Origin of the sequence: Janthinobacterium sp. P210005 (assembly GCF_036231865.1) — a bacterium.
GTDB lineage: Bacteria > Pseudomonadota > Gammaproteobacteria > Burkholderiales > Burkholderiaceae_D > Janthinobacterium > Janthinobacterium kumbetense.
On the sequence record NZ_JAZARC010000005.1, the window covers coordinates 342,979 to 399,047 of the forward strand.

53 protein-coding genes (1 of these 53 running past the window's edge) are annotated in these 56,069 nt (G+C 63.4%); 29 read left to right on the forward strand and 24 right to left on the reverse strand.

The annotated features are described in order from the left end of the window. Window positions 1-102 precede the first annotated feature (102 nt). Entirely contained in the window at window positions 103-423 is a 321-nt protein-coding gene (locus VPH40_RS20795) for a hypothetical protein (RefSeq protein WP_150130844.1), read from the forward strand. A gap of 86 nt (window positions 424-509) precedes the next feature. Beyond that, window positions 510-1,376: a universal stress protein gene (locus VPH40_RS20800; RefSeq protein ID WP_305061311.1), complete on the forward strand. Its 867-nt coding sequence runs from the start codon at window positions 510-512 to the stop codon at window positions 1,374-1,376. 21 nt (window positions 1,377-1,397) lie between these two features. Here the strand turns inward: VPH40_RS20800 and VPH40_RS20805 are convergent, their stop codons facing one another. The 7 genes from VPH40_RS20805 to VPH40_RS20835 all read right to left on the reverse strand — a co-directional run bounded on the left by VPH40_RS20805 (window position 1,398) and on the right by VPH40_RS20835 (window position 7,835). Further along, window positions 1,398-1,757, reverse strand: coding sequence for a hypothetical protein (locus tag VPH40_RS20805; protein ID WP_077401630.1), 360 nt, complete (start codon window positions 1,755-1,757; stop codon window positions 1,398-1,400). Window positions 1,758-1,953: 196 nt separating this feature from the next. Beyond that, window positions 1,954-2,520, reverse strand: a complete 567-nt coding sequence (locus VPH40_RS20810; protein ID WP_099664866.1) for a glycine zipper domain-containing protein — start codon at window positions 2,518-2,520, stop codon at window positions 1,954-1,956. A gap of 126 nt (window positions 2,521-2,646) precedes the next feature. Next, window positions 2,647-3,390, reverse strand: a complete 744-nt coding sequence (locus VPH40_RS20815) for an amino acid ABC transporter ATP-binding protein (RefSeq protein WP_328574386.1) — start codon at window positions 3,388-3,390, stop codon at window positions 2,647-2,649. Continuing rightward, window positions 3,387-4,079 (reverse strand): amino acid ABC transporter permease, encoded by a 693-nt coding sequence (locus tag VPH40_RS20820; RefSeq protein ID WP_289919148.1) that lies wholly within the window; start codon window positions 4,077-4,079, stop codon window positions 3,387-3,389. The genes VPH40_RS20815 and VPH40_RS20820 overlap by 4 nt, the downstream gene beginning before the upstream one ends. Further along, a complete protein-coding gene (locus VPH40_RS20825; RefSeq protein WP_328574387.1) occupies window positions 4,079-4,756 on the reverse strand; it encodes an amino acid ABC transporter permease in 678 nt (225 codons plus the stop codon). Before VPH40_RS20825 ends, VPH40_RS20820 begins: the two co-directional genes overlap by 1 nt. 20 nt (window positions 4,757-4,776) lie before the next feature. After that, a complete protein-coding gene (locus tag VPH40_RS20830) occupies window positions 4,777-5,607 on the reverse strand; it encodes a transporter substrate-binding domain-containing protein (protein WP_289911985.1) in 831 nt (276 codons plus the stop codon). A gap of 119 nt (window positions 5,608-5,726) precedes the next feature. Then, window positions 5,727-7,835 carry a serine hydrolase gene (locus VPH40_RS20835; protein WP_328574388.1) on the reverse strand — a complete coding sequence of 703 codons (2,109 nt, stop codon included), beginning with the start codon at window positions 7,833-7,835 and terminating at the stop codon, window positions 5,727-5,729. Between the two features lie 185 nt (window positions 7,836-8,020). On the opposite strand from VPH40_RS20835, the gene VPH40_RS20840 reads away from it, so the two are divergent. Together VPH40_RS20840 and VPH40_RS20845 are read left to right on the forward strand one after the other, a co-directional pair. Continuing rightward, a complete protein-coding gene (locus VPH40_RS20840; RefSeq protein ID WP_328574389.1) occupies window positions 8,021-9,658 on the forward strand; it encodes a histidine kinase in 1,638 nt (545 codons plus the stop codon). Next, on the forward strand, window positions 9,655-10,344 hold the full coding sequence (locus VPH40_RS20845) for a LytR/AlgR family response regulator transcription factor (protein ID WP_328574390.1): 690 nt from the start codon (window positions 9,655-9,657) through the stop codon (window positions 10,342-10,344). The genes VPH40_RS20840 and VPH40_RS20845 overlap by 4 nt, the downstream gene beginning before the upstream one ends. 9 nt (window positions 10,345-10,353) lie before the next feature. Here VPH40_RS20845 and VPH40_RS20850 read toward each other — a convergent pair whose 3' ends face one another. Both VPH40_RS20850 and VPH40_RS20855 read right to left on the reverse strand, forming a co-directional pair. Further along, complete coding sequence (locus VPH40_RS20850) at window positions 10,354-11,226, reverse strand: zinc-dependent peptidase (RefSeq protein WP_328574391.1); 873 nt, start codon at window positions 11,224-11,226, stop codon at window positions 10,354-10,356. A 285-nt stretch (window positions 11,227-11,511) separates the two neighbouring features. After that, window positions 11,512-12,012 carry a winged helix-turn-helix domain-containing protein gene (locus tag VPH40_RS20855; protein ID WP_010396453.1) on the reverse strand — a complete coding sequence of 167 codons (501 nt, stop codon included), beginning with the start codon at window positions 12,010-12,012 and terminating at the stop codon, window positions 11,512-11,514. A 479-nt stretch (window positions 12,013-12,491) separates the two neighbouring features. Here VPH40_RS20855 and VPH40_RS20860 point away from each other — a divergent pair, with 479 nt between their 5' ends. The 10 genes from VPH40_RS20860 to VPH40_RS20905 all read left to right on the forward strand — a co-directional run bounded on the left by VPH40_RS20860 (window position 12,492) and on the right by VPH40_RS20905 (window position 24,403). Then, window positions 12,492-12,728: a hypothetical protein gene (locus tag VPH40_RS20860; protein ID WP_251350769.1), complete on the forward strand. Its 237-nt coding sequence runs from the start codon at window positions 12,492-12,494 to the stop codon at window positions 12,726-12,728. Window positions 12,729-13,132: 404 nt separating this feature from the next. Next, window positions 13,133-14,134 (forward strand): ABC transporter substrate-binding protein, encoded by a 1,002-nt coding sequence (locus VPH40_RS20865; RefSeq protein ID WP_099664875.1) that lies wholly within the window; start codon window positions 13,133-13,135, stop codon window positions 14,132-14,134. A 27-nt stretch (window positions 14,135-14,161) separates the two neighbouring features. Next, window positions 14,162-14,971 (forward strand): ABC transporter permease, encoded by an 810-nt coding sequence (locus VPH40_RS20870; protein ID WP_369812242.1) that lies wholly within the window; start codon window positions 14,162-14,164, stop codon window positions 14,969-14,971. Between the two features lie 11 nt (window positions 14,972-14,982). Continuing rightward, complete coding sequence (locus VPH40_RS20875) at window positions 14,983-15,774, forward strand: ABC transporter ATP-binding protein (protein ID WP_077401587.1); 792 nt, start codon at window positions 14,983-14,985, stop codon at window positions 15,772-15,774. Between the two features lie 72 nt (window positions 15,775-15,846). After that, entirely contained in the window at window positions 15,847-17,754 is a 1,908-nt protein-coding gene (locus VPH40_RS20880; protein WP_099664876.1) for a sensor histidine kinase, read from the forward strand. Further along, window positions 17,741-19,087 carry a sigma-54-dependent transcriptional regulator gene (locus VPH40_RS20885; protein WP_328574392.1) on the forward strand — a complete coding sequence of 449 codons (1,347 nt, stop codon included), beginning with the start codon at window positions 17,741-17,743 and terminating at the stop codon, window positions 19,085-19,087. Before VPH40_RS20880 ends, VPH40_RS20885 begins: the two co-directional genes overlap by 14 nt. A gap of 104 nt (window positions 19,088-19,191) precedes the next feature. After that, a complete protein-coding gene (locus VPH40_RS20890) occupies window positions 19,192-19,500 on the forward strand; it encodes a hypothetical protein (RefSeq protein WP_143451348.1) in 309 nt (102 codons plus the stop codon). A 75-nt stretch (window positions 19,501-19,575) separates the two neighbouring features. Then, window positions 19,576-20,256 (forward strand): hypothetical protein, encoded by a 681-nt coding sequence (locus VPH40_RS20895; RefSeq protein ID WP_328574393.1) that lies wholly within the window; start codon window positions 19,576-19,578, stop codon window positions 20,254-20,256. 92 nt (window positions 20,257-20,348) lie between these two features. Beyond that, a complete protein-coding gene (locus VPH40_RS20900; protein WP_328574394.1) occupies window positions 20,349-22,667 on the forward strand; it encodes a T6SS effector phospholipase Tle3 domain-containing protein in 2,319 nt (772 codons plus the stop codon). 215 nt (window positions 22,668-22,882) lie between these two features. Further along, window positions 22,883-24,403, forward strand: coding sequence for a type VI lipase adapter Tla3 domain-containing protein (locus tag VPH40_RS20905; protein WP_328574395.1), 1,521 nt, complete (start codon window positions 22,883-22,885; stop codon window positions 24,401-24,403). Here VPH40_RS20905 and pbpC read toward each other — a convergent pair whose 3' ends face one another. Beyond that, complete coding sequence (gene pbpC / locus VPH40_RS20910; RefSeq protein ID WP_328574396.1) at window positions 24,404-26,521, reverse strand: penicillin-binding protein 1C; 2,118 nt, start codon at window positions 26,519-26,521, stop codon at window positions 24,404-24,406. It abuts the gene before it with no gap. Beyond that, window positions 26,518-32,265 (reverse strand): alpha-2-macroglobulin family protein, encoded by a 5,748-nt coding sequence (locus VPH40_RS20915; RefSeq protein ID WP_328574397.1) that lies wholly within the window; start codon window positions 32,263-32,265, stop codon window positions 26,518-26,520. Before VPH40_RS20915 ends, pbpC begins: the two co-directional genes overlap by 4 nt. 471 nt (window positions 32,266-32,736) lie before the next feature. Between VPH40_RS20915 and VPH40_RS20920 the strand changes: the two genes are divergently transcribed. Continuing rightward, window positions 32,737-33,762: an OmpA family protein gene (locus tag VPH40_RS20920; RefSeq protein WP_099664883.1), complete on the forward strand. Its 1,026-nt coding sequence runs from the start codon at window positions 32,737-32,739 to the stop codon at window positions 33,760-33,762. A gap of 70 nt (window positions 33,763-33,832) precedes the next feature. After that, on the forward strand, window positions 33,833-34,780 hold the full coding sequence (locus VPH40_RS20925; protein ID WP_328574398.1) for a YihY/virulence factor BrkB family protein: 948 nt from the start codon (window positions 33,833-33,835) through the stop codon (window positions 34,778-34,780). A 60-nt stretch (window positions 34,781-34,840) separates the two neighbouring features. Here the strand turns inward: VPH40_RS20925 and VPH40_RS20930 are convergent, their stop codons facing one another. The 3 genes from VPH40_RS20930 to VPH40_RS20940 form a co-directional block, all read right to left on the reverse strand. Further along, the gene (locus tag VPH40_RS20930) at window positions 34,841-36,037 is read right to left on the reverse strand and encodes an AI-2E family transporter (protein WP_369812293.1); all 1,197 of its coding nucleotides are present in this window, start codon (window positions 36,035-36,037) and stop codon (window positions 34,841-34,843) included. Window positions 36,038-36,109: 72 nt separating this feature from the next. Then, window positions 36,110-36,421: a BON domain-containing protein gene (locus VPH40_RS20935; protein ID WP_046682432.1), complete on the reverse strand. Its 312-nt coding sequence runs from the start codon at window positions 36,419-36,421 to the stop codon at window positions 36,110-36,112. An 82-nt stretch (window positions 36,422-36,503) separates the two neighbouring features. Next, complete coding sequence (locus VPH40_RS20940; protein WP_099664885.1) at window positions 36,504-37,058, reverse strand: hypothetical protein; 555 nt, start codon at window positions 37,056-37,058, stop codon at window positions 36,504-36,506. Between the two features lie 265 nt (window positions 37,059-37,323). Here VPH40_RS20940 and VPH40_RS20945 point away from each other — a divergent pair, with 265 nt between their 5' ends. The 3 genes from VPH40_RS20945 to VPH40_RS20955 are packed head-to-tail and all read left to right on the forward strand — an operon-like array spanning window position 37,324 to window position 38,335. Then, window positions 37,324-37,776, forward strand: coding sequence for a glycine zipper 2TM domain-containing protein (locus VPH40_RS20945; RefSeq protein ID WP_077401560.1), 453 nt, complete (start codon window positions 37,324-37,326; stop codon window positions 37,774-37,776). A 59-nt stretch (window positions 37,777-37,835) separates the two neighbouring features. Then, complete coding sequence (locus VPH40_RS20950) at window positions 37,836-37,988, forward strand: DUF3309 family protein (protein WP_010396415.1); 153 nt, start codon at window positions 37,836-37,838, stop codon at window positions 37,986-37,988. A gap of 44 nt (window positions 37,989-38,032) precedes the next feature. Further along, on the forward strand, window positions 38,033-38,335 hold the full coding sequence (locus VPH40_RS20955) for a hypothetical protein (RefSeq protein WP_099664886.1): 303 nt from the start codon (window positions 38,033-38,035) through the stop codon (window positions 38,333-38,335). 28 nt (window positions 38,336-38,363) lie between these two features. Here the strand turns inward: VPH40_RS20955 and VPH40_RS20960 are convergent, their stop codons facing one another. The 7 genes from VPH40_RS20960 to VPH40_RS20990 all read right to left on the reverse strand — a co-directional run bounded on the left by VPH40_RS20960 (window position 38,364) and on the right by VPH40_RS20990 (window position 42,837). Continuing rightward, window positions 38,364-39,518, reverse strand: a complete 1,155-nt coding sequence (locus tag VPH40_RS20960; protein ID WP_251350777.1) for a patatin-like phospholipase family protein — start codon at window positions 39,516-39,518, stop codon at window positions 38,364-38,366. Between the two features lie 134 nt (window positions 39,519-39,652). Next, window positions 39,653-39,991: a hypothetical protein gene (locus VPH40_RS20965; protein WP_035826249.1), complete on the reverse strand. Its 339-nt coding sequence runs from the start codon at window positions 39,989-39,991 to the stop codon at window positions 39,653-39,655. A 21-nt stretch (window positions 39,992-40,012) separates the two neighbouring features. After that, window positions 40,013-40,399: a phage holin family protein gene (locus tag VPH40_RS20970; RefSeq protein ID WP_034758936.1), complete on the reverse strand. Its 387-nt coding sequence runs from the start codon at window positions 40,397-40,399 to the stop codon at window positions 40,013-40,015. Window positions 40,400-40,417: 18 nt separating this feature from the next. Beyond that, entirely contained in the window at window positions 40,418-40,720 is a 303-nt protein-coding gene (locus tag VPH40_RS20975; RefSeq protein WP_035826246.1) for a DUF883 family protein, read from the reverse strand. A gap of 58 nt (window positions 40,721-40,778) precedes the next feature. Continuing rightward, window positions 40,779-41,339 carry a ferritin-like domain-containing protein gene (locus tag VPH40_RS20980; protein ID WP_369812244.1) on the reverse strand — a complete coding sequence of 187 codons (561 nt, stop codon included), beginning with the start codon at window positions 41,337-41,339 and terminating at the stop codon, window positions 40,779-40,781. Between the two features lie 168 nt (window positions 41,340-41,507). Next, the gene (locus VPH40_RS20985; RefSeq protein WP_099664889.1) at window positions 41,508-42,407 is read right to left on the reverse strand and encodes an OmpA family protein; all 900 of its coding nucleotides are present in this window, start codon (window positions 42,405-42,407) and stop codon (window positions 41,508-41,510) included. A 25-nt stretch (window positions 42,408-42,432) separates the two neighbouring features. Further along, a complete protein-coding gene (locus VPH40_RS20990; protein ID WP_099664890.1) occupies window positions 42,433-42,837 on the reverse strand; it encodes a DUF4398 domain-containing protein in 405 nt (134 codons plus the stop codon). Between the two features lie 253 nt (window positions 42,838-43,090). Here VPH40_RS20990 and VPH40_RS20995 point away from each other — a divergent pair, with 253 nt between their 5' ends. Beyond that, entirely contained in the window at window positions 43,091-45,127 is a 2,037-nt protein-coding gene (locus VPH40_RS20995; RefSeq protein ID WP_328574399.1) for an AsmA family protein, read from the forward strand. A gap of 176 nt (window positions 45,128-45,303) precedes the next feature. Further along, a complete protein-coding gene (locus tag VPH40_RS21000) occupies window positions 45,304-45,522 on the forward strand; it encodes a glycine zipper 2TM domain-containing protein (RefSeq protein ID WP_010396384.1) in 219 nt (72 codons plus the stop codon). Between the two features lie 96 nt (window positions 45,523-45,618). On the opposite strand, the gene VPH40_RS21005 is transcribed toward VPH40_RS21000, so the two are convergent. Further along, a complete protein-coding gene (locus VPH40_RS21005; RefSeq protein WP_099664892.1) occupies window positions 45,619-46,395 on the reverse strand; it encodes a Crp/Fnr family transcriptional regulator in 777 nt (258 codons plus the stop codon). Window positions 46,396-46,581: 186 nt separating this feature from the next. Here VPH40_RS21005 and VPH40_RS21010 point away from each other — a divergent pair, with 186 nt between their 5' ends. The 4 genes from VPH40_RS21010 (at window position 46,582) to VPH40_RS21025 (ending at window position 48,843) form a co-directional block, all read left to right on the forward strand. Then, window positions 46,582-47,256 (forward strand): glycine zipper 2TM domain-containing protein, encoded by a 675-nt coding sequence (locus VPH40_RS21010; RefSeq protein ID WP_328574400.1) that lies wholly within the window; start codon window positions 46,582-46,584, stop codon window positions 47,254-47,256. 164 nt (window positions 47,257-47,420) lie between these two features. Continuing rightward, a complete protein-coding gene (locus VPH40_RS21015) occupies window positions 47,421-47,663 on the forward strand; it encodes a hypothetical protein (RefSeq protein WP_099664894.1) in 243 nt (80 codons plus the stop codon). Window positions 47,664-47,846: 183 nt separating this feature from the next. Next, entirely contained in the window at window positions 47,847-47,993 is a 147-nt protein-coding gene (locus VPH40_RS21020) for a lmo0937 family membrane protein (protein ID WP_010396376.1), read from the forward strand. Window positions 47,994-48,207: 214 nt separating this feature from the next. Further along, on the forward strand, window positions 48,208-48,843 hold the full coding sequence (locus VPH40_RS21025) for an OmpA family protein (protein ID WP_442906675.1): 636 nt from the start codon (window positions 48,208-48,210) through the stop codon (window positions 48,841-48,843). A 69-nt stretch (window positions 48,844-48,912) separates the two neighbouring features. On the opposite strand, the gene VPH40_RS21030 is transcribed toward VPH40_RS21025, so the two are convergent. Further along, window positions 48,913-51,756, reverse strand: coding sequence for a M16 family metallopeptidase (locus VPH40_RS21030; protein ID WP_328574402.1), 2,844 nt, complete (start codon window positions 51,754-51,756; stop codon window positions 48,913-48,915). A 282-nt stretch (window positions 51,757-52,038) separates the two neighbouring features. On the opposite strand from VPH40_RS21030, the gene VPH40_RS21035 reads away from it, so the two are divergent. The 3 genes from VPH40_RS21035 (at window position 52,039) to VPH40_RS21045 (ending at window position 54,590) form a co-directional block, all read left to right on the forward strand. After that, window positions 52,039-52,314, forward strand: a complete 276-nt coding sequence (locus VPH40_RS21035) for a hypothetical protein (RefSeq protein ID WP_328574403.1) — start codon at window positions 52,039-52,041, stop codon at window positions 52,312-52,314. Between the two features lie 82 nt (window positions 52,315-52,396). Then, the gene (locus VPH40_RS21040) at window positions 52,397-53,944 is read left to right on the forward strand and encodes a TerC family protein (RefSeq protein ID WP_328574404.1); all 1,548 of its coding nucleotides are present in this window, start codon (window positions 52,397-52,399) and stop codon (window positions 53,942-53,944) included. Window positions 53,945-54,011: 67 nt separating this feature from the next. Next, complete coding sequence (locus tag VPH40_RS21045; protein WP_328574405.1) at window positions 54,012-54,590, forward strand: DUF3617 domain-containing protein; 579 nt, start codon at window positions 54,012-54,014, stop codon at window positions 54,588-54,590. Here the strand turns inward: VPH40_RS21045 and VPH40_RS21050 are convergent. Next, entirely contained in the window at window positions 54,578-55,639 is a 1,062-nt protein-coding gene (locus VPH40_RS21050) for a porin (protein WP_305053493.1), read from the reverse strand. The genes VPH40_RS21045 and VPH40_RS21050 overlap by 13 nt on opposite strands. A 366-nt stretch (window positions 55,640-56,005) precedes the next feature. Here VPH40_RS21050 and VPH40_RS21055 point away from each other — a divergent pair, with 366 nt between their 5' ends. Next, window positions 56,006-56,069: the start of a site-specific recombinase gene (locus VPH40_RS21055; protein WP_289919119.1), read on the forward strand. It continues 2,048 nt past the right edge of the window; only the first 64 of its 2,112 coding nucleotides appear in the window; it begins with the start codon at window positions 56,006-56,008; its stop codon lies off the right edge, out of view.

A 56,069-nucleotide genomic window follows, 5' to 3' on the forward strand; every position in this document is an offset into this window, starting at 1 on the left:
CAGAGACAATTATCAAAATTATACTCCTCAAAGAGGTGATGGCACCTCGACAGGCAGGTCGTGCAAACCTTGCTTGACGGTAAGACTCACAGGGAGAACGCGATGGAAATCCAGGACGACACAGAAGCATTGAGGGACTTGTTCAACGATATCAATCCCGGCATGAGCGACGTGGAATCCGTGCATCAGGCGGAGCTCGATCCACAGCATGCGCTGGCCCTGATGGCCAACCCGAAAGCGGCGCTGAAAGCCATGGGCATCCCCGTCAGCGATGCCTCGCAAGTGCAGGTGACGATGAAGAACCGCGCCAGCCGCGCCATGCTGGAGGTGGCGCAAAAGGCGGCGCAATTGCGGCGCGTCATCGTCATCGTGATTCATTACCGCAACTGCGACGCCGACATCATCATCATCGCCATGAGCTGAGGCAACAAGCACCGGCCGCAGTCGTGCGCGGCCGGCACCCGGGACTGTGCCAGAATGGCCACTACTGCACAGCGAGAGGACAGGCCATGACATACAAGACCGTATTGCTCCACGTCGACGACAGCGCCGGGCGCGCCGCCCGCATCGACGCGGCGGCCAGCATCGCCCAGGCGTGCGGCGGCCACCTGACGGGCGTGGCGCTGACGGGCGTGTCGCGCCTGCTGTACCAGAACCAGCCCGACCTCGATGCGGACCCGAACCTGAGCTTGCACCTCAATTTTCTGCGCGAGCGGGCGACGCGCGCCCTCGACGGTTTCGAGGCGCAGGTGCGCGCGGCCGGCGTCGCTTCGTTCGAGCAGCGCGTGCTCGACGACGAGGCGGCGGGCGGCATCAGCCTGCTGGCCCGCTATGCGGACCTGGTTGTCATCAGTCAATACAATGCCAGCGATAAATCGCCGTCCGTGATGCGCGACTTTCCCGCCTATGTGCTGCTGCATTCGGGCCGTCCCGTGCTGATCGTGCCGTATGCGCCGCCGCTGCCCCGGCTGGCGCCGCCGGCGGCCGCGCGCAATGTGCTCATTTCCTGGAACGCCAGCAAGGAAGCGAGCCGCGCCGTGAGCGCCGCCCTGCCCCTGCTGCAGCGCGCCGGACAAGTCCACGTGGCCATCTTCGACGCCCAGGTACATGCCGCCGAGCACGGCGAACAGCCGGGCGCGGAACTGACGCACTACCTGGCGCGCCACGGCGTGGAAGCGCGGCTGCATTTGCTCGACGGCGGAGGCGTGCGGCGCGGCGATATCGGCGAAGCGCTGCTGTCGCAGGCGGCCGACCTGTCGGCCGACTTGCTGGTGATGGGGGCATATGGCCATTCGCGCCTGCGCGAAACCATCCTGGGCGGCGTCACGCGCACGATCTTGCAAAGCATGACGATCCCCGTGCTGATGGCGCACTAGGCGGGCGGACTGATGGCAGGACTAGCCGCCCTGCCAGGGCTGGCTGCGGATCTTCGCCACCTGGCGCTGCGCCAGCCACTGCCACAGCTGCAGGGCCGCGTCCTGCGGCAGGGCCGACATGTGGCGTGGCGTGGCCAGGGCGATTTCACAATCGCGGTCCGACCATTCCTCGAAAGTGACTTCGCCTCCGCTAGCGACCTCGACCTGATACATCAAGCCATCGTCGTAGCCAAAGCGCAACAGGACGGCGGCCGGGCTGCCGTCCGGCGTGACGGCGCCGCCGCGGTACACCTCGGCCAGCGCATCGGCCAGCTGTGCCGGCGAGGGCGCGCAGATGTCGCGCCCATCGGCCCGTGTCAGAATGAACCATGCCTGTGTCATGACGCGCCCTCCTATCCATACTCGTTAGCATGCGAGGCAAGTACTACGGGCAGTCACCTTGGTCCAGTGTCACTTCGGGCGCGCGGAAACTATCCCTGTCGGCATTGTTTACCAATAATTACTCATACTAACAAGGATCATACCTAAATTTCATGCAGCGCGGAATTTATGCATCTTGCGCCACAGAAGCGCCAATTCACGCCACCAGCACGGGAATGCTGAGCGGATCGAAATCATGCCAGTCGCCATTGGCGATCGTGCCTTCCGCTTCCTCGATATGCTCGGCGCCCAGCCGGTGCAGCGCCTCGAGCGCCCGTTCGCGCTCGTCGAGGCCGCCCAGCGCGACGGCGATCAGCATGCCCGGATGGCGTGGCTGGCGGCGGTTTTCACCGTTGTCTTCGCCATTCTTCTCGGCTTCGCCCGCTTCCTTCATCTTGTTGAAACTGTAGAGCGAACCCACGTGGGCGCCCACCAGCGCCCCCACGACCGGACCCAGCGGCCCTGTCGCCAGGGCGGTGGCCGCGCCGATGCCCGCGCCCAAGGCGGCCCCGACGGCCACGCCTTCCACCACGCCCTCCGGCGTTTCCTTCGCGCCCGGCGACATGTCGCGGTCGCCGCCCAGCGCGTGCAGATCATGCTGCCCCGGCTGGTTGACAAAGAAGGCGCTGATGCGGCTGTCGGAAAAGCCCGCCTGGTTCAGCGCGGCGCGCGCGACGTCGATCTGCTCCTGCAACTGAAAATGACCTGCGATGATGCGTGACATGATACGGCCCTCCTCGTCGGCTGCTGGCGCACCATGCGCCGCCTCGATAGCGTGCGCCAGACAACGCCAGGATACCGTTCGCTTACGCACACAGCCGCTTACTCCCATGCCCAATCATATGCTCACTCAAGCAGACGCGCTGAAGGGGCTACGGATATCCGACAGGAATTGTTGCGCGCGCGCATGTTGAGGCCGCGCAAAGAAATCCTCGGGCGCGGCCCGCTCCAGCACTTGCCCGTGATCCATGAACCACACGCGGTCCGCCACTTCGCGCGCAAAGCCCATTTCATGCGTCACGCACACCATCGTCATGCCGCCCTGCGCCAGGTCGCGCATCACTTGCAGCACTTCGCCCACCATTTCCGGGTCCAGCGCGCTGGTCGGTTCATCGAACAGCATCAGCGGCGGCTGCATGGCCAGCGCGCGGGCAATCGCCACGCGCTGCTGCTGCCCGCCCGACAGGGCCGCCGGCATGGCGCGCGCCTTGTGCGCGAGGCCCACCCGTTCCAGCAGGGCCAGCGCCCGCTCTTCCGCTTGCTTGCGGCTCAGGCCGCGCAAGCGCTGCGGCGCCAGCGCGCAATTGTCCAGCACGGAAAGGTGCGGAAACAGGTTGAATTGCTGGAAAACAAAACCAATATGCGAACGGAAGGCGTTCACGTCCAGCCCCGGCGCGTGGATGTCCTGGCCCGCCACCGTGATGCGGCCCGAGGCGATCGGCTCCAGCCGGTTGATGGTGCGGATCAGGGTGGACTTGCCGGAACCGGACGGCCCGCACACGACCAGCACTTCGCCCTTGGCGACGTGTTCATTGATGCCGCTCAAGGCGTGATACTCGCCATAGTATTTATTGACGTTGTCAAAGGTAATCATGCAGCCGCTTTCAAGAGTCGCGCCTGGCGCCGCTCGAGCCAGAAGGCGGCGCGCGACAGGCTGAAACATAAGACAAAGTACGTCATGCCCAGCAAGAAATACACTTGCACGGGTTTCGTCAGCACCAGGCCATTGACTTGCGAGGCGATGAACGACACTTCGGCCAGGCCGATGATGTATCCCAGCGAGGTTTCCTTGATGGTCGAGACGAACTGGTTGACCAGGGACGGCAGCATGTGGCGCAGCGCCTGCGGCAGCACCACCGTGCGCATGCTGTCCAGATAGTTCAAGCCCAGCGAACGGGCCGCCTCCACCTGTCCGCGCGGCACCGCTTGCACGCCGGCGCGCACGATTTCCGCCAGATAAATGCCGTCGAAGATGACGAGGGCCGCCAGCATGGTGCCGAATTGCCCGCTTTCATGGCCGGTGATGCTGGGCAGGAAGAAATACGCCCAGAAGATGACAAGCAGCAAGGGGATGCCCCGCACCACGTGGATCAGCGCGGCGACGGGCCAGCGCAGCAGGCGCCAGGGACTCAAACGCGCCAGCCCCAGCAGCAAGCCGAACGGCAGGCTGAGCACCAGCGCCAGGCTGGCCAGCAGCACCGTCAGCGCCAGGCCACCCAGCGGCCCCTCGGGATAGCGTCCCACAAGGAAATACAGCCAGTAATCGTGGATCAGTTCCAGCATCAGGACACCTTCTTTTGCAGCAAGGCCGCCAGGCCCGCGATCACCAGGGAAACGGCCAGATAGGCCACGCTGGCGAAGACGAACGCTTCCACGCTGCGGAACGAGGCCGCTTCCACGCGCTGCGTCTGGTACATCAGCTCGGCCACGCCGATGACGGTGGCGATGCTGGTGTTTTGCCACAGGTTCAGGGTTTGCGACAGCAGCGGCGGCGCGGCCAGCCGCAGCGCCTGCGGCACGATGCACAGGCGCATGGTGACGAGAAAGCCGAAACCCAGCGCCCGGCCCGCCTCGAATTGCTGGGCAGGAATGGCGCGGATGCCGCTGCGGATGTCTTCCGCCATGTAGGCGGCCGTATATAAAGTCAGGGCCGTGACGGCGCTGACGACTTCGATATTGCCGGCATACAAGCGCTCCTTCCAGGCGTCGGGCAGCAGTTCGGGCGCGCCGAAATACCAGAACAGGAAGTGGGCCAGCAAGGGCACGTTGCGGATCAGCTCGACATACGCGGCGCCCAGCCCGTTGAGCAGGCGCGACGGCGCCAGGCGCAGCATGGCCACGCCGCACGCCAGCGGCAGGGACAACAGCAAGGTGATGCCCATCAGGCGCAATGACAGCAGCAAGCCGGACAGCAACCAGTCTCGGTAGTCGCTGGCCAGCAAAAAGTTCAGATCAAACATGCGGAAGAGTCAGGCAAGGTTCAGGCGTCGATCTTGTCCGATTCAATTTTAAATGTGCGTTTCTGGAATTTCACATTGCTCGTCGGGCCATACCATTTGAAGAACAGTTTTTCCGCCTCGCCCGACTTTTCCAGTTCCCGCAGCACCTTGTCGACGGCGGTTTTCACGCCCGTCTCGCCCTTGCGGATGCCGAAGGCAAACACTTCCTGGCTGATGTTTTGCGGCAGCACAATGTAATCCTTTTGCGCGGCGCCCAGCTTGGCGTAATTGTTGAGCAGGGACACTTCATCGTCGACATAGCCGACGCCCTTGCCTTGCTGCAAGCCGAGATAGGCCTGGCCCGCCGTCTCGAACGTCACCACGTCCACGCCGGGCACGGCCTTGCGAATATTCGGTTCCTGCGTGCCGCCCTTGACGGTCAGCACTTTCTTGCCGGCCAGGCCAGCAACCGTCGTGATATTGCTGCTTTTTTTCACCAGCACGCGCTGGCCCGTGTAAAACGTGGACAGGGAAAAATCGACCAGCGCTTCGCGTTCCTTGTTGTGCGTCAAGGACGCCGTCAGGATATCGATGCGGCCCTGCTGCAGTTCGGGAATGCGGGCAGCCACGGCCAGCTGCTTGATCACCGGCTTGACGCCCAGGCCCTGGGCGATGGCGCGGCACAGGTCCACTTCATAGCCGACCAGCTGGCGCGACTTGGCGTCGATAAAACTGTTCGGCTCGTCCGTGCCCAGGGTGCCGCAGACCAGCTCGCCCTTCGCCTTGATGGCGGCCAGCTGGTCCGCTTGCGCCACCTGCGTGAAGGCGATGGAGGTGAAAAGAAGCGCGGCGAAGTGTAGGCGGGTCTGCATGGAATTCCTCTGGTGGACAATGAATGCCGCCATTAGACCGCAGCGCTCTTATTTCCAAAAAGGAATCTTTTCACCCTTGCTTATGAAGAATTCATCTAAGGCATCAACGAAGACATCAACTAAGGCGCCAGCGCCTTCGTCTCGCCGCCGAGTCGGATGATCGCCGCCCTGGCCCCCACCGCGCCCGGATAGCGGGGGTCGAGCTGCAGCGCCTGCCTGTACGCCTCGAGCGCTTGCGGGCGCAAGCCTTGCTCCACATAAAACTCGGCCAGGCTGTCCTGCAGATTCGCGTCGCGCGGATGCAGGCTGGCGGCCGCCTGCAGCACGGCCATGCCTTGCGCCACGGCGCCGCTGCCTTTCAGGCGGTACGCTTCCAGGTTCAGCGCCGCCGGACTGGCCGCGCCCAGCGGGTCGCGGGCCAGCGCCAGGCGCAGGGCCGCGAGGGCGGGTTCCGTCTTTCCGGCGCGCAACAAGGTCAAGCCCTGCAGCGCATGCGCGCGGTCGCTGAGCGGATACAGTTCCACGGCCAGGCGGCTGGCCGCCAGCGCCGCATCCGCCTCGCCGCGCGCGGCCGACGCTTGCGCCAGATCAAGCAGCTCGGGCACGAAATCGGGATAGGCGCGCTGGCCGCGGAAGGCCGTGCGCAACTGGCTATCCAGGGCGGCGATGGATGCCGAGGCGGGCGCGGCCGGCCAGGCGATGGCGGCCGTGCGGTCCCAGCTGGCGGCCAGGGCCACGATGGCTTGCTCGAAGGCGGGGTCGAAACGGGGCATGGTGCCGGCCTTTGCATCTTGCGACAAGCGGATATAGTCGCGCGCAAACGCCAGCGCGCCGCCGCGCGAGTAGGTATTCAGGTCGACGCCCGATTCGCGCAAGGCCCCGGCCATGCTGGCGCCGGCCACGAGAAACACGCGGCCGCCCGCGGGATGGCGGGCCGCCTCGATGTAGGCGCGCGCCGCCTGGGCGTCGGGCGCCAGCGCTTGCCGGTTGATGTGCGTGAAGGCTGCGCGCGTGGCGGCCGCATCGGCATACGCCTGATCCGTGCGTTCGGCGTAGGCCCGGCCCTCTTCGAACAGGCCTTGCGCCACCTGGTAGGCGCGCTGCGCGCCCGCGTCGGCGATATACGTGTTCAGCTGCCACGGTTCGCCCGTGACCACTTCGAACAGGCGCTGCACGAAGGCTTCGGGATTGACGCGCTCGAGATTGGCGGCGACGGCGATGGTGAGCTTGCGCGAAGGAAAGCTGTACAGGTAGGTGACGGTTTCCGGCTGCTGGCCGCCGTGGGCGATGGCGTAGCGCCCGCCCGTCGGCAGGATTTCCCAGCCCATGCCGTAATTCGTCAAGCGGCCCGCGCGCGTGGCCATCGGCTGCACCATGGCGGCCACGCTGGCCGCCGACAGAATCTTGCCTGCGTGAACGCCCCGGCCGAAGGCCAGCATGTCAGGCACGCTGGCGCGCGTGCCGCCGGCCGAAAAGCGGCTGCTGATGTCGACGAATTCCGAATTCTTCAACTCCTTGCCGGCCAGCCGGTAGCCGCGCACGCGGTGGGCGATCACGGCGTCCGGGTCGTCCATCACGGTGGCGTCCATGTCCAGCGGCCCCCACACGTGGCGCCGCATGTAGCCGCCATAGCTCTCGCCCGAGGCAGCCTCGATGACGGCGCCCAGCAGGTTGTAGCCATAGCTGGTGTAGCGGAAGCGCGTGCCCGGTTCGGCGATCAGGTCGAACTGCTCGAAGACGGCGATGGACTGGCGCGTATCCTTGTGCTCCTTGAAATGCTGTTCCACCCTGCTGTCGCGGTAGGCGTCGATGCCGCCCAGGTGGCCCAGCAGCTGGCGCACCGTCACGGGAAACGGCTTGACGGGAAAATACGGCACATAGGTTTGCACGGGCGCATCCAGGTCGATCTTGCCCTGTTCGACCAGTTGCAAAATGGCCACCGCCGTCATGGGCTTGGTGACGGACGCCAGCCGGTAGCTGGACTGGGCCGTGGCCGGCACGCGGTTTTCCAGGTCCGCATAGCCATACCCTTTTACCCATTCCACGTCGCCCTGGCTGAAACCGACGGTCACGCCCGGGATGCGCTCCGCGCCCATGCGCCGGGCCGCCCAGCCGTCGAAATCGGCCAGGCGCGCGGCCAGCACAGCGGAGGGAGCGGAGGCGGCTTGCGCCATGCCGCAGAACAGCGCCAGCGCGCCGGCGAAACCGTAGTATTTGCTGCTTTGCATAGTCATGATTCCATGGTGAGGGCCGTGTGCACAGCACGGCGCTGATGCATGGTAAGTGTCTTTCACACGCCGTTGGCGGGCCGTGCACGAAATGCACGTGGCCCGCACGAACGGCACCGGCGTCGATGAAAAATGTTGCAAAGGAGTAGCAACGGGGTAGCATATGAGCAGCTACAATGCCCGCCATGCCCTCCCTCTTCCGCTACCTGTTGCTGTGCTGCCTGGCCTTGCCCTCTTTCGCCTGCGCCATGCATCCGCTCTCGCTGGACGACGGCTGGCGCACCTGCGGCAACACGGCTTCCGCACCCGCCTCGCTGCAGCAGCTGGTCCGGCCGGGCCAGCTGCTGTGCGTCGAGCGCGATGTCGCCCTGGCCGCCACGCCGTCATCGACGCAATTGCTGGTGCTGTCGGCGCTGGCTGCCAGCGAGCTGTGGCTCGATGGGGTCTTGATCGGCAGCAATGGCCAGCCGGCCCGCCAGGCCAGCGGGGAGCGCGCGGGCGACGTCGATTTCGCCCTCCACCTGAGGCCGCAGCAATTGGCCATGGGCACGCACCACCTGCGCCTGCTGCTGTCGACGCAGCAGGTGCCGGCCCACCTGGCATCGCCATTCTATGCGCTGTACCTGGTCGACCGGCAAGATTACCGCGCGGCGCTGGCCTGGTACCGGTTGCCGCCACTGCTGCTGGCCGGGGCGCTGGGCGCCGTCGCCCTGCTGTTTCTCGCCTTGACGGTACTGTACCAGCGGCAGCGGCACTGGGCCATGTTTGCGGCGCTGTGCCTGGCGGCGGCGCTGCTGCTGGTGGTGGAACTGTGGCGCAGCTTTGCCGGCTATGCCTATCCCTCGCACATGCCGCGCCTGTACGCCGTCAGCGCCCTGACCTGGCTGTTTTCCGCCTTGCTGCCCCTGTATTTTTATACGGCTTACCGCCTGCCCCGCTGGCCGCTGGCGGCGGCGGTGCTGCTGGCGGGCATCGCGCTGGCCGGCGCGCTGCCCACGCATTTCGACGCGCGCTGCTGGCTGATGTTTCTGACGGGCCTGGCGGCGAGCCTGGCGCTCAACCTGGTCGCCCTGTGGCGCCGCCTGCCGGGCAGCCGCGGCGGCACCTTGATCGCGCTGGCGTCGTGCGCCCTGTTCCTGCTGACGGGCAGCCAGTTTGCCGAAGGCGGCTTCGCCCTCGTCGTGTGCTTCCTGCTGCTGCCTGTATGCGCGCAATTGCTGGCGCAGCTATTGCGCGAACGCAGCAAGGCGGCGCGCGCCCAGCAGCTGGAAAACCAGCTCTTGCGCAAAAGCATGCAACCGCACTTCCTGATGAATTCCCTCAGCCTGATCAGCGAACTCAACGCGCAATCGCCGCAGGCGGCCGAAACCTTCATCGAGGCGCTGGGGGCCGAGCTGCGCATGCTCAACGAATTCGCACAGCAGCCCAGCATTGCCCTGACGCAAGAACTGGCCCTGTGCGAGAATTACCTGAGCATCATGGGCACGCGGCTGCAGCAGCCGTGCCGCCTGCAGCTCGACGGCGAGGCGGCGGGCATCACCGTGCCGCCCGCCCTGTTGCTGACGGCGCTGGAAAATGCGTTCAGCCACAACCGCTACCGCCACGGCGCGTCCTTTATCCTGCGCATCGAAAAACATGCGCAAACGCAAATACTTACCTTGCTGCTGCCCGAAGGCGAAGCGCGCGCCCATGCGGGCGGCGGCGTGGGCGAACAGTACATCCGCGCCAGCCTGCACGCCGTGTTCGGCGATGCGGCCAACTATGCCAGCGCACAGCATCCGGCAGGCTGGCGCCTCACCTTTACCTTGCCGGCGGCGCCATGAATGTGTTGATACTGGAAGATGAACCGCTGATCGCGCAAGGCCTCGAACGCGAAGTGCGCGCGCATTTCGGCGCGCGCCTCGGCAATCTCGTGCTGCATGACAATGTGCCGCAAGCGCTGGCCGCCCTGGCGCAGGGGCAGGTCGATTTGCTGCTGCTGGATTTGAACCTGCACGGTGCGGACGGCTATGATTTGCTGCGCCTGGCCGCCGATGCGCGCTTCCAGACCATCATCGTCTCGGCCCACGCGGAACGCTCGATCACGGCCTTCGAATTCGGCGTGCTCGATTTCGTCGCCAAGCCTTTCAGCCGCGAACGCCTGCACAAGGCGCTGCAACGCTATACGGGGCGGCACACGGAAGCGGCTTCGCTGGCCGTCAAGAAACGTGGGGCGCTGGAATGGATCGCCATGGCCGACATCGACCACGTGCAAGCCGATGGCCACTACAGCAATATCGTGTTGTGCAGCGGCGAGCAATGCTTTCACGACTTGCCTATCGACAAGCTCATGGCCCTGCTGCCGCCCCACTTCCTGCGCGTGCACCGCTCCTACATCGTCAACAGCCTGGGCTTCAAGCGGCTGCAGATCGGCGCGGGCGGCAAATACGCGCTCGACACGCAGACGAGCACGGGCATCCCCGTGTCGCGCAGCAGCTATCCCGCGCTGAAACAGCGGCTGCTGGGCTGAAGTCCCCGCTTACCAGTGCGGGGCGTAGTTGGGGAATGGCGAGGCCATGTGCTCGGGTTCCACGGGCGGCGCCATCCAGTCGCGCGGGTCGACCTTGTAGTACTGCAAGAATTGCGCATACAGTTCTTCATGGTGTTCGGCCATCTGGTACGGCTTTTCAAAGAAGGTTTCCGTGGCCACGGCAAAGAATTCGGCGGGATTGGTGGCGCCGTAATGGTCCATCACGCTTTGCTGCTGGTACATGGCGTCGTGGCGCAGGTTGTCGAAGTCGCGCGACAGCACGGTGGCCCAGCTGCGGTAGCTCGACACGCTGGGCAGGTAGGGCGCGCCATTCGCGGCGCCCGATTCGCTGTCGAGCTGGTGGGCAAATTCATGCAGCACGACATTGTGGCCATCGCTCCAGTCGGCCGCGCCCCGCTGCACGTGGTCCCAGGCCAGCACCACGCGGCCATCGCCCCAGGATTCGCCCAATAAACCATTCGCCGACGGCGTCACCACGCCGCCCGGCCCCACTTCATTGCGCGTGACGATGAATTCCGTGGGATACACGAGGATGGTGTCGAGTTCCGGATACACCTGCGTCTGACGGTTCAGCAGCAGCAAACAAGCCTGGCCGGCGATGGTGTAGCGCATCTCGTCCGTGATTTCCAGGCCGCCGCAGCCGACGAATTTCTTTTGATACAGGAATTGCACGACGAGGCGGCGCAACTGCTCCTGCAGCGGCGCCGGCATATGCTTATAGACAGGGATATTGTTTTCCAGCACGGCCAGGCCGGCGGCCGGCAAGGGCCTGGCCAGGGCACGCTTCAGGCGCCAGCGGGGGAACCACAGCGAAAAGACGATGGCCACCGTGACGAGGGCGATCCACAGCAGCGGGTTCATGCGGCGGCCCGTTTCAGGACAATGAGAGCGATGCAGGAGAACACGGCGTAGGCAGACAAGGACAAGCTCCTTCAAGTGAACCCGCACGGCGCGGGCAGCAGTCCAGCCCACATGGGGATGCTTGCAGTCTTTTCAATCAGACCACGTTCAATCGACTCACCTCGGATGGTTCGGCACAACGCCAAAAGCCGGGTCGCAACCCGGCTTTCGACATGCGTCTGATAATACGAACCACAAACGACGTCCGCCAGCCGCCAGGCGGCCGTTCAGGCGCCGTAACAACTATTACTCGGCAGCCTTTTGCTGCGGCGCACCAAACAGGGCAGCGACCAGCGGATCGCGCGTCACGGGACCACGGTTGACGCGGATGGCGTAATGCGTGTCATCGGCCAGGATGTGGAAGTGACGGCCGCTGCCTGCCATGCTTTGCTCGCGCAAGCCTGGACGATCCTTGCGCGGTGGCGCGCCTTCGCGTTTTGGCTGGACGATGGCGGCCAGGAAGGCGCGCACGCGCTCAGGGTCTGGCGTCAGCTGGTACACTGCCTTGCCCAGGTAGGTGGCGGTGCCTTCGATGTAACGGGCCAGTTCGATCACGCCCGCTTCGCGCAGGTCGCGGATGTATTTGCGGGCGCCCGATGGCGAAAACTTGAGGAACCAGGCGATTTCGTCGGCCAGCATCTCGTGCAGCGACAATTCGCCGATCAGCTTTTGCATGTTTTCGATGCGGCGCAGGGTGGCCGACGTCGAACGCACGCGCTCGATCGGTGCCATGGAAATGGGATTCATGCGTTCCGGGGGGATAGGTGCTGCGCGTTCTACCATTTGCGAGCCTTTTTCGGGGCTACGAAGTTCCTGGTGCGCTGCCTTTAATTCGCTCTTCACGTGAGACTGAGTCATTGCATGCATTTGAATACTCCTTTTAAACGATTGCCGGTAGCCCGGATTGTTAAGTTCTTGGCAATTTTTATACCAGAACACCACGAATCCTGAGCGTCTGGGCACAGAATGCCCGTGTCGGCGGCTGCGGTCTGTGCGTTAACGAACATTAGAAGCAAGAAAGTGAAAAATATTGCCCTATTGAATTCTTTCTCTCGTGGCATCTAAAAAAGACATCTAAAAAACCGGCATGACGAGCCTGTGCCGCCATTCGTGGCGCAAAGTGAAATAGCGAACAGAAGCGGAAACGCCATTGCAATAAATTCAAGCTTCGCGCGCGGCGCCTGCCGCCCGCATCGCGAATCTTCGACTCTTGCAAAGGAAACATCATGAAAATGCCCGCCCTGTTGGCCGCCGCCTTGCTCGTCACCCTGTCCGCCTGTAAGAAACCGGCCGAGCCGCCCCTGCCCGAAACGGCGCCCAATCCCGCTTCCACGCCACAAGTGATGCCTGCCCCCGTCACGCCAGCCATGCCGGAAACCGGCCCGGGCAGCACGACGCCGCCTGCGCCGCTGACCGATCCCGCCACCGCGCCCGCCCTGCCACCGGCCACGGCGCCGAAGTAAAGCCTACAGTCGAGGCCGGCACACGGCCTCAGACGGGCGCCCGCGCGGCGCCGTCCCTACTCCACGGGGGAGTTTCGCGTTGCCAGCCTGTTTGCAACGCGTTTTTTTACGATTGGAGTCGGCCACGCCCTGAAGGTTCACCGGCATGTGGCCCGCAAGCCAAGCGCACACCGCCCCGAAAATGCGGCAATCCGCACAGCCTTTCCCCTCGCCGTGCGGAAAGACGGAATCTCGCCATTTCCCATTTTCACTAGATTCAAATTAAACCTTTATAAACAATCACTTGCAATAAACGTCAAAATGCGCTCCACTGGCACGGAAGATGCTTTTATATTTTCATAACCGCCGTCAGAGCGGCAGCCCGACCCACTATATAAAACCATCTACCTTTTGGAGACAACAGCATGGCACGCACCTTCCGCATCTCGTCCTTCCTGAACACCAAGGCACTGACCGTCGCCGTCGCACTGGCCGCGCAATTCCCGCTGGCCGTCCATGCGGCCGACCTGGTCCGCCTGGGCAACCTGAAATTCGCCCATTACGGCGCCGTCGCCTACATGAAGGAAATCGCGCCCAAATACGACTTGAAAATTGAAGAGCGCATCTTCGCCAAGGGCCTCGACATCGTGCCAGCCATGATCGCCGGTGAAATCGACGTGTCCGCCAGCGCGCTGGAAGCGGCCATCACGGGCCGCGCCACGGGCTTGCCCGTGTACCTGGTGGGCGGCTTCGCCAAGGGCGGCGTGCAGATCGTCGGCCGTCCCGACCTGAACATCAAGGGCATCGCCGACCTGAAAGGCAAGAAAGTCGGCGTCACGCGCGGCGGCCCGCAGGAAATCCTGCTGTTTGCCGAACTGACCAAGGCCAAACTGACCTGGTCCGACAAGCCGGGCAAGGACGTGCAGATCCTGTACATGGGCTACCCGGACTTGAACCAGGCGCTGCTGACCAAGGATATCGACGTCATGAGCCAGTCCGAGCCGTACTCGACCCAGGCCATCCACAAGAAATACGGCGCGGCCATCATCAAGCCTTACGACACGCCGCTGGGCGAGCCCGTGCGCGCGCTCGTGATGACGGAAAAGATGTACAAAGAGAAACCTGCCGTGGCCCAGCGCTTCATGGATTGCTTCGTCGCTGCCACGCGCGCCTTCCTGGCCGACCCGAAACTGGCGGAAAAATACGTGCGCGAATCGATGTTCAAGAACCAGATCACGACCGAGGATTACCGCGACGCCATCGACAACGCCATCTTCACGGAAGACATCACGCAAAGCCACGTGCAGCTGACCACCGATTACATGGTGAAATTCGGCGTGGGCCGCATGGCCAAACCGCCTGCAGCACAGGATTGGGTCAAGCTGGACCTGCTGGAAAAAGCCAAGAAATCCTACGCACCACGCTAATCTGAAAGTATCACGATGAATATTCAAATGATGAAACGCTTCGCGCACGGTGCCGCCGTGCCCGTGGCCGTGCTGCTGCTGTGGCAAGCCATGTCGACGTTCGGCTGGATCAACCCGCAAATCCTGCCCTCGCCCGTGGCCGTGCTGGTGAAATGGTATGAATACCTGGTGCCGATGGAAGCCTACACGCCCGAAACGGGCAATTACCTCGTGTGGATGTTCTCCGGCGAGTTGCCGCATGACGCCTGGGCCAGCCTGTCGCGCGTGCTGGGCGGCTTCGCCATCGGCGCCGGCCTGGCATTGCCGCTGGGCTTGCTGATGGGCACCAACAAGACCATCTATAAACTGTTCGACCCGCTGGTGCAGGTGCTGCGCCCGATTCCCCCCATCGCCTACATTCCGCTGGCCATTTTGTGGTTCGGCCTGGGCAACCCGCCCGCCTTCTTCCTGATCAGCATCGGCTCCTTCTTCCCCGTGCTGATGAATACCATCGCCGGCGTGCGCCAGGTCGACGGCATCTACATCCGCGCCGCTCGCAACCTGGGCGCCAGCCAGATGACCATGTTCCGCCGCGTCATCCTGCCGGCCGCCACGCCCTACATCCTGGCGGGCGCGCGCATCGGCATGGGCACGGCCTTCATCGTCGTGATCGTGGCGGAAATGATCGCCGTCAATAGCGGCCTCGGTTTCCGCATCCTGGAAGCGCGCGAATATTTCTGGTCTGACAAGATTATCGCCGGCATGTTCACCATCGGCCTGTTCGGCCTGGCCATCGACATGGCCATGAATGCCCTGAATAATCATTTGCTGCAGTGGCACCGCGGCCTGGAACACTGAGAGGAACGGCCATGACCACGATCAATATCAATGCAGTCAATAAAATCTTCACCACGGGCGGCGCGGACGTCATCGCCCTGAAGGATATCAACCTGGAAATCGCCAGCGGCGAGTTCATCTGCCTGCTGGGACCGTCCGGCTGCGGCAAGTCGACCCTGCTCAACGCCATCGCCGGCTTTTCGCAACCGACGTCCGGCCAGATCCTGGCCGGCGGCAAGCTGATCACCGAGCCCGGTCCCGACCGCGGCATGGTGTTCCAGGAATACGCGCTGTTCCCGTGGATGACCATCGAGAGCAATATCGCTTTCGGCCTGGAAATCGCCGGCAAGACGCCAGCCGAAATCAAGGAACGGGTCGACATGCTGCTGAGCATGCTGGGCTTGACGGAATTCCGTGCCCGCTACCCGAAAGACTTGTCGGGTGGCATGCGCCAGCGCGTGGCGATTGCCCGCGTGCTGGCCCTCGATTCGCCGATCATGCTGATGGATGAACCGTTCGGCGCGCTGGACGCCTTGACGCGGCGCAACCTGCAAGATGAATTGCTGAAAATCTGGAAAGTCTTCGGCACCACCATCGTGTTCGTCACGCACTCGATCGAGGAATCGATCTACCTGGCCGACCGCACCATCGTCATGACCTACCGTCCCGGCACCATCAAGCGCGACGTGGCCATCGAACTGCCCCGCCCGCGTGACCCGAGCGACCCGGAGTTCAACCGCCTGAAACGCATGCTGGGCGAGATGGTGATGGAAGAGCAGCAAAGGCACCATAACGCCGAGACGATGGCAAGTACTGCAGACTGATAGTATGTCTGATTAGTTAGCACCGGGGCAGTGCCGTCTGGCCTGCCCCATCAACCCGACACACGGAGCACCATGGCATTCGGCAAATGGACCCTGAGACCCGCGCTCGGCCCCCTGCTGGCCGTGGGATCGCTGGTCGTGCTGACGTGGGCGTCGTATGCCTGGGTCAAGCAGCGCCAGCTCGATGAATTGCACCGCACCCTCGATTCACGCGCGGAACTGTATGCGGCGTCCATCGGCGGCGCCCTCAACAAGTACGAATTCCTGCCCCTGGCCGTGGCCCAGAGCGATGCCGTGGCGCAATTGCTGGAACAGCCCAGCGCCGACAAGGTCACACAGATCAACGCCTACCTGGTCGACATGAACCGCCGCGCGGGCGCCTTTGCCGTCTACGTGCTCGACGACAAGGGCACGACCCTGGCGTCGAGCAACTGGCAAGACCGCAGCTCGTATGTGGGCGTCAACTACGGTTTCCGGCCCTACTTCAAGGATGCGATTGCGGGCGGCATCGGCCGCTTCTACGGCATCGGCGCTTCCACCTTCGAGGCCGGCTATTTCATTTCGCAACCCGTGCAGCGCAACGGGCGCATCATCGGCATCGTCGCCGCCAAGGTCAACCTGGACTGGATCGAGCAATCGTGGCGCACGCCCGGCGCCGGTGAACAGATCTGGGTCAAGGATGCAAATGGCGTGCTGATCCTGGCTACCACGCCCGCCTTCAAGTTCAAGACCCTGGCGCCCCTGTCGCCGGCCGCGAAGAACGATATCAGCGCGCAGCGCCAGTTCCTGCAGGAAAATCTGCCCATCTTGCCGCACCGGTTGCGGCGCCAGTTTGCCGACGGCGCCAGCGTGATGACGCTGGAACGTCCGCAGACGGGCGATACGCCCGCCCTGTCCGGCAGCGCCGACTATCTGGCCGTGAACCGCGCGCTGGGCCCGCTGCAATGGCAAATCACCGTGCTGGCCGAGCTCGACCAGGTCGACGAGGCGGCGCGCAACGCGGCCATCGCCGCCGCGCTGGGCTGGGCGCTGCTGCTGCTGGCCCTGATGTATGCGCGCCAGCGCCGGCGCCGCATCGCCGACAAGCTCAATGCGCAACAGACGCTGGCGCGCGCCTATGAACAGCTGGAAATCAAGGTCGAGCAGCGCACGGCCGACCTCGTGCATGCGAATGGCCGCCTGCAGGCGGAAGTGGCCGAGCGCGAGCGGGCGGAGCAGACCCTGCGCTATGCCCAGGCGGAATTGGTGCAAAGCGGCAAGCTGGCGGCCATCGGCCAGATGGCGGCCGGCGTCACGCACGAGCTGAACCAGCCGCTGGCCGCCCTGCAGACGTTTTCCGACAATGCCAAGGTGTTCCTGGCGCGCGGGCGCATCGACGATGCGCTCGACAACCTGTCGACCATTTCCGACCTCGTCAAGCGTCTCGGCTATGTGACGTCGCAACTGAAAGGCTTTGCGCGGCGCAGCGACGATGCCCGCAAACCCGTCAGCGTGCGCCAGGCGTTTGCGCAAACCATGCTGCAAATCCGCACGCGCAAGCATTCGCAGCGCCTGACCCTGCATGAAAGCTGGCTGGAGGACGACATCATCGTGCTGTGCAACGCCATCGGCCTGGAACAGGTGTTTACCAATCTGATCACGAACGCCATGGATGCCGTGCCGGAAAACGAGCCCGTGCAAATCTGGTTCCAGGTGCGCCGCGAAGGCGACCTCGCCGTGCTGCATATCACCGATAATGGCCCCGGCATCCCGCTCGCTTCGCTGGACAAGATCTTTGACCCCTTCTATACCACCAAGGAACACGGGCTGGGCTTGGGATTGTCGATCAGCGCTGGCATACTGCGCGCGGCCGGCAGCGCATTGGCCGTGCGCAACCGCAGCGCGCAGGAAGGGGGCGGCGCGCAATTTACCATCACCCTGAGCTGCGCCCCGGGGGAAAAGAATAAAGAGACAGAGGAAACACCCGATGCACGAGAATAATTTTGAAGGCATGCAAGTGCTGCTGGTGGAAGACGACGCCGTCGTGCGCAAGGGCGCGCGGCAATCGCTGGAACTGGCGGGCTTGCAAGTGACGGCCGTCGCCACGGCCGAGGAAGCGCTGCCCTACCTGGTGCCGGAATTTGCGGGCATTTTATTGAGCGATATCAAACTGCCCGGCATGGATGGCTTGAAACTGCTCGATATCGCCGTGGCGCAGGATGCCAGCCTGCCCGTCATCCTCGTCACGGGCCACGGCGACGTGTCGATGGCCGTGGGCGCCATGCGCCGTGGCGCCTACGATTTCATCGAAAAACCGTTTTCCGCCGACTTGCTGGTGGAAGTGTGCCGCCGCGCCCTGGATAAACGCCATTTGGTGCTGGAAAACATGAACTTGCGCCGCCAGCTCGAACAGCGGGTCGGCATCGAGGCGCGCATCGTGGGCCGCAGCGCGGCCATGGCCAAGGTGCGCCAGCTGGTGCTGAACCTGGCGCCGAAATCGGCCGACATCATCATCCTCGGCGAAACGGGGACCGGTAAGGAACTCATCGCCCGCTGCCTGCACGATTTCAGCGAGCGGCGCGACCACCCGTTCGTGGCCATCAACTGCGGCGCCCTGCCCGAATCGATCTTCGAATCGGAACTGTTCGGCCACGAGGAAGGGGCATTCACGGGCGCGCAGCGCCAGCGCATCGGCAAGATCGAGTACGCCAACGGCGGCACTTTGTTTTTAGACGAAATCGAAAGCATGCCGCTGGCCCTGCAAGTCAAGCTGCTGCGCGTGCTGCAGGAACGGCAAGTGGAACGGCTCGGCTCCAACAAATTGATTTCAGTCAATTTCCGCGTCATCGCCGCCGCCAAGGAGGATTTGAATGTGCTGGCGGAACAGGGCAAGTTCCGGCCCGACCTGTATTACCGCCTGAACGTGGCCAGCCTGACCTTGCCCGCGCTGCGCAACCGGCGCGAGGATATTCCCCTGCTGTTTGAATTCTTCGTGCTGCAGGCAGCCTTGCGCTACGGCCAGCCGGCCGCCCTCGTCAGCAGCGAACTGATCGCCTCGCTGATGGCACAGCGCTGGGCCGGCAATGTGCGCGAACTGCACAATGTGGCCGACCGCTTCGTGCTGGGCCTGCTCGACGACACCCTGAGCCCGGCAGGCTGTCGCGAAGCATCCTTGGCCGAACAAGTCGACACCTTCGAGATTTCCATCATCGAGGAAGCCTTGCGCCGCCACAATGGCAACGTCATCGACGCGGCCGCCAGCCTGAATATCCCGAAGAAAACCCTGTACGACAAGCTCAAGCGCTTCGATATCTCGACGGAACAGTTCCGTTGATCTGAAGCAAATAGCCGACACGGCCATGAGGCGGCGTCCTACCCGTGCAGGCGGACTCCTGTGTGAGAATGCAGGCTCAACCTCATTTCTCACAGGATACCGCCATGAAAACCGCCGCTCTCTTGCTGGCCGCCACCCTGATGACCGTCGGCGGCGCCTGGGTGCAAGCCCAGTCGACGACGAATGTGAACCAGACGGGCAACCACACCAACAATGCCAGGGATCCGGGCCAGCAATCGGACCAGTCCGACAAGCTCGACAACAAAGGCAAGCCGATCCACGACGCCAAGCCCGCCAAGACGCGCACGGACAAGCGCACGCGGCGCGGCAAGCCCGTGGCCACGCCGGACACCCCGGCCGCCAGCGGACCGGCCACCGCGCCGCCAGCGACGCCAGCCGCGCCGGCCCGCTAAGTCTGCCTCCAGCGCTGCGCCACATTGCTCCAAGGCACGTTATCATCGCGCCTTTGCAATATATCCAGGATGACAATGAAAGCAGCATGGTGTGGAATGGCGGCGGCCAGCGTATTCGCGGCCGCGGGCGTACAGGCGGCGCCCACGGTGGGCGAATGCATGGAATTGACGACAGGCATCAAGTTCAGCAAGAACAATGGCGATGCGCAAGTCAACGTCGAGGAAATGTTCGAAGGCAAGAAACAAAAGGGCACGCAGCTGATCCTCGACGGCGGCGTGCTGCTGGCCACGTCCTACCAGGATATCCGCGACGGTCAGGTCTTCCTGACGGGCGCCATCCACTACAACGAAGACGGCACCGTGCGCAGCAAGAACGTCTACACGCCGCAGTCCGCCATCCCCGCCAACATGCGCCCCGGCCAGGAAGTGCGCGTGCAGTTCACGGACACGCGAACGGACACCCACTACCCGCTGGCGGGCCTGTCGGACAAGATCACCACCTCCACGCGCACGGATAAACGCGATTTCTCGATCACCTTCCTCGGCTGGGAACGCCTGGAACTGGGCGGCCGCCGCTTCCCCGACGCCTGCAAGTTCGAACTGCGCGACGTCGGCGGCAAGAGCAAGGGTAAAAGCGGTGAATACGTATGGTACGCGCAAGGCTATGGCGCGATCATGACGGACAAGCTAGACAAGGATGGCGACGTGCAGCCCGCGTACCGCATCGCGCTGACGAAGATCATCAGCGCGCCGTAAGGACTCCTTCTTTTCCGCAATGCTTGCGGAAACGCAATTAATCCACCATCCCGCCCCTCTACACTGACCTGTCTGGTCAGCCTGGAGCGGCGATGGCGTATCCCAAACTTCCGTATATCAGCGGCAAGAGCACCGCCCTGCTGCACTGCGACCGCACGCAGGAAGCCATCGTGCGCATCCGCCCCGAACTGCCCGGCAACGTCATCGTCATCCATGGCGTCAATGACGTGGGCACGAGTTTCAGTGCCGTGGAAAAGGGGCTGTGCCAGGGACTCGACGCGCGCATGTACGGCGGCGGCCACGTTTTCACCCCTGCCGCCTACCGCCTGCCGCAGGAGGCTGACAAGCGTGAAACCATCGCCGACCCGGACGATGTGTATTTCAAGCGCAAGCCTGATGAGGCGACGTACAGCCCCGTCATTCCGTTTTACTGGGGCTTTCGCGAACGCGGCAACGCCAGCAAAGTGGTCAACGGCCAAAACACTGACCGCTACGGCAACCGCCTGGACAAGGACATGTCGAAGAACGGCGGTCCGTTCGGCAATGCCACCAACACCCTGCCCGACATGTGGAACAAGGGGCTGTTTTCACCCTACGATGTTGGCGGCGACCCCGTGCGTCCGCTGATGACGGCGCCGGGCCGCATGTACATGGTGCTGGCGGCCAAGCGCCTGGCCGCGCTGATCGCCATGATCCGCGACTACGACAGCGACGACGTGGTATCCATCGTCGCGCACAGCCAGGGCTGTCTGATCTCGCTGCTGGCGCAAGCCTTCCTGCTCGATGAGGGCAAGCGCCCCGCCGACACCCTGATCCTCACGCATCCGCCCTACAGCCTGGTGGAAGACACGACGATGTTTTTCGGCGCGGCGGAGGCGAGCCGCATCTTCGGCGGCGGCCGCGATGCTGCGATGGAAAGCCAGTACGACGCCATCGACAACCGCCAGACCCTGCATGCACGCTTGCAAACCCTCGTACAGATCGTGCAGGGCGTGGTGGCAAAAAAGCACGCCACGCCCGCCTTTGCGCACATCAAGGATCACACTATCTGCCATGGCATGGCGGGCGCCGCATGGCGCGCGGAAGCGGACCGCGACAACCGGGGCAAGGTTTACCTGTACTTTTGCCCCGAAGACATGACTGTGGCGCTGGATAATATGCAGGGCATAGGCTGGCAAGGCATACCCGACCACGTCGATGGCCATGGCCTGTCCAAGACCAAGGGCAAGACGAACAAAAGCATCTGGGGCGACGGCCCCACCTACTGGGAAAAGGAATTCCAGCGCCGCCAGCCGCTGGCGGAACTGGGCAAAGGGTTTTACCAGCGCGTATTTACCAACAAACAACGCCCCGATGCGGCCGGCAAGAACCGCGGGCCCGTGCCGGTGGGCCCGCCGCCGCACGACTTCGCCCTGCGCGTGGAAGGCGAGGACGACCATGCCCACGTGGCGGGCGCCAACCGGGGTCACCGCGCCAGCCATGACGAAGCGCCCTGGCCGCCCGTCAAGCCCAGCAAATGGAATGTCTTTTCCACGGAAGCGAAACGGCGCGAAGGCTTGCGCACGATCAATGGCGAAGCGCTGCGCGTACCCACGAAGGCCGTGTTGGACGGCGGCGAGATCCGCCCTGGGCAATTCCCGAAGGATTCCGACCAGGCCAGGCTGCCGCGCGACCAGCAAGGACCGTGCGAGGAAGTCGACCCGATCGACGCGGCCATCGCGGTGACCAGCAAGAAAGGTTTGCGCATCCGCAAGCAGGAAATCATCGCCGATCCGCGGCCGCTCAAGCATCGCATTCCCGAGTACGGCGCCGGCATGTTCGGCGCGGGCGAGCGCGAGCAAGTGGAAAAGGCCCTGAACCTGGGCAAGGAAGCGGGCGACCAATGCAAGCTCGACCGCGTCTCGCGCCACCCGGGCGGTGGCGACAGGCTGCGCGTGGACCGCGAAGAAACCCCGAACGAGGCGCGCCAGCGCTGGCAGAACGAGGTCAGCCCCAAATCCTTCCACGGCGCCATCATCGGCAACGCGGAAAACCACCGCAACGTGACGGCGTATGACGTGGCCATCGGCGGGGGCAAGGCCAGCAGCGATCCGAGGTTTTACCGGTATTTGTGTACGGTGGCGGATTGGCGGCTGCAACGAAATCCACTGATACTTAAGCGACCGTCCATACCCAGATGGGAAGAGTTCTTGACGCAATTTGGTATCTATTGGGCCGCTGAGTCCGCGCAGCGCAAACAGATTATTGAAGGCAATGCTCAATACTATAGCTCGGGAGAGTTACCGGCCTGGCTACCTGCCCTGCAGGCTGGGCTGCCCTCCACCGTGGTATGTGAAATAGTCAACGGCAGGCGCACTGAATCGGTCGTTACTCCTGTCGTCCATAAAGCCAGCAACGACATCCCAAGATGAAAAATTTATTCCTCCGCATGCAATATCCGCTGTATGCAGCCGCCATCGTCATGGCACTGCTACTGCTGTGGTCATTACTTATCAGCCCATTACCTTTCTTGCTGGAGTCCACGATGCGCAGCAATATATGGAAACACCTGCAGTGGCTGTTGCTGGTCCCGCCTATCGTCGCGGCCACATTGCTTGGATCACGCTGGTTACATTCGCCCAAGCCCGTGGCAGTCGCAAAGCAGCAAGTGCAGTTAGCGGCGCCCACCGAGCAGGAAAAGCGCGAGTACGTGCTGGAAGTCATCGGCCTTGGCATCACCCTGGACAAGTATCGCCAAGGCAAGCTGTGGGAAGCGCTGCAGAATGGAAATGCCTACGCCAGCATCCGCGAGCAGGATACTAAAAAATATCCTTGGGATGCGATGGAACGATCTGGAATAGCTGGTGGCCGCGGCGGCGACGCGCTGGAAAATGGGGCGAGGGATACTCCGATGTATTTCGGCGTGCCCGTTTTTAACGCAGAACCACCGATCATTAATTCACGCATGCGTGACAGGCCCGACGCACCGGTTATAGGCTTGGCCGCTGGCGCAGCACCTTCCGGCATGCATTGGCATCTGTTCGCTGCCGGTCCGCGCCGCTTCAGCGAATACCCGGACCGTATTCTGGAGGACATATTTGCCTTCTTCGATGCCCATCCCGACGTACCGTACATCGTACTCAATTCAGAGGACAGCATATCCACGCGCGATCTTTACCGGCCAAATGAATCGCCATCACTCGTCAAGGACGGCTACTACATTCCCGAAATGCCCGACGCCTCGGCCCTGTTCGTGCTGGCCCGGCGCGAACGCATCGATGCCGTGCGCAAGTTCGCCTACGACGATGCACCGCCCGAGGATAGCGTCGATGACTTGAATACCTACGGCGTGGCGCGGCGCCTGTATCTGGCCTACTATGACTTGATGGGCACCGTGCCCCAGGAGCGTCTGGAAAGCGATCCGGCAGCCACCACCCGGCGCCAGCCCTCAATCGCCGAATGGCTCCCCGTCGCCGCACAATTCGCGCAGCGTCCCGACATCCGTGGCACGGGCAGCTTCAGCATGCTCGACAAGCTCCAGCACAAGACCTATCACCCGCCGAAAGAGTGGCAGCCCACGCCCTGGTTTCCTGTGCCCTTTAACAAGGAACAGTTGGCGCAACTGGACCGCCTGCCGACCTTCGGCTTCATCCACAGGCCCACGTTCGTCAGGATGACGGATGAACACGGCAAGCCGCTCACGCGCCGCGACCAGCGCGAACAAGCGTTGCAGGCGGGCTGGCAGGAGGCCCTGCACAGCTTGCCGGAAAGCGAACGTCCCGCCGCGCCGGCGCGCCTGGTCGCCGCCACGGGCGGCAATCAGGCACAGTTGGTGGCGCTGCACAAAACCTTGCTCAAGCATGCGGAAGATGGCGGCACGGAACTCGACAGCGGCAAGCCGCAGCAATGGATCGATACGGACCAGCGCCTGGGCAACACGGGCGCGGCCACCCTGTTCGTGCAAATGGCCGTCGGCGTGATGGGCAGCTACCGCGATGGGGGGATCAGTGCCGTGGTGAACCTGCGCAATCCGGAAGAAGCGACCATCGTGCTGGTCAGCCCTCCATCGGACGAAAAACGCCGCACGCAAAAACACCCGCACGGCGGCGACGTATTGCGGCATTACGTCACGCCAGCCATCGACCCGGCGAATTATCCATCGAACTGATTACTTACCCTGTGCGGCAAGCTGCGCCAGTGCATTCCCCCGCACCTGGAACGCCACCTGCGCCACCGTCTTGCCGGCGTCGTCGACGAGGGCCAGCGCATGCTTGCCCGGCACGGGGCGCCAGCTGATGCTCTCCGCTGCGCCGCCCAGGTCCTTGCCGTCGAGCACCCAGCGCAAGGCGTGGCTGCCCTGGGCCTGGAAGAATACGCGCTGCAGGGCAGGCGGGATGTCGGGGTCGATGGCGAGGATGCTGTCGTCTGCCGGATACACGATGGCGGGCGGCTTCACGGTGTCGCCCACGACGGCGATGACGGGGCTTTCCGTGCCGGCAATAAACCATTCGCGGCGCGGCGCTTCCAGCGCGGGCTGGTACGCCACCATTTGCTGCAGCACGCCGGGCGGCGCCTTCGGGGCATGGCTGGGCACGTTCTTGTGCAGATAATCCATGACGTCGCGCCACACGGGCGCGGCGCCCGTCACGCCCGACACGTCCCACATGGGCTTGCCGTCGAAGTTGCCCACCCAGACGCCCACCGTGTAGCGCGCCGAGTAGCCCATGCACCAGTTGTCGCGCATGTCCTTGCTCGTGCCCGTCTTGACGGCGCTCCAGAAATTCGTCCCCAGTTCGTTGCGCAAGCCAAAGGTCATGCTGCGCGCGGCGCGGTCGGCCAGGATGTCGCCCACGATGAAGGCGGCGCCCGCTTCCATCACGCGGCGTTTGTCCTTGCCAGCCTGGCCCGGCTGCAGGCTGGCCGTGCTGTACAGCCCGCCATTTGCCAACGCGCGGTAGGCGTTGGCCAGTTCCAGCAAGGTCACTTCCGATGAGCCCAGCGCCAGCGAAGGGCCGTAGTATTCGGCCGGCTCCGTCAGGCTGGACAGGCCCACGTCCTTCAGGCGGTTATAAAAACCGTCCTGCCCCGTCAGCAATACCGTGCGCACGGCGGGAATATTGAGCGAACTGGCCAGGCTGGTGCGGGCGCTGACGTAGCCCTTGAAATTGCGGTCGTAGTTTTGCGGCGCATACATGCCGGACGCCGTGGCGACGTCGAGCGGCGAGTCGTCCATGACGGACGCGGCCGTCATCAGCCGGCGCTCGATGGCCAGTTCATACAAGAATGGTTTCAAGGTGGAACCAGCCTGGCGCAGGGCCGCCACGCCATCGACGTGGCTGCCGCCCGCATTGCCGACATAGGCGAGAATGTCTCCGCTGCGGTTGTCGAGCACGATGATGGCGCCATCGTTGACATTGCGCTCGCGCAAGGATGCCAGTTGCTGGCGCAGGTTTTCCTGCGCGAAACGCTGCAAGGGACCGTCGAGGGTGCTGGCGACCTGCGCGCCCGGCTGTTTCAACAGTTGCTGCGCCACTTGCGGCGCCGGCGCCAGCTCCGCATACAGGGCGTTGCGCTGCAAGGCCGTCTGCACGCGCTGGCCGATCAGCTGGCAACTGCTGTCCATGCGCCATTCCTTCGCCAGCGCGCAGGCGCGGCGCGTGACGGTGGCCGGCGGCGCGTTCGGCGCCCGCACGAGGCTGGCCAGAATGATGCCATCCGTCTGGTTCAGGCCCGACGGCGCCTTGCCGAACAAGCTGTACGAGGCGGACGCGATGCCTTGCAGCTCGCCACGGAACGACACGAGGTTCAGATACGCTTCGAAAATCTGCGCCTTGCTCCAGCTATCCTCGATCGCCTGGGCCGCGCGCATCTGGTCCCACTTCTGGCGCAGGCTGCGTCCGCCCGAGGACGCCTGCAAGTCCGCATCCAGCTGGCCCGCCAGCTGCATGGTGATGGTGGAAGCGCCCCGGGGTTTCTTGGAAAACAGATTGTCCCAGGCGGCCGTGGCCAGCGCGGACACATCCACGCCGCCGTGGCGCATGAAGCGCTGGTCTTCCGCCAGCAGCACGGCTTGCTGCACGGCGGGCGAGATGTCGGCCAGCGCCACCCACGGCAAGCGGCGCACCTTCATGTCCACGCGCAAGGATTGCAGGGGCGCGCCGCTGCGGTCCAGCAATTGCGCTTCCGAACTGCGGTAGGCGGCCTGCACCTGGGCCGGGGTCAGGACCACCTCGGCGAAAACCTGGCCGGCCAGCAGGCAGCCCGTGACAAAAATCAAACTCTTCACTGCCCCACCTTCACATTCGCGTTCGGCGACTCTCCAAACATTTCCGGCGAATACATGGCTTCGATGCGCGTGGCGGGCAGGCTGAAATCCCCGGCATTGTTCAGGCGCACCGTGTATTCCACGCGCCAGTTACCCTTCGGCACGAAGGCGTAATAGGCGCGGAAGGCGTCGAAGGCCCGCTCCTCGAACGTGGGCCAGACCCAGCCCGTGGATTTTTCGCCGGCCGTCAGCAGCTGCGAATCGCGGCCCAGGCCGTTGCCCAGCACCGTGGCGCTGGCGGGAATCGGGTCGTCGACCACCACCCAGCTCATGTCCGCCTGCGCGGACAAGTCCAGGCGCACGCGGTAGACGTCGCCGCGCGACCACGCACCCGCCGTCTTCTGTTCCACTGGCGTAATGGTTTTCTTGATCGTGTAGCCGCTGGACACGGGCGCCTTGAGCGGGATGGCGGCCAGGCTTTGCACGGTGGCCCACGGCTTGCCCGTGCCGCTGTGCGCCAGGCCCAGGGTATCCGTGCCCTTCGGCCACGCTTGCAGCACGGGGCCCACTTTCGCCGCGCCATTCCACACGAGCGCTTGCGTATCGCCGCCCAGCTTGACGGCGCTGGCGCCCGTCACGGGGGTGGATTCGAATTTGGCCGAGAACTTGGCAATCGCCAGGGTGCCCCAGGCGTTGGCCACCGTCGTATCCCAGCGGCCCTTCTTCTGGCGGCCCATGCTGCCGCGCACCAGGCGGCCGATGTCGTCTTTCCAAGCGGGATTGTCCATCACGGCCAGCAACAGCCGGTTGGCGTTGACGTCGCCGGAGACCATCAGCCACCACCAGTTATCCTTGCGCTCGGTGGAAAAGCCCATGGTCGTGCCCTGGAAGTTCAGGCGCGAACGCAGGATTTGCTGCGCCTCGGCCAGCAATGCATCGCGGCGCGCCAGGCTTGGCGTGCGTTGCAGCAACAAGCTCCAGTCGATGACGGCGGACGTCGGCCACAGGTTCGGGTTGATGCTGATGCTTTCCAGGGCGTCGGGCGGCACCTTGTTCGAACGCGACAAGGCTTCCAGCGCGGCCAGCTTGCGCACGGCCAGGTCGGTCGTGTCCAGTGCGGAACGGCGCACGATGCGGCCTTGCACGAAGGCCGTCAAGGCTTCTTCCATGCGGTTCTTCGTCTGTTCGGGAATCGCATAGCCCGCCTCCCTCGTTGCCGACAGTACATACGCCGTCAGGCTGTCGCTGCCCTGCTCCATGATGGGGAAGTATTTCAGCATGCCGTCGCTGTCCAGGTAGGCGGGCAGGCTGGCGGCCAGCTTGTTCCACGCCTCCTGATCTTGCAGGGCGATGGCTTTCGACGTGTTTTGCTCGAAGCAGGTGTACGGATACGCAGCCATGTACTCGCGCACGCCGGGCAGCTCGCCGCCCAGTTTGGCGACAAAGCTCGTCTGGATGCCGCCCCGGCCCGGCAAGGCGCCGGCCGGCATTTGCACGGACATATTGACGGGCTTGTCGATCTGCTGCAAGGTGGCTTGATACGTGCGCACGGGCGTGGCCTGGCCCACCTTCTGCGTGATTTTCAGCTTGTCCGTATAGCTCCCCGCCTTCGCGCCGATCTCCCACACAATCTGTTGCGCACCGTGCGGCACCTGATAATCCCAGCCCACTTCGCGCGCCTCGCCCGCCGCCAGGGTCACACTCTGGCGCGGCAAGGCCTTGCCGGCCGCCGTGGCGTTGAGATCCACGCTCAAGGATGCGGCCGAAGTGTTGCGCACCGTAAAGCCGGCGCGCAACTGGTCGCCTTCGCGCACGAGGGTCGGCAAGCCCGACAGCAAGATCAAGTCTTGCGAGCTGCGGATGTCCGTGCTGCCCGTGCCAAACAATTCCTTGCCGGCACTGGCGATGGCGACGATGCGGAAGCCCGTCAGCGAATCGTTGAGCGGCACTTGTACCGTCGCTTCGCCCTTGGCGTCGAGCTTGACGGTGCCCTTCCAGAACAGCAGGGTGTCGAACAGCTCGCGGCTGGCGCCCTTGCCGCCGCCACCGCCGGCCGGGAAGGCCTTGCGGCCGAAGTGGCGCTTGCCGATCACCTGCATCTGCGCCGTTGCCGTTTCCACCTGCAGGCTGCGCTGCGCCATCATGGTGTCGAGCAATTTCCAGCTATCGTTGGGCATCAATTCCAGCAAGCCCGTATCGACGGCCGCCAGCGCCACTTCCGCGCCGGCCGGCAAGGCTTTACCGTCGGCGCGGCGCACGCGCACGGACACCTCCGCCTTGTCGCGCGTCTTGTACACCTCCTTGTCGGACACCACCATCACGTTCAGTTCATGCGCCTGCCACCCCACGTTCAGCGGTGCGATGCCCATCTTGTAAGCCGGCTTGCCCAGGTCGACCAGGGCCGTCGGCTGCACGCCGTCGACCCTGCCCCGCACGACAAACACGGAGACATACACATTCGGCGCGTAGTTCGGTTTGACCGGAATAGCCACCACCGGTTCCCGGCCGTTGAGCTGGCGCACATAGGTGTCGAGGATGCCTTCGCGCTCGACCGTGATCAGGGCCGTGCCCGAGCGGAAGGGCATGCGCACTTGCAAGCTCGCTTCCTGGCCCGGCTCATAGCGTTTCTTTTCAGGCAACACATCGATGCGGTCATTGTCGCTGGCGTTGAACCACCAGTCGCCGCTGCCGGCCACCCACGTTTCGCGGTTGGCGACGGCCGCATTGCCGGCACCATCCTGCGTGCGGGCGCGCAGTATCAGATTGCCGCTGGCGGGCGCCTTCACGTCGCAGATCAGCAAACCTTTGCTGTCCGTCTTGCCCGAGCACGCGGGGCCCAGCTTGACGACTTCGCTGCTGTTTTCATACGCATAGAAGCCGCCGATCAGGCGCCGGCGGTGCGAATAGCTGTTGCGCTGGAAGAAATCCACGGCGACGGGGGCATTCGCCACGGGCTTGCCATTGGTGCCCAGCACGGCCACCGTGAACTTGAACGCATCCTTGCTCAGGGCCCAGGCGTCGGGCTTGATGCCGATCACATAGTTGGACGGCCACAGCGGCACCCGCGCAGCCACCGAGGCTGTCTCGCCATTCGCATCCTGGAAAGCCATTTCCGCCACTAGGTCGCGCGGCGTGGACAGCTGCGGCAGCTGGTCGATGACGATGCGTGCGCCGCCCGCCTTGTCCAGGGTCAAGCTTTGCGTGCGCGCAGCCGCCGCGCCCGCGCCGGCAGCGCCATGGCCTTCGTCCTGCCATTCGCCCTCATCGTCGTCGTAGCCCGTGCCCTGTTTCACCAGACCTTCCTTCACGTCGCCATTGCTGAAGCTGTAATCGGGATAGTCGGCAAACGTCACGCTCTTGTCTTGCAGCACCGTGCGCAGCTTGACGGGCGCATTCGTGGCGGCGCCGCCGGCCAGATACGTGATTTGCGCATCCAGGGCCAGCTGCTTCGCCTGCACGGCGGGGGCTTTCGGTCCCTGCAGCACGGCTTTCATGGTCGGCACGCGGAACGCTTCTACGCGGAAACTGCCGGAAGGACGGCCCGCCATCGTCACGCTGTACTCGCCCTGCTTGGCGTCGGCGGGAATGAGCCAGTCGCTTTCCGCCGTGCCGCCGGCAGACCAGCGCAGGGGCAACTGGTAGTTCTGGTCGCTGCCCTGGTGCGTGATGACGATGGACGTCGCGCTGCCGGGGCCATTGTTCTTGTCGACCAGGCTCATGCCTTCGCCCGTGTGCTTGCGGATGAAATGCTTCATGTGCACGGTTTCGCCGGCGCGCAGCAAGGTGCGGTCGAATACCGTGGCCAGCAGGGTGTTGTCGGCGCGCGTGTCGTCCGTGGGCAAATTGAAGCGCCAGGCTTCGATGCCGCCCACCCAGTCCGACAGGGTGAACGTCATGTCGCCGCCGCTGCGCGCACTGATAAAGTAGCGGCCATTGTTCTTGCAGCTGGAATTGGCCAGCTCGCCGGGAATGCGCGCCACACCGTCCGCACCCGTGGCGCCTTGCCACAGCAGCTTGCCGGCGCAGTCGCGCACGGCCACTTGCGCTTTAGCAACAGGCGCGCCCTTGTCCAGCGACGTCACCCACACGAGCGACGATTGCGCGCCATGCTTGAAGTGGGCCGCCAGGTTCGTCACCAGCGCCGCCGTGCGGATGTAGGCCGTCGTCGGTTTGCCCAGCAGCACTTTGCCCAGGATGGGGCTGGCCAGCTCCACCACGTAAAAGCCCGGCTTCTGCAACGGGATGCCGATCACTTCAAAGGTTTTCTTGCCATCGGGGCGCGGCAGGCTGATGGGGCGCGTACCGGCCGCGTCCGCCAACACGGATTTGCTCATGTTGCCCGCATATTGGGCGTACGGCTGCCAGTACTCTCCCCCGTCGCCATTGCCGGCCAGGCGCCGCATCCACTCGATGATGAACTTGTCGTCATTGTCGGGCACGCGCAAGGTGGCGCCCGTGGCAGCGGCTGGCTGGGCGATTTCCTTGCCAGACAGCACGGGCTCGATATTGCGCACGGTGACGGGCAGCAAGCCGTCGCCCTTCGCTTCGATGATGCCGAACGGGGCCGGGAACTTGAGCAGCGGCGGCTGTTCGCCCGTGCGCACCGTCATGGGGAAGCGCGCGCGGTTGAGCAAGGCGCGGCCCGCGTCATCCGTCAATTTCGGCGGCAAATTCAGCACGAAGCTGGCTTGCACGGGAAACGGACCGTTGAAGGTGGCGCCGTACAGGAATTCCGCCTTTTCCTCGTCTTTTGAAATCGTCGGCGCATACGTCTTGCCGCCGCCCTTCAAGGTCATGGCGCGCACCTGCGCCGCGCTCACGGGCGCGGAAAACTGCACGCGCATGGGCAGGAAGGGAATGCATTGCTCCTTCGGATTGCTGCGCTCGCAGCTGAACTTGGCCGTGAAGTCGGGCCGCGTCTTGAACTGCAGGGTTTGCGCCTTGTCCGTGGCGATGCCGCTGGCGCTGGCAATGCCCTCGCCCCACACGAGCGACACCTTGGCGTTGGCGGGGAAGCTGCGCTTGCATTGCAGCACGGTGACGGGCAGCGGCGGCGCGCCCTTGCTGGCGACGGGCATGCCCACTTTCCACAGCGTGCCCCGCTTCTTGAAATACACGGTCAGGTAGCGGTCGACGAAGTTCTTGCGCAGGGTCAATACCTGCTCCAGTTCCTTGCCTTTGAGCAGGCGCACGGGAATCTTTTCATTGATGCCATCGGCGCGGCAATACGCGTTGGCGGCCACGCTGGCCTCGTTCGGCGCGGCGTCCAGGCCCAGCACGAATACCTGGTTTTCATCGATATACGGCTGGCCGTCATATGGTACGGCCTCGACGATGGCCGGGCCGCCCGTGGAAAAGCGGTAAGCGCTGGTACCCTGCAAGACCTGGCCCGCCACGTCCTTCAGCCCCGCTTTCAAGGTGAAGCTGCACGCCACGCCGGCCGGCAAGTCGCGCTCGAAATCATAGTTCCAGTTGCGCTCGTCGGCCCATCGTCCCGCGCCCGCCACGACGGCAGGCTCGGCCTTGCCGCAATCGATGGCGAACGGCGCGGGCAAGCCCATGTCGCCGAACGGCACCATCGGCGTGGCGAACTGGGCCCGCACCTGGCGCACGGCCTTGACCGTGCCGCTGGGCGAAAACAGGGACACGCCGCTATCGGCCCGGGCCGGCATGGCCAGACCCGGCAACAGCAGCAGGCCCAGCAGACATAGCGGGCCCAGTTTGCCAGACAGCGGGGAAGAAACAACACGGGGGTGATCAGGCACGGGTGACTCCTTGATGAAAAGTGGCGGAGCTGGCTGCGGCGCGTAAAAGTTGCCTGAAAGAAGCCCGGCAAGGCAACAGAACGCGGCAGGAATACAACATCAATGTAATATTAGTTATCAAGCTCATCATTGTTGCTAATATACAGTGGCACGCTGGTAACAAGTCGTACGATTGCCTCTGGTCGCGGCGCCAGGAAGTGGCCGTGATTGCAAAAGTTTCCCGAGGCGAATTAGTTTTTTTCAACACCGAAGTCTTTGTCGTGAATCTGCAACACCATTGATATACAACAATGCTTTGTGCGCCAACGCACCGACCACTTGAACCTGCAACCGTATTCTCTAGTCCAACAGCAGTGCATTTATCGCAAGAAAGCGCACCTGGAATTGTTGTCTACCTCTAGCAATAGCATGTCTGGCAGTTGTCGCATTGATGCAGTAGAGAAAATCTCTTATCAACGTTGGGAGTTACTTGTGAATAATCTAAAAAAAATCGCCGTCGCCGCCGCAGTACTGTGCTCCGCCCTCGGCGCACAGGCCCAGGAAATCAATCCCTCCTGGTACATTCAACCTAGCATCAACGCACTCAAACCAGATTCCGACTTCGCCACGGATAAAACCGGCTATGGCGCGGGCTTGCGTTTCGGTAAACCCGTTTCGCCGGACTGGGATATCCAGCTGGGCACCACGTATGCCCGCTCCAAGGATGGCGGTCAGCGCTACCAGCAAAATACGCTGGGCGTAGACGGCCTGTACATGTTCTCGCGCAAAGCCTTCCGTCCCTTCCTGCTGGTCGGTGCCGGCATGCAGCGCGACAAGGACACCAGCTCCGCCTTCGGCGAACGCAGCAAGAGCTCGCCATACGCCAGCGTGGGTCTGGGTTTCCAGTCCAGCATCACGGATCAGTTGTCCGTCCAGGCTGACGTGCGCAATGTGCACGGCTTCCTGCGCGGCAACACCTTCGACCCGAGCAGCAAGTCCAACAATTACTATGTCACCGTGGGCCTGAACTACGCGTTCGACAAACCGCCTGCACCGCCGCCACCACCGCCACCGCCGCCAGTGCGTGAAGAAGTCGTCGTGGTCGTGCCGCCACCGCCACCACCACCGCCGCCACGCTTTGAAAAAGTGACGATGGCGGCAACGGAACTGTTCGCGTTCGACAGCGCCAAGCTGGGTCCGACACAGACCAAGCTCGACGAAATCGCCCGCGTGCTGAACGCAGCGCCGGACGTCAACAACGTCGTCATCAGCGGTTATGCCGACCGCATCGGTTCGCCCAAGTACAACCTGAAACTGTCGCAGCAGCGCGCTGATGCAGTCAAGGAATACCTGGTCGCTCACGGTGTCGCCGCCAACCGCCTGACGGCCGAAGGCAAGGGCTCCACCAATCCTGTCGTCACCTGCGACAACAAGAAACGTGCCGACCTGATCAAGTGCCTGGAACCAAACCGCCGCGTTGAAGTGGAACAGATCACCATCGAACGCCGCGTGCAGTAAGCTCAACAGTGGTACGCCACTCGTGAATAGAAAAAGGGGCTCGCGCCCCTTTTTTGCATTGAAAGCCATCATGAATATTTCTTCCCGCTATCCCAGACTGGCCGGCCTGGCGCCGCTCAGCAAGCAGATGCGCAGCGTCATCGTCTGTTCCGTCACCGAATGGCTGGAACACCGCGCCTCGAGCAAGGGCGCCGCCCTCGCCTATTACACCCTGTTTTCCATCGCCCCCATCCTCGTGCTGGTGATCGCCATCGCGGGCTTTTTCTATGGTCCGGCCGCCGCGCGCGGCGAGCTGATGGGGCAATTGCAGGGCTTGCTGGGCACGCAGGGCGCCGAAGCCATCCAACTGGTGCTGGCCGGCGCGAAGAATCATGAGCAAGGCCGCATCGCCACCCTCATCGCCAGCGCCCTGCTGCTGTTTGGCGCCACCAGCGTGTTTGCCGAGCTCAAAGCCAGCCTGGATGAAATCTGGCAAGTGCCGCCCTTGAAGGAAGCGGGCGCCTGGGACATGCTGCGCACGCGCTTGCTGTCCTTCGGCCTGGTGCTGGTGCTGGCCTTCCTGCTGATGGTGTCGCTGGTGGTCAATGCAGCCATGGCCATCCTCGCCAATTTCTGGGAAGGCGTGTGGAAAGACACGGCCGTGCTGTTTACCATCCTGTCGAACCTGATCGGCTTTGCCGTCATCGCCAGCCTGTTTGCCGTCATCTATAAAATGCTGCCGCGCGTGCGCCTGTCCTGGCGCGACGTGGTGATCGGCGCCGTGGGCACGGCTTTCATGTTTTCCTTGGGGAAATATGCAATTGGCGTGTATATCGGCAATAGCGGCGTGGCCAGCAGCTATGGCGCGGCCGGTTCGCTCGTGGCCCTGCTGTTGTGGGTGTATTACTCGGCGCAAATCTTTTTCCTGGGCGCCGAATTCACGCGCCAGTTCGCCCTGCAGCTGGGCAGCATGAAGGATATGCCGAAGACAGACGATGGCGACGTGCAAGTCAAGATATTGAAACGCCACCAATCCTGAGCCGGCTGCGGCAAGTCAAAACGGCGCCCGCGGGCGCCGTTTTTCTTGAGTTACCGCAAACTATTCGCCCAGCAGCTCGGCCACCACTTCCATGCCCTGCACGCGCTCGGCGACGACTTTCACGATGACGATGATGGGCACGCCCAGCAGCAAGCCCCAGACGCCCCACAGCCAGCCCCAGAACAGCAGGCTGATGAACACGGCCGTGGGATTCATGCGGGCGATGCGCCCCGTCATCCAGGTGGTGACAAAGGTGCCCACCAGGGTGGCGATGGCCATCGACGTGCCCGTCACCAGCAAGACCATTTCCAGCGATTCGAACTGCAAAAAGGCCACCAGGCCCGTGGCGATGGTGATGAGCAAGGGGCCGAAATACGGCATGATGTGCAGCAAGCCGGCCACGATGGCCCAGGCGCCCGCGTTTTCCAGGCCGATCACGCGCAGGGCGATCCACATCAGGACGGCCAGCAAGCCATTCGTGACGAGCAGCATGAACATATAGTTCTGGATCGAGGTATTGATGTCTTCCAGGATGTGCACGGTGACCTTCTTGCGGCTCAGCGACGGCCCCGTCAGCTTGACGAGCTTGCGCTTGAAGGTATCGCCCGACAGCAGCAGGAAAAACACGAGGAAGATAACCATGGTGGCCTGGCTGAGGAAGCCCACCAGGCCCAGCGAGCCAGCCCAGACCCAGTCCATGATCTTGAAGTTGGGCGCCTCGGCCGCGGCGGCGCGGCGGTTGTTGCGGCGCGCTTCGGCACCGGCGGCCACTTGCTCGATTTCATTGGCCACGGCTTGCATCTTCTGGAAGGTGCTGTTCTTGCCGCCCGTATTGGCGGCGATCAGGCGCGACAGTTTATGCGTGGCGGCCGGCAACTCTTCCACGATGGATTCGAATTCGCCCTGCACGCGTTCGACGACGACGATGGAGCCGAACAGGATCAGGGCCGTCACGGCAGTGGCGGCGATGGCGCGCGGCAGGCGCAGCTTTTCCAGCCAGGCGACGACGGGATTGAGGGTATAGGCAATGAAAATGCCGAAGATGACGGGAATGAGAAATTTCTGTGCCCACTGCAGCGCATAAATGAAGCTGACGGTGGCGATGATGCCCAGCGCCATGCCGCGCGCATTGACATGCAGCGGCAAACGCAGGGATGCGTCCGGATTCTCCACGGGCGCGCCGGGAGGTGGCCCGGCAGGCTCGGTGGAGGCGGCCGCCACCGGCTCGGGCGGGGTATCTGTAGGCTGGATATGCATGCGATTCCCGCGACGGTCGGTGGTGGGCCGCAGGGCCAGCCGTGGGGCGGGCCGCTGCGGCAGGTCAGGCCATTACTTGACGCGGATGTCGTTTTTCACCGACTTCACGCCCTTGACGCCACGGGCGACTTCGCCTGCTTTGGCGGCATCCGACGGCTGGGCCACGAAGCCGCTCAGCTGAACCACGCCCTTGAAGGTTTCAACGTTGATTTCCGTCGATTTCAGGGTAGGCTCGTTGAAGATGCTGGCTTTCACCTTGGTGGTGATGGCCGCGTCGTCGATGTACTCGCCCGTGCCTTCCTTGGTTGGGGTCGAAGCGCAGCCTGCAACGGCGAACAGGGAAGCGACGAAAAGGCCAGTAGCGATAGATTTAGTGAATTTCATGGTGGTTTCCTTAGGAGTGGTCAATCAATGTGCTCACAATGAGCTTCTTATACCAGTCTGGTGACTGCGCGCCGGAGGGAGCTCAGTAACCGAACTGGGTTTTTGCAGCCTTGATACAGTCATCCTTGGCTGCGCCGGCTAATGCATCGCATTTTTCTGTCGCGACCTTGTACTCGGCTTTTCTTTTTGCTTCGCGCGCATCGCTGCGCGCTTCGATCACCTTCTTGTCCGCCTTGGCGTCGGCCAGGGCCGCCACCTTGGTGGACTTGGCCAGCTTGACGCAGACATCCTTGTCATTGCCCGTCAGCGCATTGCAGCGCGCCAGGTCGACGTCGTAGTTGGCATCGGCAATCTTGATGCGCGCCTTGGTGTAGGCACGCAGGGTATTCGTGTATTGCGCCTGGGCCACGGCTTCATCGTAGGCGCGCACGGCCTTCGCTTCGGCGATGCAGACATCCTTCGGGTTGCCCGTGATTTTTTCGCATTCCGCATGCGCCAGCTTGTAATTGAGGCCCGCCTGCTCGTTGGCCGCCTTGTACGCTGCTTTCGCTTCCGGCGTGGCAGCCGCTGCCTGGCCGCCCCAGGCGGCGCACGCCAGGCTGACGACGATGGCGGTGAAAAGCTTATTCTTGTTCATGTATTTCTCCCTGGTGGTAGCAAGCATGTCTGCTTGGCATGACTACCGTTTTACGTGGATCGCCGCCTCTCTTCTGTACGCTGCCGTACACAAGTAATTTATTTTGAAAGCGGGAGGCAGACAGGGAGAAATAACAACGTTTTGCGGGATCGCCGTGGTAAAAAATACCATTTCGACACGAAATAAGTACGTGCGGCAGCGTACAGACCGGGGGCGGGGGCATGACTAAGATGGCACTACACCCTCACCTCGTCAGGAGAATAAAATGAAAACCAACGCCACCATGGCTGCACTGATGCTCGCCGCCACCGCCGTACTGAGCGGTTGCGCCACCGGCCCTTCTTACCAGTCACAACAACCATACTATCCAGCCAACCAGCCTGAGTCCGCCATGTACGGCACCGTCGATTCCATCCAGCTCGTGCAGGGCGGCGGACAGACCAGCGGCGCCGGCGCCGTCGTGGGCGGTATCGCGGGCGCCCTGCTGGGCAATACCATCGGCTCGGGCGGCGGACGCACGGCCGCCACCGTGGCGGGCGCCGTCGCCGGCGGCGTCGTGGGCAACCAGGTGGAAGGCCGCAGGCAGCAAGCGCAGGGCTACCAGATCAGCGTGCGCCTCGATAACGGCGAATACCGCACCGTGGTGCAGGACAACGCGAATGACTTGCGCCCCGGCAATCGCGTGCGCATCGTTGACGGCCGCGTCTACCGCTATTAATCCCCTGGCCAGGCTTGCCCGCAAGCCTGCGCCGGACCATGCACCAACTAGGAGATACCATGGGCACCATCATTCTGATCATCTTGATCCTGGCCCTGGTCGGCGTCCTGCCTACCTGGCCGCATAGCCGCAACTGGGGTTACGGCCCCAGCGGCATCGCCGGCCTCGTCGTAGTGATACTGATCCTGCTATTACTGACGGGCAGGTTGTAAAAAAAGGCGCTACGGCGCCTTTTTTATTTCAAGGAGGAAATATCATGACTATCCACAACACACTGTTGGCCACCCTGTTCGCCTGCAGCCTGGCGCCGCTGGCACTGGCCCAGACGGCCACGCCGCAGCCGGGCGACCCGCAACGCTGGTACCAGGAAGACAGCACGGCGCAAGCCCAGCTGCGCACCCTGCGCAAGGAAATCGCCGCCGCCCTGGCCGAAGCCAAGAAAGCCTGCCGCTCGGAACCCTCGGCCGCGCGCGCCACCTGCCTGAAGGAGGCGCAAGACACTTACCGGCAAGACATGGCGAACGCGGAAAAACTGCGCGAAGCGGCCCATCCGCAATAGTGAAGCGTACTCTTGCGACTCGGCCTGATCAGGCGGCGTCGCGCTCGTAAGGGGGCAGTTCGTGCACCACGAGCGGCGTGTCTTCCGTGACATAGGCGAGCCAGCCGGCCGCCTTGATCGCGCGCAAGCCATCCTGGTAGCCCTGCTCCCAGCGCCACTCGATGGAGCCCTTGGAAAAATTGATGTCCTTGGCCGCCATGTGCCAGTCGCGCCCCGCGTACGGCAGGCGCACGATGTGCATGGTGCTGTCGCAGCCCAGCGCGACCAGCTCTTCCGTCTGCTGGCGGTTGTGCTTGGTGTCGGGCAACCCGGCGTACAGTTCGCGCAATTTGCGCTGCAAGGTATGCGTATTGACATAATCGGCGATATGCCGCTTCGAGCGCGACGCGAAGGTGACATCCTTTTGCCGCGTCTGCACTTCGTCGAGGGTGGTCGGTTCCGGCCCTTCCGAGCTCCACAGGTCCACCATGAAGACGAGGGTGTCCACGTGGGGCGTGTCGTCGAGCACGGTTTCCAGCGGCGTGTTCGAATACAGGCCGCCATCCCAATACAGATCGCCATCGACGCGCACGCCGGCAAAGCCGGGCGGCAAGGCGCCGCTGGCGCGGATATGGTCCGCCGTCAGGGGTTGCTGCTGGCTGTCGAAACTGGTGAGGCTGCCGCATTTGACGCGCAGGGCGTTGACCGTCAGGCGCATGCCGCCGGGCTGGTTCAGGTAATCGAAATCGACCAGATCCTCGAGGGTGCCGGCCAGTTCGCTGGTGTCATAGAAGCTGGCCTCTTCCGGCTTGACGGCGATTCCTGCCGGAAACATGCTGAAGGAACGCGGCTTGAAGAAGCCGGGCACGCCCCGCAGCACCGTATCGAGCGTGGCCAGCCAGATGTTCGAGCGGCGCTGCTGGTCCGATACCAGGTTCATGTCGATGCTGTCGCGGTGCGCCACGCGCTGCCAGAACTGTTTCAAGCGCACGAGCCGGTCTTCGTGCTTGTTGCCGGCAAGAATGGCGGCATTGATGGCGCCGATCGAGGTGCCCACCACCCAGTCGGGCGCCAAGCCATGTTCGTGCAGCGCGTGGTAGACGCCAGCCTGGTAGGCGCCCAGTGCGCCGCCGCCTTGCAGCACCAGCACGATGCGCAGGCGCGAGGGATTTAACTGATTGATCGGTGTCTTTGAATTCGTCATCGAGATGGCCCTCTGTCCGCCGCGCGGGTGCGGCGTGAATCATTGTAAGGGATTGCGCCGGCACGTGCCGGACGTTGGGTACGGGCAAAAAAAACGCCGTCGATGACGGCGTTCCTGTGCAACACGGCTGGCGTTCAGCGCTTGCGGCGCAGCCAGCTGGCGGCAACGGCGGCCACGGCCACGAGGACCAGGGCCGGCTTGACCAGCTTCTTACGTCCGATAAAGGACAGCGCCGTCAGCACGTAAGGCATGGCGCCTTGCAAACGCATGCCGCCCGGCGCCAGCAGGGATTCGACGCGGTGGCCGGCAAAGCCGACGGCCGTTTCGACCACGCCCTGCAGCATCGATTCGGGACGCAATGCGTAGCCCACGTTGGCGCGCGCATGCACGATGCCCACGCGGTACATTTCACCCTGGGCGATCAGCAGGCGCTTGCGGGCGGCTTGCGCCGCCAGTTTGTCGTTTTCCGACATGAATTCTCCTCGTAAGGCCGCTTACATCAGCATGTCGCGGTCGGCCTTCAATTCCGCCATGGTGGCCGGCATGGACAGCTTTCCTTGACGCAACATGGCGCGCGCATACATGACCAGGGCGATCGCCAGCAGTACGAACACGACCGTCATGATCGCCAGGATCTTCCAGCCCAGGCTATCCCAGGCCAGGAAGACGATCAGCACGCTGCCGTAAGCGATGGCAAACAAGCCCGCCACGGTCGCCAACGCGAAAATGACAATCAGCTGCAGCATGTGATTGCGCACTTCCGACAGTTCGATGGTGGCCAGTTCCAGCCGCGACAACATCAGTCCGACGGCGTTTTTGGCCAGGCCGGCGACCGAGCCGATCAATCCCGGCCCCTGGTGAGACGAAGCAGACTTGTCCATATCGCTCCTGACAGTGGATTACTTGCGGCCCAGGATGAAGCCAACCAGCACGCCGACGCCAGCGGCGACGGCCACGGTACGCCATGGGTTTTCCTTGACATAACCGTCTGCCTGGGCAGCCATCTGCTTGGTGGCAACGATGGCCGATGCTTGCGCTTCATGCGCCTTGGCCAGCGCGGCATCCAGGGTTTTCATGCCCTTGACGCGCACTTCGTCGGCTTTTTCGCCGGTCAGGGCGGCAGCGGCGCTGAACAGGGCCTGGGCATCCTTGACCAGGGTTTTGACATCGTTATTGACGGTGGTGATATTGTTTTCCAACATGGTTTAGCTCCTTAGCTGTGGATGAATGTAGTTACTATACCTACTTTACTCAAAAACACTATTCCATTAGATCGCGCATATCATCGGCGTGCTCTTCCTCAACAGCCATGATTTTGATCAACAAATGGCGTGTGGTCGGGTCTTTGTCGCCGATTTTCACGATCATCTGGCGATACGACTCGATCGCCACCCGTTCCGCGATCAGATTGGCACGCACCATGCTTTGCACGTCTTCGGAGTCATCATACTCGGCATGGCTACGCGCAAGCAATGTTGCAGGATTAAAATCTGGCTTGCCATTCAATTGCACGATGCGCTCGGCCAGCCAGTCGGCGTGTTCCTGCTCCTGCTGCGCATGTTCCAGGAACTCGGCCTTGATGGTGCCGTTGTCGCGTCCGCTCACGGTGTAGTAATGGCGTTTATAGCGCGCAATACACACCAGTTCGGTGGCCAGCGCCCCATTCAACAGGGTGATCAACTCCTGGCGGTCGCCCTGGTAGCCGGCCGTGACGGCGCCGTCGTCCAGGTTTTTCGCGGCGGCGCGGATGGCGGCCGTATCGATGCCAGCTGGAATCTCAACAGATGTTTGGGTCATGATGTTTCCTTTCAAGTCTTGCATGGGTATCCACCGGCCAAGCTTCGGCCGGTGCTGCCTACTAACAAATCAAACACCTGGCAAAACCGTAGCGAGCGGCAGTGAATTGTGGCCGAGAAGCGGAGCTGTGCTATAGCACAGTGAGCATCGGAGGCCGCAAGTCGCGACGCGCAGCAGGTTTGGCCTGGTGTTTTAGCGGCGGGCGGGAATGGCCGTGTTATCTTCCGACAAGACGATTTCCACCCGGCGATTCAGCTGGCGGTTTGCCGCCGTATCGTTGCCGGCGGCCGGGTAAGCGGCGCCGTAGCCTTTCGTGGCGATGCGGTCGCGGCTGATGCCTTGTTCCAGCAGCGCATTGCGCACGGACTCGGCGCGGCGTTGCGACAATTCCAGGTTGTGCGCGGAACCGCCCGTGCTATCCGTAAAGCCTTCGATCAGCACGGTGCGCTGCGGATTGTTTTTCAGCACGTCGGCCAGCTTGCGCGCCGTATTCGCGCCATCGGCCGTCAGGTTCGCCTTGTCCGTGCCAAACAGCACGTCGCCCAGGGTGATGACCATGCCGCGCTCGGTTTTCTTGGCGGCCAGGTCGGCCAACTGCGCTTCCAGACCGGCGGCTCGGGCTTGCGCATCGCGGGCCGATGCTTCGGCCGCTTGTGCCTGGGCCTTGGCCGCTTCCGCATCCGCTTGCGCCGACTGGGCACGGGCCGTGGCCTGGTCAGCCTGCTGCGTGCGCGCATCGAGGCGCAACTGGTCGCGCTGCTTGCCGGCGTTGGCGATATCGGCTTCCGCTGCCTTTTGCTTGGCAACTTCTTGCGCCGTGGCTATCTTTTGCTTGGCCAGGTAGGCCAGCTTGTCGACTTTTTCGCTATCTTCCTGGCGCGTGGCGGCCGCGTTTGCCGCTTCCAGCGCAGCGCTCGCTTCGCGGAATTCGCGTGGCGCATAGGTCGACACGATCGGATTCGATTGCGCCGCCATGTAGTCGCCGCGCGTCTGGTCGAGCAGGCTGGTGGTGGTCGGTGCGGAGCTGCAGGCGGCAACCAGAGCGGCCATGGCCAGCAGGCCGGGAATGGTAGTGTAGGTAGCTTTTTTCATGATGGGGTCCTGTTATTGTTGTTGCTTATTGTTTTGGGGCTTGCTGATTGGCACGGTCGAGTTCTTCGCGCATGACGCGGATGTTCTCGTTGATTTCATCGGCGGCCGATGTCGCCTTGGCCGAGTTGGCCTTGCTTTGCGCCAGCTTGGCGTCCGCTTGCGCCTGGTCGGCCAGGTCGCGCGCCGTCTTGTAGTCGCGGTCTTTCAAGGCCTGGTTAGCCATGCGCATTTTTTCGCGGGCCGAACGCATTTCATCGGGAGCCAGGTCGGCGGCGCCGGCGCTGGCGGCGTTATCGACGGCGGCGCGCGACACGGCGACATCGGCCGTGGCGGGCGTTTTCAGGCTGGAGCAGCCCGTCATCAGGACGACGGCGCTGATGCAGGCAGCCAGGGCGGTCAAGGGGGTTTTGATGGAATCTCGGTTTGTCATTTTTCTTCTCCTGGAGAGTGAGGTAACGATATAAGTCATACATGGAACGAATCAGGAACTGCGTTTGATGTATGACGTTATAGGCCCCGCATCCCCGCATATCCGTTCGGTGCCGCACATAGGGTAGGAAATCGACAATACTTGCATGGGCAACGTGCGCCAGCGCACGTGTCCGCCAGCAAAACCTGAAACAGGCCCGGCTTTGGAGCGATTCCTGTAGCATCGTGACTACTTGTACAGAAAGAATCAGCTCATGCCGCTCTCCCGCCGTCAAAAAATCGCCCTCGCCAGTACCGCCGTGCTGATCGCCCTGCCCGTCACGGCCGCCGTCGTCCTGCTGAACATGGACTGGAACCGCGCCAAGCCCTGGCTCAATGCGCGCGCCAGCGATGCGCTGGGGCGGCCGTTTGCCATCGAGGGCGACCTGGCGCTGACGTGGCAGCAGCCAACCACCGCGGGGCAAAAAACCTGGCGCGACTATCTGCCCTGGCCGCACCTGCAGGCAAAGGACGTGCGCCTGGGCAACCCGAACGCCATGGCGGACACGGGTGAGAAGGGGCAACTGGCCACCGTGAGCCAGCTGGCGTTCTCGCTCAATCCGCTGGCCCTGCTGGACAAGAAAATCATCATCCCGCAATTGCGCTTCGACACGCCGCAGGTGCGCTTGCTGCGCAGCAAGGACGGCAAGAACAACTGGACCTTCGACAAGCAGGACCAGCCATCGCCTTGGCAGCTGGAATTGCAAAGCGTGGTCTTCAGCAAGGGCACCGTGACCCTGGACGATGGCGTCAGCAAGACGGCGATGCGCGCCGATGTCGACACCATCGCGGACGATGCGCGCTACGGCATCGCGTGGACACTGTCCGGCACCTACCGCGGCGAAACCGTCAAGGGCGGCGGCAAGGCGGGCGGCGTGCTGTCGCTGCAGCGGCAAGGCACGCCCTTCCCCATCCAGGCCGACATGCGCGCCAGCGGCAGCAGCGTGGCCATCGAAGGCACCCTGACCCGCCCGACAGACTTGGCCGCGCTCGACGTGCGCCTGAAAATATCCGGGCCCAGCATGGCGCGCCTGTATCCGTTGACGGGCGTGCTGCTGCCGGAAACGCCGCACTTCAGCACGGAAGGCCATTTGACGGGCACCCTGGCGCCGCGCGGCGGCGAATGGGTGTACGACCAGTTCAGCGGCAAGGTGGGATCGAGCGACATCAGCGGCAAGCTGGCCTTTTCCGCCAGCACGCCGCGCAAGCGCCTGACGGGTGAAGTCCACTCGCGCCTGCTGCAATTTTCCGACCTGGGTCCGCTGGTGGGCGCCGATTCCAGCGCCAGCAAGAAGGAACGGGGCGTGCCATCGACGCAGCCGGCCGGCCGGGTCTTGCCGGTGGAAACCTTCAAGACGGAGCGCTGGACCAGCCTGGACGCCGACGTGCGCTACACGGCCGAGAAGATCACGCGCGATGCCGAGTTGCCGATCAGCAAACTCGACACGCATGTGGTGCTGACGGACGGCGTGCTGTCCTTGACGCCGCTCAACTTCAACGTGGCGGGCGGCACCCTGACGTCGCAGATCAAGCTAGACGGCAGCGGCAAGGTCATCGCCAACGGCATCGCGGCCGAACTCAAGGCCAGCGCCCGCCATCTGCACATCCAGCAACTGTTCCCCCGCCTGCCGGCCCTGCAAGCGAGCGTGGGCGAAATCAATGGCGATGCGTCGCTGTCGGCCACGGGCAATTCCGTCGCCACGCTGCTGGGCAGCTCGAACGGCGAAGTGCGCGCGCTGATCAACCGGGGCAGCATCAGCAAGCTGTTACTGGAAGAAATGGGCTTGAATATCGGCAGTATCGTGCTGGCCAAGCTGGCAGGCGACAAGCAGGTCAAGCTGAACTGCATGGCGGCCGACTTCGCCGTCACCAAGGGGCTGATGCGCACGCGCCAGTTCATCGTCGACACGGATGACGCCATCCTGCATATCGACGGCACGGTGAACCTGGCCGATGAACGGCTGGACCTCACCCTGCGGCCGGACAGCAAGGGCTTGCGCATCTTTTCACTGCGCTCGCCCCTGTATGTGCATGGCACTTTCAGCAAGCCCGACGTGAGCGTCGACAAGGGCGTGCTGGCCCTGCGCGCCGGCGGGGCACTGGCGCTGGCCGTGGTGGCGCCCGTGGCGGCGCTGCTGCCGCTGGTCAACACCGGCCCCGTCGAGGATAGCGAATGCGCGGCCTTGCTGGCCCAGGCGCGCGTGAAACCGGTGGCGCCCAAGCCGGGCAAGCCCGTGCGCAAGGCCCGCTAAGCGCGGCTGTGTGCTTTTACAATTGTTACACCCCTATGTGCGTTGCCGAACAGACCCTGCCTTGCCGCAAATCTATTCTGTGATCGTGCCTGAAACACCCAAGACGTGGCGATACGAAGTCCCACCGGCCCATACCATGCCGGCGCCACGAGGTCCGAATTCATAGGAGAACTATCATGCAAATCATTAAAAAAATCGCCGCTACCACTTCCGTTGCCGCCCTGCTGCTGAGCCTGACGGCTTGCGCCAACATGTCCGGCCAGGATAAGAACACGGCCATCGGCGCCGGCATCGGCGCCGTTGCCGGCTCCGTGCTGACGGGCGGCAGCGCAGTCGGCGCAGTCGGCGGCGCCGCAGTCGGCGGCGTGATCGGCAACCAGGTCAAGCCGAAGTAATCGTTGATCAAAAAAGCGGGGTGGGTGCCCAGGCGCCCGCCCCGCTTTTTTGCGTCCGGCTTCCGTTGATGAAATTGAAAAGTTACTCCGAGGAAATCAGACGAAGACGTTGGCCATGCCGATGGCGCCGCTATCCTTGACCAGCTCGTAGCAGCGGCAGGAAACGGCTTCCAGGCCGGCCGAATCGAGGATCTCGATATTGCCGCGGCTGTAGGTGATGAGTTTTTGCTGTTGCAGCGCGCTGGCCGCCTTGGTCACGCCGACCCGCCGCACGCCCAGGGTGTGGGCAAGGAATTCATGCGTGAGGTGAAATTTTTCCGACTGCAGGCGGTCGCGCGTGATCAGCAGCGAACGGGCCAGGCGCGCCTCGAGCACGTGGAAGCGGCTGCACACGGCAATCTGGATGGCTTGCGCCAGCAAGGTGTCCGTGTAGCGGTACAGCAAACGCTGCAGGGATTCGAGCTGGGCGAACTCGGCGCAGAACTCCGCGCGCGCGATGCGGCTGGCCGTACCGGAACGTTGCACCACGGCACGCACTTGCGCCAGGTCATGACCGAGCGCGACGGACGCGCCCAGCACGCCTTCGCGGCCGACGGAACCCACTTCCAGGGTCATCCGCCCTTCCGCCACGGCCAGCAGCGAGATCAGGCAATCGCCGGGGAAATAGATGTGGCCGATAGGCTGGCCCGGTTCGTACAGCACCTCGCCCACCTCGACCGTGACGGTGTCGAACAGCGCCGTCAGGTGCCGCAAGTCGTGCTCGGGCAGGCTGGCCAGCAAGCGGTTGCCGGCGTCTGGCGCACCCACGGGCGAACCCAGGCCGGATCGGCCTGCATCGCGGGGCAGGGTCATACTGGCAGTCGTTGGTGGCATTGCTTTTCCTCGGCGTCGTTACAACTCGACATAATTTTTACCTAGCCTACGGTGCAGTACCGGCCCTGTATGTACGGTGACGCACGGAAGCGGAGCAAGCGGCACAGCACACTGGCAACAGACGCACATAACACGCAGAACACGCACTACCCTTTTTACTATTTTAAAAAAACCAAGGAGCCTTCCATGACTACCACCACCAAATCCCTCCATCCGCTGGTGCTTGCCGCCGCCGTCGCCGTCCTGCTGTTTTGCGGCGTGGGCACGGCTGCCCTGATGGGCTGGCTGCCCTCCTCCCAGGGCGACACCCAGCCGCTGGCGGCCAGTACCTCGGCCGAGCAGATGGCCAATCTGCAGGCAAACCAGCCGCCAGCGAACCTGCAGCCTGCCGGCGCCTTGCCGCTGGCCGCCCTGCCACCGCAGCAGCAGCAGCAGCAGCAGCAGCAGCAGCAGCAACCACAGCAGCAACCCGTGCGCCAGCCGCAGCCGCAGCCACAATACGCGGCCGCCCCGGCGCCGCAGGTGTGCGCCAATTGCGGTGTGATCGAAGCCATCCATGAAGTCAATACGCGCGCCGAAGGCAGCGGCGTGGGTGCGGCCGGCGGCGCCGTCGTCGGCGGCTTGCTGGGCAACCAGGTGGGCGGCGGCCACGGCAGGCAATTGGCCACCGTGCTGGGCGCCGTCGGCGGCGCCGTGGCCGGCAACCAGATCGAAGGCAGCGTGCGCGCCACGCGCAGCTACAACATCGTCGTGCGCCTCGATAACGGCAAGACGCGCACCGTGCACCAGAGCGCCGCGCCGAACTGGCGCCAGGGCGACCGTGTGCGCGTCGTCAACGGCGGCTTGCGCGCCATGGGCTAAGCGAACCGCGGCGGCGCCGCTGCCGCGATTAGTTGCAAATTAAACACACGCCCGGCTTGTCCGGGCGTTTTCTTTTTGGCAATGTTCGCTGGCGTACAGATGAGCTTGTCGTCCCGCGAGATGATGCATTCAGGAAAGTTCAACGGAATGTCAAAGGAGACGCCATGGAAGACGACAAGACAGGCAGCAACAGGATCTGGCTGGGCTTTATTGGCGGCGGCTTGCTGGCCACCGCGCTGGGCTTCTGCGCACTGGACCTGGCGCCGCCGGCGGGCAGCCCCGTATTCGGCGTCATGCTGCTGCTCACGGGCGGCATGGTCAGCTGCCTGGCGGGCGCAGTCGGCATGGCCGGCATGCTGGCGTGGGTGCCGGGCATGGCCGATGAACACGCGGACCGCCCCCGATAGTTGAGCCTTGTGTACGACAGCGTACAGAACGCAAGGGAAACAAAGTAGACACTTAGTCATGGCATCAGCGTTCAGCGACCCGGTCGCCGCGCAATGACAAGAACCGATGACGGCGCCACGCGCCAGCGCCTGCAAGGCCACGGCAGTCGCCGTCATCCACACATTACTCTCGGAGGACACATCATGCTGTATACAATCGCCGTCGTACTCATCATTCTTTGGCTGCTGGGCCTGGTAACTTCCTATACCATTGGCGGCTTCATTCACATCCTGCTGGTGGTCGCCGTGATCATGGTGCTGCTGCGCCTGATCAGCGGGCGCGGCTTATAGCCCAGGCCCTTAGCCGGGTCTGACAAGAGCGGCGCGCGTGCAAACGGGCGCCGCCTTTTGCCGTATTTTTCGCACGGTGTGCGCGCACTGGCAAGCGGCGTCGTTTTGCAGTAACGTGTACGGGTAGTCCTGGGTATGTCCCCATAACAAAACAAGGAGAAAATCCATGAAAGAAACATTCAAAAAAGGCCCTGGCGCCAAATCCCTGATCGGCATGCTGGTGATCGCATTGGCCGCCACCGGCTGCGCGGACATGTCCTCGACGCAACGTGGCACGGCCACGGGCGCCGGCATCGGCGCGGGCCTGGGCGCCTTGATCGGCGGCACCACCGGTGGCGGCAGCAGCGGCCGCACGGCCGGCGGCGCCCTGCTGGGTGCGGCGGCTGGCGCCGTGGTCGGCAATATCTGGTCGAACCGCATGGAAAACCAGAAGCGCGCGATGGAACAGGCGACACAGGGTACTGGTGTGCAAGTGTCGCAAACGGCCGATAACCGCCTGAAAATGGAAATTCCAAGCGATATTTCCTTCGATACCAACCGCGCCGACATCAAGGGCAACTTCCGCCCCATCCTCGACCGCTTCGCCGCCACCCTGAATGAAAACCCGAACACGACGGTCAGCATCATCGGCCATACGGACAGCACGGGCAGCGATTCCATCAATGAACCGCTGTCGGTGGAACGCGCGGCCCACACGCGCGACTACCTGTCCATGCGCGGCGTTTCGCCGACCCGCGTCGTCACGGAAGGCCGCGGCGCCCGCGAGCCGATCGCCTCGAATGCGGATGCCTCGGGACGCGCACGCAATCGCCGCGTGGAAATCTACGTAGCCGAAATGGCTCCACGCTAAGCTGACACACGTCAATAAAAAACCCGCCGGCAAGTGACCTTGCCGGCGGGTTTTTCTATGTAAAACGGCTTATTTCGACGTCGTTGCCTTGGCGCCGCTTTCACCCTCTTTCGCCACCTTGGCGAAGTCGCCCGCCGTCACGATCGACACGGCCGATGGCTTCAGGTAGTCGCGCAAGCCCTGGTTCACTTGCGCCAGGGTCAAGGCGGCCACTTTGGCTTCCAGGTCCTTGTTGTACGCCATGGTGCGGTCTTGCGCCAGATAGCCGGCCAGTTCGCGCGCCAGGCCCGCATCCTGCGTGCGCTCCACTTCTTCCGATTGCAGCCAGCCCTTTTTCGCTTCCGTCAATTCGTCTTGCGTGAAACCGTCGGCCAGCACCTTGGCGATTTCCTCGCGCAGGGCCGCTTCCACCTTGACCGTGTTTTGCGGCGCGCTGATGGCATACGCCATCCAGTAACCGGCCGGTTCGCGCGACGGAATGCTCACTTGCGAGCCGACGCCGTACGACAGGCCTTCCTTCTGGCGGATGCGGTCGGCCAGGCGGCTGCGCAAGGCGCCGCCGCCGAGCATGTGATTGGCGATCAGCAAGGCGGGATAGCTGGCGGCGTCATCCTTGAGGGGGATAGGCTGGATGGCGAACAGCACGCTGTTCGCCTTGTCCGGCGTTTCCAATTTGACTTTCTCGCCGCTGACGGGCTTGACGGCGTCAAGAATGCGCACATACGGCTGCTGCGCCTTCCAACTGCCGTACAGGCTGGCCACTTGCGCCTTCAGCGCGGCCGGGTCGAAGTCACCCACGGCAGCGAAAGTCGCGTTCGACGCGCCATAGTAGGCGCCATGGAAGGCTTTCACGTCGGCCACCTGGATGGCTTTCCATTGCGCCAGTTCGGCCGGCAAGGTGGCCACGTGGCGCACATGGCCTTCCGGCGTGGCGTCGAGCAGGCGGCGGAAGGCGTTCACGGCCAGCGGTTGCGGTTCAGGCAGTTCCTGCTCCGCGCGGCCGACGCGCTCGCGCTGCAATTCCAGGAATTCCGTCTCGTTCAAGGCCGGCTTTTGCAGCACTTGCGCCAGCAAGTCCATGGCGGCCGGCAAGTTTTCGCGCTTGCCTGTCAGCATGGCGGTGACGCCCTCGGCGCCGCCCGTGATGGCGACCTGCATGCCCAGCTGGTCGAACTTATCCTTCACTTCCTGGCGCGACAGTTTATCCGTGCCGCGCGACAACAGATTCGCCGTGTAGCTGCCCACTTGCCCCTTGCCGCGCAAGCTCTCTTCGCTGCCGATCCGCAGTTTCAACACGACGCTGACGGTGCTGCCCTTGGTTTTCTTCGGCAGCAAGGCGCCCTTCAAGCCGTTCGGCAGGGTGAAGCGCGTGGTGCGCGCTTCGATATTGTCGGGGCTTGGGTCGAACGCTTCGCCCTGCGCCACGACGGCGCGGCCCGTGTAGCCGGCCAGTTGCGGCGCCACGTCGGCGTAGGCCGGCACGACGGTGCGGTCCGGCGCATCGGTCGGGATGAAGCGGCCCAGGGTGCGGTTCGAGCTCTTCAGGTATTTCTCGGCCGCCGCCTGCACTTGCGCCGTCGTCAGCTTGTCGAGCTGGTCGCGCTGCAGGAAGAACAGGCGCCAGTCGCCGGCCGCCAGCGATTCCGTCAGGGCGATCGTCAGGCTCGCCGTGTTCGAGGTGGCCAGTTCGATCTGCTTGTTCAGCTGCTGTTTCACGCGCGCCACTTCCGCGTCCGTGACCGGCTGCGATTTCAAGTCTTCCAGCACTTTCAGCATGGCAGCTTGCGCCGCATCAAGGTTGCCATCGACGGGCACCAGCGCGCCAAACAGGTTGTAGCCGGGCTCCAGGTTGCTCACGGAGTTGTATTCGATCTTGCTGGCCAGCTTGGTTTCCACCAGCGCCTTGTGCAGGCGGCCGGCCGGCGCGTCCGTCAGCACGTGGCCCAGCACCTCGATGGCGACGGCGTCCGGGTTGCCGGACGGCGCCACGTGGTAGCCGGCGCCGACGAACTGCGTGCCGCCGCTGCGGCGCACCGTCACGGCGCGCTCGCCATCCTGCACGGGTTCGGCCGTGTAGGTCGGCTCGATCACGCGCGTCGGTTTCGGGATCTTGCCGAACAGCTCATTGATCTGCTTCAAGACCTTGGCTTCGTCGAAGCGGCCTGCCACCATCAGCACGGCGTTATCCGGCTGATAATATTTATGGTAAAACGCGCGCAGGCGGGGAATATTCACCTGTTCGATGTCGGAACGGGCGCCGATGGTCGATTTGCCATAGTTGTGCCAGTCGTAGGCGACGGCCTGGATGCGTTCGCTCGTCACGCCGATCGGGTCGCTTTCGCCCATTTCGAACTCATTGCGCACGACGGTCATTTCGCCCTTCTGCGTCTTCGGATTCCACAGGTCGTTCTGGTCGATGGCCGCGTTCACCATGCGGTCCGCTTCCATGGCCAGCATCTGGCGCAGGTTGTCGTCGTTGGCGGGGAAGGTGGCGTAGTAATTGGTGCGGTCGTACCAGGTGGTGCCGTTGAACTGGGCGCCCGTCGAGTTCAGGATCTCGACGGGGGTCTTGGTCCCCTTCTTGACGCCGAAATTGGCGCTGGGCTTGAACAGCAAGTGCTCGAGCAAGTGGGCCATGCCCGTTTCGCCATAGTTTTCATGGCGCGAACCGACCAGGTAGACGATGTTGGTGGTCAAAGTGGGCTTGCTGGCGTCGGGGAACAGCAGCACGCGCAAGCCATTGGCCAGGCGGTATTCCGTGATGCCTTCGACGGACGTGACTTTGACGGCGGCGCGGCTGGGCGCAGCCTTGCCGGCTTTCTGGGTCGGCGCCGCTTCCACCGGGGTGGCGGCAAGGATGAACGAAGGCGAGAGGATGCCGGCGGCAAGCAGGAGGGCGGTAATGGGTTTCAAGGCAGAGTCCTGGTAACACTACGTTTTAGACAAGCGCACAAGCGGCGCCATGGAATGCAAACGCAAGAATTGCCATGGACCCGCGCTGCGTCTTCGCTGCCCAGGGAAATCATTGCTCTCGCAATTTACGGCATACTTATCACTTACGCAAGTCCTGTCATCGAGCTGTTATGTGCCCGTGTTATACTCCATGGTTCCAGAACTATCTGCCTGTATATGAGACGAGCTCTCGTCCTGCTCTGCCTTTTTGTTTTCATCGCGTTACCCCAGGCGTTCGCCAGCATGGCCTACGCCAGTCCTTCCCCATTCCAGCATGCAATCGCGGCCGGCGCTGCCGCCACGCCCGCCTTCAGCATCGATTGTGCCGACGCCAGCCTCCATGCGGGCCAGCCTGGCGACAGCTGCGATACTGAAGAATGCGACAACGACCCCATCACGCTGTACCCGACCTCGCGCCAGGGGGCGCCGTTTTGCGCCATCATTTGGCAAGCGGGACCGGGCGCACTTGCCGAAGCGGACGTGCGGCTGGCCACCCGGCCGCCGCGCGTCCGCCCCTGAAGACATGCATGCAGCACCCACGCGCCCGGGGCTTTAGCCACCAGGCACGCTTTACACTGATCGACTTTACAAGGTTATACACATGGAATGGTTATTTGACCCGACAATCTGGGTCGGCCTGCTGACGCTGGTCGTACTGGAAATCGTACTGGGGATCGACAACCTGATTTTCATCGCCATCCTGGCCGAGAAATTGCCGCCGCACCAGCGCGACAAGGCCAGGGTGCTGGGCCTGACCCTGGCCCTCGTCATGCGCCTGGGCCTGCTCTCGCTGATTTCCTGGCTGGTCACCCTGACCACGCCATTGTTTTCCATACTGACATTCTCGTTTTCGGGACGCGACCTGATCCTGCTCGTCGGCGGCCTGTTCCTGCTGTTCAAGGCCACCAGCGAGCTGCACGAGCGCCTCGAAGGGGTCACGCACGCCCAGACGGGCCCGAAAGTCTACGCCGGCTTCGGCCTCGTGGTGGCGCAGATCGTCGTGCTCGACGCCGTCTTTTCGCTCGACGCCGTCATCACGGCCGTCGGCATGGTGGAAAACCTGTACGTGATGATGGCGGCTGTCGTCATTTCCATCGTCGTCATGATGCTGGCGTCGAAAGTGCTGACGCGCTTCGTCAACGCCCACCCTACCGTCGTCGTGCTGTGCCTGAGCTTCCTGCTGATGATCGGCCTGTCGCTGGTGGCCGAAGGCCTGGGCTTCCACATTCCGAAAGGGTATTTGTACGCCGCTATCGGTTTCTCGATTGTCATCGAATTCTTCAATCAGCTGGCACGCCGCAACTTCCTCAAGCTGCAGTCGAACGCCCCGCTGCGCGACCGCACGGCGCAGGCCGTGTTGAGCCTGCTGGGCGGACGCAAGGGCCGCGAAGCCGTGGAAGAGCACGAAGTCAAGGAACTGCCCGACATTTCCGCCTTCGGCGTGGAAGAGCGCAACATGGTCAGCGGCGTGCTGACCCTGGCCGAACGCTCGATCCGCTCCGTCATGACGCCGCGCGGCGACGTGTCGTGGGTCAACCTGAACGACAGCAGCGAAAAGATGCTGCAATTGCTGCGCGAAACGCCGCACAGCATGATTCCTGTCTGCAATGACGACCTGGATAACGTGGTCGGCATCGCGCGCAGCAAGGACCTGATCGAGGACCTGGTCTCGCGCGGCAAGATCGACCCGGACAGCATGCGCGAAGCCGTCGTCGTGCCGGAAGCGGCCGGCGTGCTGAAAGCCATGGAAACGTTAAAGCGCTCGCGCGGCCAGCTGGTGCTGGTGGTCGACGAGTTCGGCACCGTGCAGGGTGTGCTCACGCCCATCGACATCCTGGAAGCCATCGCCGGCGAATTCCCCGACGAGGACGAGCAGCCGGACGTGGAAGTGCTGGGTCCCGGCCACTGGCGCATCGATGGCGCGACGGACCTGCATTACCTGGAGCAAGTGTTCGAGACGGAAACCCTGGTCAGCGAAGATGGCGAATACAACTCGCTGGCCGGCTTCCTGCTGGCGCATTTCGAGAACATGCCGGCCGTGGGCGAAGTGCTGGAACTCGATGATTTGCGTTATGAAATCATCGAGGCCGACGAGCGCCGCATCGCCTGCGTGGACGTGCGCCGCATCGAGCCCGATCACAGTTTGTAACACAATGGCAAGCGTGCCCCGCTTGCCATGCCGTATGCTGGGGTCTGCCCATACCGGAGACCCCACGATGAAAAAATCCCTGCTACGCCTGACCCTGCTGGCTTGCGCCGCCCTAGGCGCCCACGCCAATGTCATGGCCGCCTCGCATTCCGCCACCATCAAGCCGGGCCTGTGGCAAGTCGACAGCAAGATGGCGTCGCCGGACGCCGCCACCGACAACGCCATGTCCATGGTGCTGCAACAACTGGGCAACCTTCCTCCCGATCAACGCAAGCAGCTGGAAAGCATGGCGGCCAGCCGCGGCATGGCCATGCCCACCGTGGGCGCCGACGGCGCCGTGCGCGTGACGGCGTGCGTGACGCCTGACATGGCGGCGCGCAAGCAGATTCCCACGGGCCAGCCCGGCGATTGCAAGTCGAAAAACACGGACATCGCGGGCGGCATGCAGGTATCGTTCACTTGCGCCAACCCGAAATCGAGCGGCGAAGGCAAGGTCATGTTTACGGGCGACCAGGCTTTCAACATGCAGCTGGCCGTGACGACCAGCGCGCGCGGCGCACCGGAACAGGTGAACGTGACGAGCAATGGCAAGTGGCTGGGCGCCAGCTGCCCTGCCCCGGCCACGACGGCAGCTCAAAAGCCGTGACGGAAACCCAGGTTGAACGCTGCATCACCGCGGCCGCTGTCGCTGGCATTGCCCACCGTGTAGCGGGCGCCGTTCTTGTTGTGGATCTTCGCGTAGGACGCGTAGAAATCGCTGCGCTTTGACAGGGAATACGTGAGGCCGACGGCCATCTGGCTGGCGTCGCGGTTGGCCAGGTCGCGGTCATCCTTGCGCACCCAGGACGCCAGCAGCTTGAAGCCGCCCACGGGCACGGACACGCCCAGCAAGGTGTCGCGGCTGTCCGACGACGACATCGACAGGGCCAGCGCGCTGTAGGCGTTGTTCGGGTCCCACGGCGAGCTGCCATAGCCCTTGTTCACGCCCACGGCGGCAAAGACGGTGGCCACTTTCAGGTCGACATTCGCCGCGATCAGGGTGTTGCGGGCCGACATGTCGATGGCGGGCAAGGTGCCGGAAGCGAGGATGAGGTTATTCTTGCGCTGGTGCGACACGCTGACATTCACGGCGCCGGCCGAATAGCCGAGGGTGGCGCCATACGCGCGGTTGCTGGCGTTGCTGTACGGCGACTCGCCAAAGCTGTAGATGGCGCTGGCAGTCACGCCGCGCAAGGCGGGCGTCACGTACTTGACGGTATTGTCGTAGCGTTTCACGCTGTAGCCGGCCAGGTTGCCGGCGCTGCCGGCCATGCCGCCCTTGAACGGGTCGGCCACGTCGGTCAGGGCCAGGTAGTGCGGATTGTACTGGCGCCCCAGGGTCAGCGCGCCCAGGCGGCTGTCGAGGCCCACGTAGGCCTGGCGGCCGAACAAACGGCCCTCTTCCGACTGGCCCGTGTCGTTCTGCACGCCCGCTTCCAGGGTAAATACGGCGGACACGTCATTACCCAGCGCTTCGCGGCCCTGCACGCCCAGGCGCGAACCGGACGCGACGCCGCCGGACACCTTGGTGTTGGCGCAATTGGCGGCGCAGCCCCGCTCGGCCACGATGCCCGCGTCGAGCACGCCGTACACGGCAACGTTAGTGGATGCGGCACTGCCTGCGCCATCGGCAGCCTGGGCCGGTGCAAAAAGCATCCACGGCCCCATCCCTATCACAGCAAGCGCAAAATACGAGGTCTGCATGATAAATATCTCGGTAACGTGAATTGAAACTTCCCGGTATTGATCAGGACATGCGCTGTGTGTCTGATCTTAGTGTTACCTTATCCTCGCTTTTTGTCCAGCCATCCGTGCGTTGTACAACAGAAACTTCAGCTTAGGCCATGAAACCGCGTCGCGTACTGACAACACGCAAGAGCGAGCATGATTATGGCACTAGCGGCAAAATGGCGTTAAATGCAGGCCCTGCCGTAAAGCAATGTTCGGTGGCGAACGTTGCGAGAATTGACGCAGGCGGTACACTACTGGTTTTACCGACAGCGGCTCGCCCGTTTTTTCTGCATGCTAGCTATCCTCGAACGCATTGACCCCAACTCCAGCAATATCGACTTGCTGGTGGAACTAT

What these genes read in the sequence shown, in the direction of transcription:
- VPH40_RS20795 (WP_150130844.1), top strand. Translation starts at nt 103, where the DNA reads ATGGAAATCCAGGACGACACAGAAGCATTGAGGGACTTGTTCAACGAT.
- VPH40_RS20800 (WP_305061311.1), top strand. Translation starts at nt 510, where the DNA reads ATGACATACAAGACCGTATTGCTCCACGTCGACGACAGCGCCGGGCGC.
- VPH40_RS20805 (WP_077401630.1), bottom strand. Translation starts at nt 1,757, where the DNA reads ATGACACAGGCATGGTTCATTCTGACACGGGCCGATGGGCGCGACATC.
- VPH40_RS20810 (WP_099664866.1), bottom strand. Translation starts at nt 2,520, where the DNA reads ATGTCACGCATCATCGCAGGTCATTTTCAGTTGCAGGAGCAGATCGAC.
- VPH40_RS20815 (WP_328574386.1), bottom strand. Translation starts at nt 3,390, where the DNA reads ATGATTACCTTTGACAACGTCAATAAATACTATGGCGAGTATCACGCC.
- VPH40_RS20820 (WP_289919148.1), bottom strand. Translation starts at nt 4,079, where the DNA reads ATGCTGGAACTGATCCACGATTACTGGCTGTATTTCCTTGTGGGACGC.
- VPH40_RS20825 (WP_328574387.1), bottom strand. Translation starts at nt 4,756, where the DNA reads ATGTTTGATCTGAACTTTTTGCTGGCCAGCGACTACCGAGACTGGTTG.
- VPH40_RS20830 (WP_289911985.1), bottom strand. Translation starts at nt 5,607, where the DNA reads ATGCAGACCCGCCTACACTTCGCCGCGCTTCTTTTCACCTCCATCGCC.
- VPH40_RS20835 (WP_328574388.1), bottom strand. Translation starts at nt 7,835, where the DNA reads ATGCAAAGCAGCAAATACTACGGTTTCGCCGGCGCGCTGGCGCTGTTC.
- VPH40_RS20840 (WP_328574389.1), top strand. Translation starts at nt 8,021, where the DNA reads ATGCCCTCCCTCTTCCGCTACCTGTTGCTGTGCTGCCTGGCCTTGCCC.
- VPH40_RS20845 (WP_328574390.1), top strand. Translation starts at nt 9,655, where the DNA reads ATGAATGTGTTGATACTGGAAGATGAACCGCTGATCGCGCAAGGCCTC.
- VPH40_RS20850 (WP_328574391.1), bottom strand. Translation starts at nt 11,226, where the DNA reads ATGAACCCGCTGCTGTGGATCGCCCTCGTCACGGTGGCCATCGTCTTT.
- VPH40_RS20855 (WP_010396453.1), bottom strand. Translation starts at nt 12,012, where the DNA reads ATGAATCCCATTTCCATGGCACCGATCGAGCGCGTGCGTTCGACGTCG.
- VPH40_RS20860 (WP_251350769.1), top strand. Translation starts at nt 12,492, where the DNA reads ATGAAAATGCCCGCCCTGTTGGCCGCCGCCTTGCTCGTCACCCTGTCC.
- VPH40_RS20865 (WP_099664875.1), top strand. Translation starts at nt 13,133, where the DNA reads ATGGCACGCACCTTCCGCATCTCGTCCTTCCTGAACACCAAGGCACTG.
- VPH40_RS20870 (WP_369812242.1), top strand. Translation starts at nt 14,162, where the DNA reads ATGATGAAACGCTTCGCGCACGGTGCCGCCGTGCCCGTGGCCGTGCTG.
- VPH40_RS20875 (WP_077401587.1), top strand. Translation starts at nt 14,983, where the DNA reads ATGACCACGATCAATATCAATGCAGTCAATAAAATCTTCACCACGGGC.
- VPH40_RS20880 (WP_099664876.1), top strand. Translation starts at nt 15,847, where the DNA reads ATGGCATTCGGCAAATGGACCCTGAGACCCGCGCTCGGCCCCCTGCTG.
- VPH40_RS20885 (WP_328574392.1), top strand. Translation starts at nt 17,741, where the DNA reads ATGCACGAGAATAATTTTGAAGGCATGCAAGTGCTGCTGGTGGAAGAC.
- VPH40_RS20890 (WP_143451348.1), top strand. Translation starts at nt 19,192, where the DNA reads ATGAAAACCGCCGCTCTCTTGCTGGCCGCCACCCTGATGACCGTCGGC.
- VPH40_RS20895 (WP_328574393.1), top strand. Translation starts at nt 19,576, where the DNA reads ATGAAAGCAGCATGGTGTGGAATGGCGGCGGCCAGCGTATTCGCGGCC.
- VPH40_RS20900 (WP_328574394.1), top strand. Translation starts at nt 20,349, where the DNA reads ATGGCGTATCCCAAACTTCCGTATATCAGCGGCAAGAGCACCGCCCTG.
- VPH40_RS20925 (WP_328574398.1), top strand. Translation starts at nt 33,833, where the DNA reads ATGAATATTTCTTCCCGCTATCCCAGACTGGCCGGCCTGGCGCCGCTC.
- VPH40_RS20930 (WP_369812293.1), bottom strand. Translation starts at nt 36,037, where the DNA reads ATGCATATCCAGCCTACAGATACCCCGCCCGAGCCGGTGGCGGCCGCC.
- VPH40_RS20935 (WP_046682432.1), bottom strand. Translation starts at nt 36,421, where the DNA reads ATGAAATTCACTAAATCTATCGCTACTGGCCTTTTCGTCGCTTCCCTG.
- VPH40_RS20940 (WP_099664885.1), bottom strand. Translation starts at nt 37,058, where the DNA reads ATGAACAAGAATAAGCTTTTCACCGCCATCGTCGTCAGCCTGGCGTGC.
- VPH40_RS20945 (WP_077401560.1), top strand. Translation starts at nt 37,324, where the DNA reads ATGAAAACCAACGCCACCATGGCTGCACTGATGCTCGCCGCCACCGCC.
- VPH40_RS20950 (WP_010396415.1), top strand. Translation starts at nt 37,836, where the DNA reads ATGGGCACCATCATTCTGATCATCTTGATCCTGGCCCTGGTCGGCGTC.
- VPH40_RS20955 (WP_099664886.1), top strand. Translation starts at nt 38,033, where the DNA reads ATGACTATCCACAACACACTGTTGGCCACCCTGTTCGCCTGCAGCCTG.
- VPH40_RS20960 (WP_251350777.1), bottom strand. Translation starts at nt 39,518, where the DNA reads ATGACGAATTCAAAGACACCGATCAATCAGTTAAATCCCTCGCGCCTG.
- VPH40_RS20965 (WP_035826249.1), bottom strand. Translation starts at nt 39,991, where the DNA reads ATGTCGGAAAACGACAAACTGGCGGCGCAAGCCGCCCGCAAGCGCCTG.
- VPH40_RS20970 (WP_034758936.1), bottom strand. Translation starts at nt 40,399, where the DNA reads ATGGACAAGTCTGCTTCGTCTCACCAGGGGCCGGGATTGATCGGCTCG.
- VPH40_RS20975 (WP_035826246.1), bottom strand. Translation starts at nt 40,720, where the DNA reads ATGTTGGAAAACAATATCACCACCGTCAATAACGATGTCAAAACCCTG.
- VPH40_RS20980 (WP_369812244.1), bottom strand. Translation starts at nt 41,339, where the DNA reads ATGCAAGACTTGAAAGGAAACATCATGACCCAAACATCTGTTGAGATT.
- VPH40_RS20985 (WP_099664889.1), bottom strand. Translation starts at nt 42,407, where the DNA reads ATGAAAAAAGCTACCTACACTACCATTCCCGGCCTGCTGGCCATGGCC.
- VPH40_RS20990 (WP_099664890.1), bottom strand. Translation starts at nt 42,837, where the DNA reads ATGACAAACCGAGATTCCATCAAAACCCCCTTGACCGCCCTGGCTGCC.
- VPH40_RS20995 (WP_328574399.1), top strand. Translation starts at nt 43,091, where the DNA reads ATGCCGCTCTCCCGCCGTCAAAAAATCGCCCTCGCCAGTACCGCCGTG.
- VPH40_RS21000 (WP_010396384.1), top strand. Translation starts at nt 45,304, where the DNA reads ATGCAAATCATTAAAAAAATCGCCGCTACCACTTCCGTTGCCGCCCTG.
- VPH40_RS21005 (WP_099664892.1), bottom strand. Translation starts at nt 46,395, where the DNA reads ATGCCACCAACGACTGCCAGTATGACCCTGCCCCGCGATGCAGGCCGA.
- VPH40_RS21010 (WP_328574400.1), top strand. Translation starts at nt 46,582, where the DNA reads ATGACTACCACCACCAAATCCCTCCATCCGCTGGTGCTTGCCGCCGCC.
- VPH40_RS21015 (WP_099664894.1), top strand. Translation starts at nt 47,421, where the DNA reads ATGGAAGACGACAAGACAGGCAGCAACAGGATCTGGCTGGGCTTTATT.
- VPH40_RS21020 (WP_010396376.1), top strand. Translation starts at nt 47,847, where the DNA reads ATGCTGTATACAATCGCCGTCGTACTCATCATTCTTTGGCTGCTGGGC.
- VPH40_RS21025 (WP_442906675.1), top strand. Translation starts at nt 48,208, where the DNA reads ATGCTGGTGATCGCATTGGCCGCCACCGGCTGCGCGGACATGTCCTCG.
- VPH40_RS21035 (WP_328574403.1), top strand. Translation starts at nt 52,039, where the DNA reads ATGGCCTACGCCAGTCCTTCCCCATTCCAGCATGCAATCGCGGCCGGC.
- VPH40_RS21040 (WP_328574404.1), top strand. Translation starts at nt 52,397, where the DNA reads ATGGAATGGTTATTTGACCCGACAATCTGGGTCGGCCTGCTGACGCTG.
- VPH40_RS21045 (WP_328574405.1), top strand. Translation starts at nt 54,012, where the DNA reads ATGAAAAAATCCCTGCTACGCCTGACCCTGCTGGCTTGCGCCGCCCTA.
- VPH40_RS21050 (WP_305053493.1), bottom strand. Translation starts at nt 55,639, where the DNA reads ATGCTTTTTGCACCGGCCCAGGCTGCCGATGGCGCAGGCAGTGCCGCA.